The organism is Helicobacter sp. 12S02634-8, assembly GCF_002272865.1.
GTDB lineage: Bacteria > Campylobacterota > Campylobacteria > Campylobacterales > Helicobacteraceae > Helicobacter_J.
Map to the genome: position 1 here is coordinate 1 of NZ_MLAP01000011.1, position 57,671 is coordinate 57,671.

51 protein-coding genes and 1 pseudogene (1 of these 52 running past the window's edge) are annotated in these 57,671 nt (G+C 42.0%); 6 read left to right on the top strand and 46 right to left on the bottom strand.

Features of this window, described 5'->3' with window-relative positions; translation table 11 throughout:
- Positions 1 to 261: 261 nt before the first annotated feature.
- From BKH46_RS07410 to purH, 28 genes and pseudogenes are all read right to left on the bottom strand, one after another.
- Positions 262 to 1,383: a phage tail protein gene (locus BKH46_RS07410; RefSeq protein ID WP_095226203.1), complete on the bottom strand. Its 1,122-nt coding sequence runs from the start codon at positions 1,381 to 1,383 to the stop codon at positions 262 to 264.
- Positions 1,384 to 1,593: 210 nt separating this feature from the next.
- Entirely contained in the window at positions 1,594 to 1,773 is a 180-nt protein-coding gene (locus BKH46_RS07420; protein ID WP_253248333.1) for a hypothetical protein, read from the bottom strand.
- On the bottom strand, positions 1,763 to 2,089 hold the full coding sequence (locus BKH46_RS07425; protein WP_095226206.1) for a hypothetical protein: 327 nt from the start codon (positions 2,087 to 2,089) through the stop codon (positions 1,763 to 1,765). Before BKH46_RS07425 ends, BKH46_RS07420 begins: the two co-directional genes overlap by 11 nt.
- Entirely contained in the window at positions 2,090 to 2,623 is a 534-nt protein-coding gene (locus tag BKH46_RS07430; RefSeq protein WP_095226207.1) for a hypothetical protein, read from the bottom strand.
- Positions 2,623 to 2,946, bottom strand: coding sequence for a phage holin family protein (locus tag BKH46_RS07435; RefSeq protein ID WP_095226208.1), 324 nt, complete (start codon positions 2,944 to 2,946; stop codon positions 2,623 to 2,625). Before BKH46_RS07435 ends, BKH46_RS07430 begins: the two co-directional genes overlap by 1 nt.
- Complete coding sequence (locus tag BKH46_RS07440) at positions 2,943 to 3,560, bottom strand: hypothetical protein (protein WP_095226209.1); 618 nt, start codon at positions 3,558 to 3,560, stop codon at positions 2,943 to 2,945. The genes BKH46_RS07435 and BKH46_RS07440 overlap by 4 nt, the downstream gene beginning before the upstream one ends.
- Complete coding sequence (locus BKH46_RS07445; RefSeq protein ID WP_095226210.1) at positions 3,560 to 5,065, bottom strand: hypothetical protein; 1,506 nt, start codon at positions 5,063 to 5,065, stop codon at positions 3,560 to 3,562. Before BKH46_RS07445 ends, BKH46_RS07440 begins: the two co-directional genes overlap by 1 nt.
- Complete coding sequence (locus tag BKH46_RS07450; RefSeq protein WP_095226211.1) at positions 5,065 to 6,225, bottom strand: hypothetical protein; 1,161 nt, start codon at positions 6,223 to 6,225, stop codon at positions 5,065 to 5,067. Before BKH46_RS07450 ends, BKH46_RS07445 begins: the two co-directional genes overlap by 1 nt.
- A 10-nt stretch (positions 6,226 to 6,235) precedes the next feature.
- Complete coding sequence (locus BKH46_RS07455) at positions 6,236 to 6,742, bottom strand: phage tail protein (RefSeq protein ID WP_095226212.1); 507 nt, start codon at positions 6,740 to 6,742, stop codon at positions 6,236 to 6,238.
- A complete protein-coding gene (locus BKH46_RS07460; protein WP_095226213.1) occupies positions 6,735 to 7,796 on the bottom strand; it encodes a baseplate J/gp47 family protein in 1,062 nt (353 codons plus the stop codon). Before BKH46_RS07460 ends, BKH46_RS07455 begins: the two co-directional genes overlap by 8 nt.
- Positions 7,797 to 8,183: a hypothetical protein gene (locus BKH46_RS07465; protein ID WP_095226214.1), complete on the bottom strand. Its 387-nt coding sequence runs from the start codon at positions 8,181 to 8,183 to the stop codon at positions 7,797 to 7,799.
- Positions 8,180 to 8,509: a hypothetical protein gene (locus BKH46_RS07470; RefSeq protein WP_095226215.1), complete on the bottom strand. Its 330-nt coding sequence runs from the start codon at positions 8,507 to 8,509 to the stop codon at positions 8,180 to 8,182. The genes BKH46_RS07465 and BKH46_RS07470 overlap by 4 nt, the downstream gene beginning before the upstream one ends.
- Positions 8,496 to 8,753 carry a hypothetical protein gene (locus BKH46_RS07475; protein WP_095226216.1) on the bottom strand — a complete coding sequence of 86 codons (258 nt, stop codon included), beginning with the start codon at positions 8,751 to 8,753 and terminating at the stop codon, positions 8,496 to 8,498. Before BKH46_RS07475 ends, BKH46_RS07470 begins: the two co-directional genes overlap by 14 nt.
- 35 nt (positions 8,754 to 8,788) lie before the next feature.
- Entirely contained in the window at positions 8,789 to 10,633 is a 1,845-nt protein-coding gene (locus BKH46_RS07480; protein WP_095226217.1) for a phage major capsid protein, read from the bottom strand.
- Positions 10,633 to 12,075: a phage portal protein gene (locus BKH46_RS07485; protein ID WP_095226218.1), complete on the bottom strand. Its 1,443-nt coding sequence runs from the start codon at positions 12,073 to 12,075 to the stop codon at positions 10,633 to 10,635. Before BKH46_RS07485 ends, BKH46_RS07480 begins: the two co-directional genes overlap by 1 nt.
- Positions 12,072 to 12,287 (bottom strand): hypothetical protein, encoded by a 216-nt coding sequence (locus tag BKH46_RS07490; RefSeq protein ID WP_095226219.1) that lies wholly within the window; start codon positions 12,285 to 12,287, stop codon positions 12,072 to 12,074. Before BKH46_RS07490 ends, BKH46_RS07485 begins: the two co-directional genes overlap by 4 nt.
- Positions 12,284 to 13,459 (bottom strand): phage antirepressor KilAC domain-containing protein, encoded by a 1,176-nt coding sequence (locus tag BKH46_RS07495; protein ID WP_095226220.1) that lies wholly within the window; start codon positions 13,457 to 13,459, stop codon positions 12,284 to 12,286. Before BKH46_RS07495 ends, BKH46_RS07490 begins: the two co-directional genes overlap by 4 nt.
- 1,563 nt (positions 13,460 to 15,022) lie before the next feature.
- Positions 15,023 to 16,075 (bottom strand): site-specific integrase, encoded by a 1,053-nt coding sequence (locus tag BKH46_RS07500; protein ID WP_095226221.1) that lies wholly within the window; start codon positions 16,073 to 16,075, stop codon positions 15,023 to 15,025.
- Positions 16,076 to 16,342: 267 nt separating this feature from the next.
- Entirely contained in the window at positions 16,343 to 19,477 is a 3,135-nt protein-coding gene (locus BKH46_RS07505; RefSeq protein ID WP_095226222.1) for a type I restriction endonuclease subunit R, read from the bottom strand.
- A gap of 25 nt (positions 19,478 to 19,502) precedes the next feature.
- A complete protein-coding gene (locus BKH46_RS07510; protein ID WP_253248334.1) occupies positions 19,503 to 20,111 on the bottom strand; it encodes a restriction endonuclease subunit S in 609 nt (202 codons plus the stop codon).
- 4 nt (positions 20,112 to 20,115) lie between these two features.
- Positions 20,116 to 20,706, bottom strand: coding sequence for a restriction endonuclease subunit S (locus tag BKH46_RS07515; protein WP_095226224.1), 591 nt, complete (start codon positions 20,704 to 20,706; stop codon positions 20,116 to 20,118).
- Positions 20,703 to 22,281, bottom strand: a pseudogene (locus BKH46_RS07520) (type I restriction-modification system subunit M). Before BKH46_RS07520 ends, BKH46_RS07515 begins: the two are co-directional and overlap by 4 nt.
- Positions 22,282 to 22,432: 151 nt before the next feature.
- Positions 22,433 to 23,854, bottom strand: coding sequence for a hypothetical protein (locus BKH46_RS07525; RefSeq protein WP_095226225.1), 1,422 nt, complete (start codon positions 23,852 to 23,854; stop codon positions 22,433 to 22,435).
- Positions 23,851 to 24,369: a hypothetical protein gene (locus BKH46_RS07530; protein ID WP_095226226.1), complete on the bottom strand. Its 519-nt coding sequence runs from the start codon at positions 24,367 to 24,369 to the stop codon at positions 23,851 to 23,853. Before BKH46_RS07530 ends, BKH46_RS07525 begins: the two co-directional genes overlap by 4 nt.
- On the bottom strand, positions 24,359 to 24,703 hold the full coding sequence (locus BKH46_RS07535; protein WP_095226227.1) for an AtpZ/AtpI family protein: 345 nt from the start codon (positions 24,701 to 24,703) through the stop codon (positions 24,359 to 24,361). The genes BKH46_RS07530 and BKH46_RS07535 overlap by 11 nt, the downstream gene beginning before the upstream one ends.
- Positions 24,703 to 25,998 (bottom strand): glutamate-1-semialdehyde 2,1-aminomutase, encoded by a 1,296-nt coding sequence (gene hemL, locus BKH46_RS07540; protein WP_095226228.1) that lies wholly within the window; start codon positions 25,996 to 25,998, stop codon positions 24,703 to 24,705. Before hemL ends, BKH46_RS07535 begins: the two co-directional genes overlap by 1 nt.
- Before the next feature lie 108 nt (positions 25,999 to 26,106).
- Positions 26,107 to 26,667, bottom strand: coding sequence for a YceI family protein (locus BKH46_RS07545; protein ID WP_095226229.1), 561 nt, complete (start codon positions 26,665 to 26,667; stop codon positions 26,107 to 26,109).
- 119 nt (positions 26,668 to 26,786) lie between these two features.
- Positions 26,787 to 28,322 carry a bifunctional phosphoribosylaminoimidazolecarboxamide formyltransferase/IMP cyclohydrolase gene (gene purH, locus BKH46_RS07550; RefSeq protein WP_095226230.1) on the bottom strand — a complete coding sequence of 512 codons (1,536 nt, stop codon included), beginning with the start codon at positions 28,320 to 28,322 and terminating at the stop codon, positions 26,787 to 26,789.
- Positions 28,323 to 28,470: 148 nt separating this feature from the next.
- Here purH and BKH46_RS07555 point away from each other — a divergent pair, with 148 nt between their 5' ends.
- On the top strand, positions 28,471 to 29,445 hold the full coding sequence (locus BKH46_RS07555; protein WP_095226231.1) for an SLAC1 anion channel family protein: 975 nt from the start codon (positions 28,471 to 28,473) through the stop codon (positions 29,443 to 29,445).
- A gap of 21 nt (positions 29,446 to 29,466) precedes the next feature.
- On the opposite strand, the gene miaA is transcribed toward BKH46_RS07555, so the two are convergent.
- From miaA to BKH46_RS07580, 5 genes are all read right to left on the bottom strand, one after another.
- Positions 29,467 to 30,366: a tRNA (adenosine(37)-N6)-dimethylallyltransferase MiaA gene (miaA, locus tag BKH46_RS07560; RefSeq protein ID WP_095226232.1), complete on the bottom strand. Its 900-nt coding sequence runs from the start codon at positions 30,364 to 30,366 to the stop codon at positions 29,467 to 29,469.
- Positions 30,367 to 30,594: 228 nt separating this feature from the next.
- A complete protein-coding gene (gene prpD, locus BKH46_RS07565; protein WP_095226233.1) occupies positions 30,595 to 32,052 on the bottom strand; it encodes a 2-methylcitrate dehydratase in 1,458 nt (485 codons plus the stop codon).
- 14 nt (positions 32,053 to 32,066) lie between these two features.
- Entirely contained in the window at positions 32,067 to 33,194 is a 1,128-nt protein-coding gene (prpC, locus tag BKH46_RS07570) for a 2-methylcitrate synthase (protein WP_095226234.1), read from the bottom strand.
- A gap of 9 nt (positions 33,195 to 33,203) precedes the next feature.
- Positions 33,204 to 34,070 (bottom strand): methylisocitrate lyase, encoded by an 867-nt coding sequence (prpB, locus tag BKH46_RS07575; RefSeq protein ID WP_095226235.1) that lies wholly within the window; start codon positions 34,068 to 34,070, stop codon positions 33,204 to 33,206.
- Positions 34,067 to 35,977, bottom strand: coding sequence for a propionyl-CoA synthetase (locus BKH46_RS07580; RefSeq protein ID WP_095226236.1), 1,911 nt, complete (start codon positions 35,975 to 35,977; stop codon positions 34,067 to 34,069). The genes prpB and BKH46_RS07580 overlap by 4 nt, the downstream gene beginning before the upstream one ends.
- A 143-nt stretch (positions 35,978 to 36,120) precedes the next feature.
- Between BKH46_RS07580 and BKH46_RS07585 the strand changes: the two genes are divergently transcribed.
- Positions 36,121 to 37,047: a hypothetical protein gene (locus tag BKH46_RS07585; protein WP_095226237.1), complete on the top strand. Its 927-nt coding sequence runs from the start codon at positions 36,121 to 36,123 to the stop codon at positions 37,045 to 37,047.
- A 52-nt stretch (positions 37,048 to 37,099) separates the two neighbouring features.
- On the opposite strand, the gene BKH46_RS07590 is transcribed toward BKH46_RS07585, so the two are convergent.
- From BKH46_RS07590 to tig, 13 genes are all read right to left on the bottom strand, one after another.
- Entirely contained in the window at positions 37,100 to 38,800 is a 1,701-nt protein-coding gene (locus BKH46_RS07590) for a 4Fe-4S binding protein (RefSeq protein ID WP_172402596.1), read from the bottom strand.
- 24 nt (positions 38,801 to 38,824) lie between these two features.
- Positions 38,825 to 39,682, bottom strand: a complete 858-nt coding sequence (gene fdhD, locus BKH46_RS07595) for a formate dehydrogenase accessory sulfurtransferase FdhD (RefSeq protein ID WP_095226239.1) — start codon at positions 39,680 to 39,682, stop codon at positions 38,825 to 38,827.
- Entirely contained in the window at positions 39,672 to 40,670 is a 999-nt protein-coding gene (locus BKH46_RS07600) for a formate dehydrogenase subunit gamma (RefSeq protein ID WP_095226240.1), read from the bottom strand. Before BKH46_RS07600 ends, fdhD begins: the two co-directional genes overlap by 11 nt.
- 8 nt (positions 40,671 to 40,678) lie before the next feature.
- Positions 40,679 to 41,320: a formate dehydrogenase FDH3 subunit beta gene (fdh3B, locus tag BKH46_RS07605; protein WP_095226241.1), complete on the bottom strand. Its 642-nt coding sequence runs from the start codon at positions 41,318 to 41,320 to the stop codon at positions 40,679 to 40,681.
- A 9-nt stretch (positions 41,321 to 41,329) separates the two neighbouring features.
- Positions 41,330 to 44,149, bottom strand: a complete 2,820-nt coding sequence (locus BKH46_RS07610; protein WP_095226242.1) for a molybdopterin-dependent oxidoreductase — start codon at positions 44,147 to 44,149, stop codon at positions 41,330 to 41,332.
- Positions 44,150 to 44,173: 24 nt separating this feature from the next.
- Positions 44,174 to 44,386, bottom strand: a complete 213-nt coding sequence (locus tag BKH46_RS07615) for a twin-arginine translocation signal domain-containing protein (protein ID WP_095226243.1) — start codon at positions 44,384 to 44,386, stop codon at positions 44,174 to 44,176.
- Positions 44,387 to 44,457: 71 nt separating this feature from the next.
- Entirely contained in the window at positions 44,458 to 45,111 is a 654-nt protein-coding gene (locus BKH46_RS07620) for a hypothetical protein (protein WP_095226244.1), read from the bottom strand.
- 184 nt (positions 45,112 to 45,295) lie between these two features.
- Positions 45,296 to 47,341 carry a heavy metal translocating P-type ATPase gene (locus BKH46_RS07625; protein ID WP_095226245.1) on the bottom strand — a complete coding sequence of 682 codons (2,046 nt, stop codon included), beginning with the start codon at positions 47,339 to 47,341 and terminating at the stop codon, positions 45,296 to 45,298.
- 143 nt (positions 47,342 to 47,484) lie between these two features.
- Positions 47,485 to 48,996 carry a YifB family Mg chelatase-like AAA ATPase gene (locus BKH46_RS07630; protein WP_095226246.1) on the bottom strand — a complete coding sequence of 504 codons (1,512 nt, stop codon included), beginning with the start codon at positions 48,994 to 48,996 and terminating at the stop codon, positions 47,485 to 47,487.
- Between the two features lie 19 nt (positions 48,997 to 49,015).
- Complete coding sequence (gene def / locus BKH46_RS07635) at positions 49,016 to 49,534, bottom strand: peptide deformylase (RefSeq protein WP_095226247.1); 519 nt, start codon at positions 49,532 to 49,534, stop codon at positions 49,016 to 49,018.
- A gap of 2 nt (positions 49,535 to 49,536) precedes the next feature.
- Positions 49,537 to 50,622 (bottom strand): diguanylate cyclase, encoded by a 1,086-nt coding sequence (locus BKH46_RS07640; protein ID WP_095226248.1) that lies wholly within the window; start codon positions 50,620 to 50,622, stop codon positions 49,537 to 49,539.
- A 21-nt stretch (positions 50,623 to 50,643) separates the two neighbouring features.
- A complete protein-coding gene (clpP, locus tag BKH46_RS07645; RefSeq protein ID WP_095226249.1) occupies positions 50,644 to 51,231 on the bottom strand; it encodes an ATP-dependent Clp endopeptidase proteolytic subunit ClpP in 588 nt (195 codons plus the stop codon).
- Complete coding sequence (gene tig / locus BKH46_RS07650; RefSeq protein ID WP_095226250.1) at positions 51,231 to 52,628, bottom strand: trigger factor; 1,398 nt, start codon at positions 52,626 to 52,628, stop codon at positions 51,231 to 51,233. Before tig ends, clpP begins: the two co-directional genes overlap by 1 nt.
- Before the next feature lie 84 nt (positions 52,629 to 52,712).
- Here tig and fliI point away from each other — a divergent pair, with 84 nt between their 5' ends.
- From fliI to BKH46_RS07670, 4 genes are all read left to right on the top strand, one after another.
- Positions 52,713 to 54,014 carry a flagellar protein export ATPase FliI gene (gene fliI / locus BKH46_RS07655; RefSeq protein WP_095226251.1) on the top strand — a complete coding sequence of 434 codons (1,302 nt, stop codon included), beginning with the start codon at positions 52,713 to 52,715 and terminating at the stop codon, positions 54,012 to 54,014.
- Between the two features lie 131 nt (positions 54,015 to 54,145).
- Positions 54,146 to 55,315, top strand: a complete 1,170-nt coding sequence (locus tag BKH46_RS07660; protein WP_095226252.1) for a NifS family cysteine desulfurase — start codon at positions 54,146 to 54,148, stop codon at positions 55,313 to 55,315.
- Positions 55,316 to 55,342: 27 nt separating this feature from the next.
- The gene (locus BKH46_RS07665; RefSeq protein WP_095226253.1) at positions 55,343 to 56,323 is read left to right on the top strand and encodes an iron-sulfur cluster assembly scaffold protein; all 981 of its coding nucleotides are present in this window, start codon (positions 55,343 to 55,345) and stop codon (positions 56,321 to 56,323) included.
- A 649-nt stretch (positions 56,324 to 56,972) separates the two neighbouring features.
- Positions 56,973 to 57,671: part of a hypothetical protein coding region (locus tag BKH46_RS07670; protein WP_143428929.1), annotated on the top strand (this coding region is incomplete at its 3' end). 730 nt of the annotated region lie beyond the right edge of the window; the window shows 699 of its 1,429 annotated nt.

Sequence of the window (57,671 nt, forward strand, 5' to 3'; positions counted from 1 at the left end):
ATTTTGTTCGATAACATCTCTCTCTAAAGTAGGGAGTTCGACAGATTTTAATACGCCAATTCTCCCTATACCATTGATAAAGACATTTCCCCCTGTGATGGCTTGTGCGTTGAGTCCTTGAAACATTGTTTATCCTTTTCATATTGATTTAATTGGGATTTTTGCAAATCCTAAGACCACTCTAGGGATTGAAAACCCCTTTCGTTCCTAAAGCTAGGGTTATTCCGACTATGTCGTTCATCAACCCGTTTTTTAGAGGGCTTAATTCAGTTCCTTAATAAGTTCTGCCCCATAGCTATCAACTTTATAAATTCTGTTAGTGATATTTTTGATTAAAGGCATTTCTTGGGTTTGGTGCTTGATATATATTTTGCCCTCAGCTATGCTCTCATTTGTATTCATATCTTGTGGCACGCTCACTTCAAAGCCGATAATGACATTATTTGCGACCATTTTTCTATAAAAGGCTTCGAGGTCATCGACAACTTGCTTTAACACATCAGCGACCTGCTTATCTATGGCTTCTTTTTGGCTTTTAGCGATTGTTTCTATGATGGTGTCAAAAATAACGACAGAATGCAAAGAGCTAAATTCACTATCTCTGTTTTCTCCTCCCCACGCCCTCAAGCCATTATCTACAATCACCAAACTCACGCCTAAAGCCCTCAACCTATCAGCGACACAATCCTCACCTGATATAAACTCTATGGGGTCAGTGATGGCTATAATCCCACTGATGAGCCGATTAGAAAAAGTCTGTGCAAAGCCATATTCTGTGCTAGCCATTACTTTGATATAACTAGCCAAGATAAAAGCTCCTAGAGGTCTGATGACATTGTCTATGCGATTGACTTTTTGATAAGTGATAATGGCTCTTTTGGCTTGAAAGTCTTTGATAGCCTCTTTGATTTTCTCTTCTTTTGTCTCATTGACTTCAATGGTATAAACAGCGCCTAGCTTATCGCCTATGGTTTTTAGCTTTTCCCAAACGCCCTTATCGTTGTTATAAAGTGTGGCTAGGATAAACTTGGGCTTATAGCCTGTGATAGATTCTGCGTTTAAAAGCCCATCGATCGCCCCTAATGCTTGCTTGATATCGTTGTTGTGCCTTTGGGTATCATCTGTGCCTGTGGTGTCTTTGGTAAAGCTTGAGAGTATTAGGGTGGTTTCTATGCCTGTTGCTTGCAAATCTAGCAATGTATCCTTCACGCTCCCCTCGCCCACTGCCCCTAGGGCTTCTTTAATGCTTGGGTAATATTTCAAGCCGATATTTTCGCTTTTGCTATCATCTCCAACTATGGCAAGCGTGCGTGTGTTGTTGATGGTATAGCTCTGAGTAGCCTTGCTACTGACTTCAATGTTGATTCCAAATTTTGCGCTCATTGTGTTCTCCTTTGTGGATTTGATGGATTTTATTGACTTGTTCTGTCAAAGTGTTTATAATGACCATACCCAACTTTTGATGAGAGTTTGGGCGTTTCAAAAAATATGACCTTATGCGTAGGTTAAACCCAATCCTCATATGGGATTGGGTTTTTTTTTGGTCTGCCTCATCACCTTTGATGGGTTTTTTAGCCCATCTTGTTTTATCACTCACTCTTCCCCCCTGCAAAAATCTAAATCACTTTTCAATAGCTCTGTATAGACTAAGACTGCCTTTAAATCTTGCAAAATATCTCCACTCTGCATAGGGGCTTGGCGTGGTTTGATATCGCATTTTGTGGGGATATACACATACTCATAATGGCGCGCACAAGCACTATTACATAGCATTATTGCCCCTAAAGTAAATATCCAACGCATTTTTAACCTCCTGCATTTGGGCTTGACAGCTTGGGTCTTTTTGCTTGATGATTTTGTATTTTGTGATAATTTTTTCTTCGATTTTTGGCGTGGCTTGTGTGTAGCGTTTTGTGTCTATAGCCTTAGATTGTATGGCTTGATTTTGATTTTGGAGGGCAATTTTAGCTTCTAGGGCTTGGACTCCTAGCTTGATTCGATAATGGATATACAGCTCCACGCCCACCCATATACTGCCGATAATGACTAAAATCCCCACACCTAAATAAGCCTTGGATAAATCAAACATTTACGCCCCCTTGTCTTTGATATTTTGCGTGGCTAGATATGTTGGCTCTTTTGGCTCTTTATGCGTTCGCATGAGTTCAGATAGATATTTTGCTCTGCGTTTGGTCTGCATAGCCCACCCAGAATTGAGCATTTCATAGCTTGCGTTGGCATAATCCCCTGAATTGAGTGCTAGAATCATTTTTTTAAATAGCAGCAAGCGCGGGATACCTAGATTATAAGCCATATCTAAGATAATGCCCTGCCTTGTGGAGTCTAGCTTATGAAACCATCTGAATTGAGTGAGTGCATCATATAATTCCTCTAAATGCTCTATGAGCCATTTCTCTGCTTCTTCCTTGCTGTATTCGCCATAGTTGTGTTCTATCATTTTCTTTTCTTCCTCACTCAAAGGGTGGGCTTTGATATTTCTGCCATATCCGATAGTTTCTATTCCCATTGTGTCCATATAGACATTTCTTGAATATCCCTCGTGGTTTTTAATCGCATTGATAAGCTCAAGAGGGATTTTGCTCTGTGTTGTTTTTTTTGTCATTATTTGCCTCCTTTGTCATCGATACCCATTTTTGACTTGAATACCTTGATGAGTAGCCTTGCGATTGTCTCAGCCCCCACAAATCCAATCCCCCCTCCTAAAGCACAAGCTAGCGAGGTGGGTATGCCATAAAATATGGCAACCTCAAAAGCTATCCAAGTAACAAGCATTGAGCTACCTACACCATAGACAATAAACCAAATCGCCTTACTTTGTGTGTTGATTGGCTCTTCTCTGATAGCTCTGAGTGTATAGAGAATTCCCACAAAAATACCGATGATAATCACAAAAAAGTATGTTTTAAAATAATCCCACGCACTCATTGCTTAGCCTTTAGTGAGTCTTTAGCATTGATGGGTTCGCTTGGTTGTGGCTGTGGCAGTGGCGTTTGGGGTGTTGGTGTTTGTTCTTCTTTTTCTTCCCAAGCTATTGCACGCACCTCATCTTCAGTATTGGCTTCTTGAATCTTGTCTTTGAGCTTGCCACATTTAGCAAGCAAGGCATTTTTATGCGTTTGCATATCCTCATAGAGCTTTGAGAGCTCTTCTTTTGTATGGGAGATATTGGATTTATCAAGGGGGTCAGTGGCTTTTGCAGCGCGCACACTCCCACCATTACCACTAACCACTAAAGCTAGGATATTGATTTGGTCTGTGAGTCCTAAGTCATAGATATATTCTTCACCTAGGGCGTTTGAATTGCATTTTTCTATCTCTTTAGCGCAGAAAATATTCATTTGATTTTTCTTCTCTGTTTTTTTAGACTCTAGGGCTTGTGAGAGTGCTTGGATATAAGGCTCAGGGATTTGTGTTTGGATAAATGGGTCGTTGAGTTCAGTGTCTGATTGGATATACACAAAATCACTATCACTATAAAGGCTCTTAAAATTGCCTTGCACGCTTTGGATTTGGGCGATGGGTAGTTTATAAGTATGCATTATTTAGCTCCTATGGGTAGTTTTTGGGGTTGTAATGTGGGGGTGGTGTAGTCTATGTTGTTGTTATAAACTGCTCCACACGCATATAGCGTTGTGCCATCTGTAGCAATGAGTGCTCTTTCACTTTCATACACGCTCGCAATAGCATAATCAATAATCCCATTGGGCGTGGGGATTGCTAGCCATTGCCTTTGGTTGTCATTGTTCCCATTGCCTAAGCTCCAATTGTTATAGCCGTGGGTATAGAGCGTATCGCCCCTCTTAGCACACGCCATAAAATAGGTATATTCAGTCGCTTCAATAGAATCAAAGACATTTGAAACATCTTTTTGAGTTTGCAGACTTGTGCCTGCTCTTGTGTTCCCAACGCCATACTCAGCATAGCCCCAATTCCAAGTTCCATCTCTTGTGGCTATATACATTGTCCCATAGGGGGCATTGCCTACGATTCTATCGTTATAATCAAAATTTATATAAGCCTTAAAAGGCGTTGTATAATCAGCGCTGATAGCCTTAGTGGATTCACAAGAGCCATTAAAGCCAACAAAATAAAAATCTGTCTTGCCCCCATCGCCCCATTTGCCCTGAGCGACCTTAAACCAAGTCGTAGCTTTCCAACCACTAGAATCCCTTGTGCTATGATAGACTTCTATGACCTCTTTTAATGCTAGCTTTGCAGGCGTGAGCTGATTTGTGTTGTGTCCTAAACCTAGGCAATAATTCCCGTTCCAACCCCACGCCCAAAGTTCAGAGCCTTTGCGTGCAAACACCCCTGAAATGTAATTATTCCCTCCAAAAATCTCATCAACATCATTTAAGCTTTGTATCATTATGAATTTATTTGAATCAATCGTATTCCCAATACCTAAGCTCCCATATGCATTGTATCCTGCACTCCAAACGCTCCCATCAGAAAGTAAAATCGTGGCAAATTGATAGGAGCTTGAATAGCTTTTTGAGCAGACTTGCTTGATTTTTGCTCTAAATGTAACCTTTTGAGGTATAGGCGTGGCGTTTGTGTGTCCTAAGCCTAGGCAACCTTGAGAATTATTCCCCCAAACCCAAAGATTGGGGCTGTCTTTTTGAATAGCAAAAAAATTAGCGTGTCCTCCCACAACCTCTGAAATCTCTACATTTGCAGGCAAACATACACGATTAAATCCCCCTAAACCTTGGCGATTACATCCTGAAGTAGTGGCTGTCCCTCCTGAGCTGAGTAAATCTCCATATTTGACAATCTCCCCATCTGTATTTACATAGACTTCTTGAATCATAATCTGCCGATAAGCATTGACCTTTTTGCATAGCCTAATCTGCTTTTTGAGTGTGTCGCTTTTGATATTGCTTGCTAGAATCTCTAGGTCTTTTTTGAGTGCGATTGTGTAGAGTTCTAGCGTTTTGGCGTTTTCTTTTATCTCTGCTTGTTTTAATGCTTTTAACTCATCGATTTTATTGATAATCTCTTGATTTGGGTTGATTGTGTTGTTTTCTTCTTGTGTGTCCATTAATTAGCTCCTTGTGTGATTTCTTTTTGTATCTCTGTTCTAAAGGCTCCAATGGTAGGCTCTATGGCTTCTATGGTGGCTTGAGATAGGGGAGTATCAGCAAACACGCCCTCCAAATAGGCTATATGGCTCACCTCAACGCCCTCTGCTTGTCCATAGATGGGATTAATCCTACTTGCATCAAACCCTGCAGTCACGCCCCCACCACCATTAAAAAACCCCACACCACTGCCACCATATGTATAAAAAGCCCCTGATATGCCTTGATGTTGCGCGATAAATGTCCCTATGATATTTGGCAAGCCCTCAAGGCTTAATTTTCCGACCTCATCAGTATTGCGTGTGCCTTTTGAATAAAGCCCATCTTGAGGCAATCTAAAATACACGCCCCCATCATTGCCCCTTGCTTGGATACTATAAAACCATAGCAATGGATAGTCTGCAGCCTTGAGTATTTGGTTAAGTTTGATATGCGTGCTAGGGAGATATGAGCGATAAAAATAATCTTTCTTGCCGATTTTATCCCTCTTTTCTCGCTCTTTTCTTGCAAGCATTAAGGCATTATCTAGGTAGTCATTTAAAGCTTGCAAGGTGGTTTTTCGCTCGATTTCTTGTAAGGATTGATTGAATTTTTCAATGGGCTTTAGGGCAATGTTGATTTTATCGATGGTTTCTTTTTTCAAATCAGAGCGCACAAACTCCAAAAACGCATTAAAATTCTGCAATTCTGCTTCTGAAATATAATGATCAGTCTTAAACACCATCTCAGCACTCTCGCCTTTTAAATCTGTCTTGAATACAAAATTCCCTCCCACGCCCTCTAGTTTTTGAATTTTAGGCGTGAGCGCAATGCAATATAGGCTCTTATTTGTAGCACTCCCTATAGCTATCGCTTCTATTGGCTCTGCATAGCTTGTTTCATAGGGTAATAAAATCTCAAAGCACAAATTCCCCAATTCATCATAAAACGCACTCCTCACATCGATACTAAAAATGATATGCTCTTTTAAGCTCTCATACTCTAGGGGGCTTAGCACACTATGGATATCAAAATCACTTTCTAGGCTCCCAATAAAAAAGGCTTGTGTGCTTTGGGATTTGATGAGTTCTAAAATCTCATTTTTGGATTGGTCAGATATTTGTGTTTGGATTTTTAGCATTGTGTGTCCTTTATAAGCTCCATTGAACGCCCATTTTTAAAGGTATCTGCACTCCAAATGGTGGCGTGCTTAAATCTAGCCCTTTAAAATTATCTCTTAAGGGCTTTTTATCATTGACAATACTCGTTATGTCTTTGAGTGCTTGGGCGTTGAAATCCCCCTTTAATTCCACTTGCAAAGAAAATTCAAACTCTTTTAATTTCTTGTCTTCTCTTTTGGTTTGGATTTTGATATTCTCATACTCACTCAATGCTTCTCTTATGCCCTCTTGCGTGCCTAGCGTGCGTTTGGCTATCATTGGTGCTTTTAAGTATTCTTTTTGCAACTCTAGGGGTAAATGGGCGATATTTAAATCAAAAGTTCTGCTAATGAGAGCTAATACCTCTTGATTTTTAGCGTGGCTTGTATCATAAAAATATACATTGTCTAAATCAAGCCTTTCAGAGATTATCTCTCCAATGATAGACTCTAAGGCTCTGATATGCTTAGGATAATGAGATGGCAGATAACTAGGCATTGTTTTCTCCCATATTTTCTGTATTTTTGGTTTGTTGGGTTTGGGTGAGAATTGATAGATTTTCTAGCTTTAAAATCCCTTTGGGCGTGGCTTCTTTGAGTCCATTGACACTGATATTTACTATCAGCGTATCCACAAAAGAGCCTGCGATAATCTTTGATTCTGTGATATTTTCTCCAATCCCTAAGCTTGCAAAAAGCCCCCTGATATTGTCATTGACTGATTGTATGATTTGGGTGTTTTGGGAGTTGTCTTTGATAGTTAGTGTGATGGTTAAGTCAATGGGTATCTCTGTGGCTTGTGTGTAATAGACTTGGTCAGTTAGTGGGATTTTATCTTGCAATGACTCTTTTAATTTCTCTAGGGCATCGGCTGTTTTGGGAGAATAAATCACCTCAACCTCGCCCAATCCCCTATGGATAATCTTGCTTTGAGTGATTTGGGGTATGGAGCTAAAGTATTCATAGCTTTTATAATTGCCTGCAGTTGATGGAGTTGCTAGGTAGGCTAAGAATCGCTTTTTTAAGTCCGTATCACTCTCGGGGGCTTTTTCTTGCGTGAAAGGCGTGAGCTTCTCAATGCTTGAGATATAAATATGAGGGATTTCAAGGCTTATAGTTTCAAAATCATCACGCAAGCCATCTTCTAGCTCCACACTCACAATCCCCTCCCCATCAATGCTTTCATCTTGACTCAAATAGGCATTATGGGCTTTGTTGTCTTTAAATTTTGTTCCCTTAGGCAGTGTGATGGGTTGGGTTGTCTTGATTTTTAGCTGTGCGATAAAAGGCGTTCCTAAAAATCGCTTCAGTCCTGCAAGCCCCACTAAAGAATCCAAATATTCCCCACTTGAAAACTCTAAATAATTATTAGCAATGGTATAGTTGATATAATTGATATATCGATTCAATCGATACACAAAACAATCCATCAAAACGCCCAAATCATCACCGATTAGGGGGGCATAATCAGGGTAGCTTTCTTTGAATCTCTCTAAAATGATATTTTTTTCTAGCGATACATCTAGTGGGATTAAAAAGCTTGGTAATTGCATTTATAGCTCCCAACTTGGAGTAAAATACATCACATTGAGCGTGATTGTGGCTTTAAAAATGGGCGTTTGGAGAAACTCTATGTCTTTTGCGACCTCAACAACATTTAAAATATAGTTATATTTGCTTAGCCCATTGAGAGCTTTTAAAATAGTATTCACTAGACTAAAGCCCTCATTAGCCTCTGTATAAAGTGTGTTAATCTCTATAGTGCTTATCACTTTCCAATTCCCACTCGAATGCACGCTGATAGAATCATTGATGTCTTTAATCACACATATAGGCATTTGGGCTTCTTCATATCCTAGCCTTTCAAAAATATCCACTGCATTAAAAATCTCTGTATCACTAATGGCTTGATGGATATTTTTCAAAAGCTCTTCTTTCATTGATTTGCCCCTTGCTTATCCCCTTGATTTACCCCTTTGACTTCTTGGAGTAATAGCCTTGTGAGGGCTTGGGATTCATCTTTTTTTTGCGTGATTGTGTATTGCTTTTGGGTGTGGGTGTCTGTGATAATGTCCCTTAACTTGAGATTTTGGGCGATGTGTGAGAGGATTAAAAGTGTAGTCTGATATCCAACGCTTGAATCTTCATAAATCACTTGTGCATTGCTCCTAAAACTGCCCTTAAAGCTCAAATCATCTTTTTTAAAGACTCTGCCTGTATTTAGCAATGCCCCTATGTCTTTGTTTAATAGCTCATTGGGTAACATTTTCTGCACTCTCTTTTTTCTCTTCACTAGACCCATTAGCCCCATTTTGGCTTTCTTTTTGCTTTTTGGGCTTGATTAAATCCTGAGCCTTTGGGCTTAAAGGGCTTAAATCCCTCTCAATCGCACCATCTCTAATGAGTCGTTTGATATATGTGCTATCTGTGCCCTTGGGGAATGTAACGACCTCCTCAGCTTGCCTGTAATCGCCTAATATATGCGTGGGATTGATGACTTTAAATTGCATTTTTGCTCCTTTTAAAGGGGAATTGCTCCCCTTGTTTATGATTTACTAGGTTTTGACTTGGGATTTTGATTTTGACTGATAACAAACGCATTATTACGCTTATAGGCAAAATCAATATCATAAAAGCATTCAATGGTGCTAATGCCCCCCTCTGTTTCGATATACCTGACCTCTAGCCCATTGCTCCAAATCCCCATAATCACATTAGAAAAATCAGCTAGCACAATGTTTTTATCAGCAATGATATTGTTCATAATCACATTAAAGCCTGCGAGCTTGCCATTTTCTAGGAGCGTGCGTTCGGTTTCTGTGATATTTGTTTCATTGATAAATTTGGGTGTTCCCTCTAGCGTGATATAATCAAGCGAGTTGCACACAAACGCACATTTAGAAGTGTCATAATCATTGCTCCAAAGCTTGCCTTTAAAATCTAGTGCCCCTTTATATGTGGGTTTGGTGAGATAATCAGAGATTGTATTTGTGCCTGTGAGATTAAAAATCCCTGTTATCGGACTTGTGCCATAAAATAGGGCTTGTTCGGCTTTGAATTTAATGGCTTGTGTGATTTTGTTGATGATATAAGTATCAAGGGCAAAAGGACTCATCATTGCCATTTGGCGTGTGATTTTGACCTTTGCATAGATAGTATGGGGAGTGAGCTTGATATCTGAAAATGTAGGGATTTGCCCCTTGATACTCTGAGCTTCTTCCACAAAATACGCATCAAAAGTCGTGTCATCTCTTGGGATTTGTTGGACTCCATTTAAATCAGGCATTAAATCAAGCATAGAGAGTATGGGGCTTTGATTCTTGACTAATTCAATGAATTTATCCCCTCGATAAGTGATAGGCTCAATGCTTTTAACCCCTGCTATGGTTGATTTTATTGTATCATCACCTCCAACATCATAGGGTTTATTATCTGCTAGTTGGGTAAAAAAGCTATTCGGCACCGAGAAACGCCCATTACTACTTAAATATTCCTTTTCAACGCCAAATGTGCCCTTGATGATATTTGCGATTGAAAAATTAGGCTCTGTCTGCTTAGAAGTCTTGATAGAAAAGCTAGGCGTGTGATTTTGGGCGTTTTGATACAATTCATCTCTAAAATCCTTATAACTCTTACCTTGAGCGATTGCTTGGAGTCCTAAGTTTTCACAGCCCATAATCGCACTCATCTGAGCGATTTCTCTTGCTTCATCAGTTCTATTTGCTTGCATTTGGGTTTGCATTGCCTTTTGCTCCTTGATTTCTTGATTTTGTGTGCTTTGTTCTGTTTGTTCCATTTTTTGTTCCTTTATTTTGTTTGGATTCTCTTGAATCCTCTGTTGAGTTTCTTTTTCTGCACGCTCTTTTTTAGCCTGTGCAAACTTTGAAACAATAGCCCTAGGGTCTGCCCCCCTCCAAACTGCTGATAACTCAATGATTTCACCTTGTGTTATCTTGTAGTGTGGGAGGTGGTCGATTTCACCGACCTCAACAATCTCAGTATCCCCAAATCCTACTGAAACGCTATCAGATAGCCCTGCTTGATACCTTTCAAAGGCTTCTTTAGAGTTGGGTATATTTTCATAAAACTTCACTTTGACCTTGAAACCCTCAGAGTCCTTTTTTGTTTCGATGATATTTCCTATGGCGTTGCTAAAGCTTGGTGTATGGTCTAAATAGAGCTTTTGGGCGTTGAATTCGACCTTGTCTGTATCGATGGAGATATAAAAATCTCCAAAAATACTCTCTCTTTTAATGGTTGGATTGGCTGAGAGGGCAATAAATGAAATTGTCATATTTTTTGTGTCTATGGGGTCAGAGATGGCTTTTGTGTCGGGTGTGTATAGAAAGTTTATATTTTGCTTGATATCTTCAATGCTGAGTTTTGACATTATTTCTCCTCTTTATCGTTGTCATTATCATTTAAGCTCAAATTCAGAGATGTAGCACTTGAAATGCTCTTTAGTCTGATGAGTTCATCTAAGAGCATATCATTGCTATCTTTGATATTTTTAGCCCTCACACCTAGCTCAACGCCCTCTTCTTCGATAATTTCTTTGATACTTTTAAGCCCTAGCTCAATTTGCATTTTCTGCGTGCTGACTTCTTTGAGTGGGTCGATGTGTCCATAGCCTTGTTTCTTAAAGCTTGCGTTTTTTAGGGCTTGTTCGGCTTCTTTGGGCGTGATATCGCCTTTTAAAATGGCGTTCTTGATAAATCTCTCAAAAATGGGCTGATGGATTTTGCGTTCTAACAAAAACTGAATACGCTTAAACCCTCGCCTCTCTTGCAAAATCCCACTGCGTGAAGAGGAGAAATTGACCTCTGCTAAATTGCCTGTATAGCTTGCATAGCTGATACCTAGAGCCCTTGCTATCATTCGGTCAATGTGTATCATAAAATCCCCTACATTGGGGTTATGATTGATATTGAGTGGCTCAATCTTGTAATTATCGTTCATCGTGATAATTCTGCCATCTTCAATTTCTATGGTCTTTGGCTCTGAGTCTTGGCTCTCTTCTTCCAAATCTCCCACACCCCCTCCAAACTCCTCATTATCCTTTGGCGTGGCAATGAGCGAAAATCGTGAGGCTATGTTTGCTTGGGCGATTACTGATTCAATGTATTTATCAGACTGCATAACCTTTAGCATTACAGGCGTGATATGGCTGATGCCCCTGACTTGGGCTGAATAGAACACTTTTTTTAAATGTATGACATTTTCTGCGCTTAATTTGAGTCTTTTTTGATTCTTTTGATTGACATAATACGCAATAGGTCGGTTGTTATCATCAAATTCTATGCCCTTTCTAATCTTGTCATTATCATCATAGGTATAATCGATAAATTCAGGGGGGATAATCCGAAGCCTTAAGCCATCTCTTGTATCTTGCAGATAAATAAAACACTCTCCATCTCTTAGGTAATGGAGCAATATAAACCTCTCAAAGTCTTTAAAATCATACCCACACTCAAAATCACACACACTCCCCCATTGTGCCCATAATGACTCAATCTTATGATTTAAGACCTCATCAGTGCTGTCAATATCAAGCGTGAATCCCTTATCTCCATAAATCTCTGACTCCATGAGTTGCAAATACCCATAAATCGGAGGGCTTGAGATAGCTAGATTTCTTGCAAAAAAGAGCAATTTAGAGCTAGAGCTATCAAGATTGATATTCCTTAGCACGCCCATAATTTGGCGTTCATATGCCTTTTTAGGTGCGAAGTAATCAAAAGGGGCGCTGAAAGCCTTAGCAATGCTTGATTTTGTCTTTGTCTTTAGGCTATTCACCCCTGCTCTTTTAATCTCTAATCCCATTATCTTCATAGCACCACCTGAATATAAGGAGGTAGCTTTGAGTTTTGGGCTTGCAAGCTTGATTTAAGCTTTTGCAAGGCTTCAATCATCTCAAAAATGCTAGTCTTTTCAATACTCACCCCATCAATGCTATATTTCAATATGCCTGATTGCGTGATGGGTTGGGTCAAAAGCTCTTCAATGTGTGAATCAATGAGGGCTATTTTTTCTTTATTTGTCATTTTCTGCCTTGCTTTGTGCTTGCTTGCTTTATATTTGCTTTGGCTTTATCTTTTGGGCTTGCTTCTAATGCTTGTAATGCTTGGCTTGCCCTTTTGCTTGATTCATTGAATCGCTCTTGCGTATTCTTGTATTTCCTAAACGCAGTATGCACCTCATCTTCCCACTCTTTGATTCTTAAATCTTCTTTGATTTTATGGGTCAAATAGAGCTGTCCTTTGCCTGTTTTGGCTTTATCTTTTGGGCTTGCTTCTAATGCTTGTAATGCTTGGCTTGCCCTTTTGCTTGATTCATTGAATCGCTCTTGCGTATTCTTGTATTTCCTAAACGCAGTATGCACCTCATCTTCCCACTCTTTGATTCTTAAATCTTCTTTGATTTTATGGGTCAAATAGAGCTGTCCTTTGCCTGTGATGAGCGTTTTTGTCGTGATTTTATTCCCCTCTGTGCTCTGATAAATCTGCTCAATCACTTTAAAATACCCCCTCTCTAAATGTCGCTGATAGGGCTTATTCCTATAGTTTTTATATAAATATTTATTCTCTCTCAACCACTCAAAAAGCCTATTCTGACCGATTTTGATATTCTCATCAAAAAGCACCTTTGCAAAATCCCCTATAGAGATTGCATTATCTGTATTGCTGATTTGGTTGGCAAACTCCACTAAAGGCTTATCATTGCTGATTTTGACCTCTAGGGCTTGGATTTGCTTGGCTTGAGAAAGTGCTAATTCTAGGGCTTGGATATAAGTTGTGGGGATTGTTTGATTAGGCGCATAAAAGCCATTTTTTCTAATACTTGGCAATACTTCAGAAGTCACCCATCTTTTAAAAGATTTAGCCTGTGGCTTTTCAGACCAAAGCACTGCTGAATACAGACCACTTTCAGTTAATAAAATTGAATCATATCGCACACCATCGGGCAATTTAACCCCTATGGAGGTCTTTAATATTTCCTTAAGCTTTATAGTTTCATATTCCTCCAAACGCCGACACATCACATCTGCATCTTTATAACCTAGTATCTTTGCTATATCTGAAGCTATGAAATAAGGGGTCTTGATATCGCCTATGACTCTGACCTGCCCTAAGTCTTGATGGTTGAATATTTGCAGTGATGGGGAGGGGTTAAAATCTTGCATATTTTGCGTGGTGTGCGTTGGATTAAAATCCATTGAATCCTACCTATTGCTATATTTTTGGCGATTGTAACATATGGATTTTGGGGGATTGTGGGATTGATGGGCGTGGATTTAGCTATAAATGCCTTTAGTTGATTGTGATTGATTGTAATTGATTGTGCGTGAATTTTTTCTCATTTACTTTTCTTGTTTTTTTGTGTAGATTTTGGGGGTAAAAATCTTTATTTTTTTAAATGGGCGTGATTTTTGGGGGGCAGATTATGGGCTCTATTGGTGGGCTTTGGTTGTGTGGGCGTGGGTTTTGAGCTTGGGTTGCGTGGTTGTGATTGCTTGATTAGTGGGGGGGAGCTATATTTTATGGGGTGGGGTGCTTAGCTTATCAGAGTGGGGGGGCGTTTGGTGTTGTTGTGGATTGATAGCAGAGGGAGCAGAGCTGTGGGTTTAGATTTTATATTTTGTGGGGTTGTGAGGAGGTTTGGGAGCGTGGCTTTGAGTCTTGGTCTTTGATGGGGTAATGCGTGGGGCTGATAATGGGGCAATGCGTGGGTAGTGTGGGAGCTTTTGGGTTGAATCGTTGGGTCTGATGGGCTTTATGTGGTGGGGCGTTGAATCTTGGGGCGTGGGGATTTATAACAGAGAGGAGTAGATGGATCAGGGCTGTGGGTTTAGATTTTATATTTTGTGGGAGTTATTGGGATGTTATGGGAGCGCGTGGTTTGAATCTTGGGCGATAGTGTAGTAATGCGTGGGCTTTTGGCTAGTATGAATTATCAAAATTCTTCACATCATATAAATTTTTTTTATTTTTTAGATAACTTTTTTTAGATTTGTCAAGAGCCAAATTCTGCAGACACGCTTTCACTTCCCCCATCGCACAAACTCTCACAAGCCCTTTAAACGCTTACTATTCCCCATTGCAGTGCGTTGGAGTTGGGATTGATTGGGCTTGTGATTAAAAATGATTGAGATAGATTTTCAATTTTATTTTTTTAAATGAAAATGAAATCACCTTTTTTTTCTCACAACTCTACCTTTCCCACGGGCGGGCAACCCCATCATAGGGGGAGGGGTATAGAAAGAACCTAAACAAGGGGGGGATAATCATTGAATCAAATCAGTATCAAATCTTAAGACAATCTAGCTTAAAGAATTATTATCCATCAAAGTATTAAGAATTATCCCTAACTCAAATGAGTCAGTCCATATCCCTCCTGATGTGTAGTTGTTTTCTCTTGAGTCAATCCCTTAATCTTTCTTTGATTTTAGCTTGTTTTTTCTCTCTCTATTTTGTGATTTATTTTAATGCAAGTTCTAGTGCATTAAAGGCTACAACTAAGAGCAGTTTCATACAAAACTTTGAATTTAAAAATGGCTCATTTTGGGGTCAAATATAGAGATTAAAACACCCCCTTGAGATTTGGTGCAGTGGTGCTTGGATAGATTTTTTGGTTAGGGTTGTGATTTGTCGGCATTTGATGGGTGATTTAATCATTGAATTCATCGGTAATTCAGTATCTGTTTCTTGCGTTTTAATCGGCTTTTATAGATTCAAGACATCATCTGTTTTAATCGGTAATTCAGTTTCAAACTAAGCCATCAACTCCAAAGATTCATTACATAGTCTTTACCACTATTAGGCATTAAATGAGAGTATCGCATTGTCATTGTAATATCCCTGTGGTTGAGTAGTTTTTGTATAATCTGTATAGAAACGCCCTGAATTGCAAGATGTGAAGCAAATGTATGCCTGAGAGAGTGTATCACCACTTTATGCTTATTATCGGGCTTATCTTGGTTAAAAAGCCTATTCAATACAGCGCTGATATGCGCTTGCAGGGTGTATTTGTTCTTTTTAATGATTGAATCATTATCATTTAGATCCCCCCATCTCTTTAAAATGAGATTAGCTGATTCATCGTTGATAAACCCCTTGTAGTATGATGAGTTCTTAAAATCTCTGAGTGCGATGGCTCTGTTTTCTAGGTCTATGTCTTTCTTTTTGATGTTGAGTATCGTTACTAGCCTTGCTCCTGTGCTGAGTGCCAAATTCACAAACAGCAGATTATCATAGTCGTTTTTCACCGATTCTTTGAGTAATAAAATTTCTTCCTTGGTTAAAAATCGCTCTCTCTTGTTGTCTGATTTGATATTTTTAATTTCTTTGAAATTTCTGACTTTAGCCCCAAACTCCAATTCAGAAAACTTTAATATTTGTTTCAAAATTGCTATTCTCATATTGATTGTTGATGGTTTGAGTTTTTTTGATAGCTCAATAATAATGCTGTTGATATCGCTTTGAGTGATGGAGCTGATTGTCTTGTTCTCTAATGCTCCAAAATCTTTTAATATCCCTTGATACTCTATAAAAGACTTTTCTCTTAATCTCAATTTCTTAATCTCTAAAAATCTATCAATGACCTCCTTGAATTTCGTATTTTGATTGCCCCCATCGCCATCATCTTTTTCAAGCTCTGCTTTTTTTTGATAAGCCTTTTTTTCGCTCCACCCTTTAGATTTTGTCCCAATTTTTAATTCTCTTTGCTTGCCATCTTTTGTAAATCTTGCATAGTAACAAATATCTCCATTGCTTAGCTCCTTGTATCTGATACCCTCATATTTTGCACTTTTTTGCTTGTTCGCTTGCTTCATTTCTGTCCCTAATCTGTCCCTAATTTAAAATAATTTTGGTTGATTGTGATTGACTCTAATTGATTGTGAGTGAAAATATAACCAATTTCAATATTTTAAATTATACTCTACAAATGCGTTAATTGTGGGATAAATTGATTTTGGTTGATTGTGATTGACTCTAATTGATTGTGAGTGAATTTTTAAGAAATGGGGGTAAGTGTAGTATAGATAAAATGGCTTATTTTAGTGAAAAATCACTGAAATATCAAGTTTGTGCCATGGGCTTTAGCTAATAATCCCTTTAAACTTCTCTACAATCGTTTTGATTTTCTCAAATACGATTTGCTTTTTGATATGGATATCTTTTGATAAACGATTCTTTCCTTTTGTGGGTATGATCTTTGCAAGGTCTGTGCCATTATCACTTATATGTCCTTGTTTGACTGCTATTCCGATATAGTGTTCTGCTTCTTGTGGGTCTAGACCTTCTGTTTGGATCAATTCCTTGGTTTCGGCTTTTTGTTTGACTGTAGCAAATTCAGAGAATTGCTTGAGGATTTCAGTTTTGTCTTTGATGGTGTCTAGGTTGTTTTGCTGGATAAACTCTGCAATCAAATCCTCTTTAGCGCGGTGTTCTAGGCTAGAACGCACAAGGCTACGCACTTCTTGAATCAGAGTATTTTTATCTTTAGCGCGGGCTTTGTTTTGGTTGATGTCTAATATCAGCTCTAGGATATAGTCCAGATTGATTTCTTGGGATTTAAGCAGTTCGATTTCAAAGACAACCTCGTCCCAATTGATGGTGGATTTTTCTTGCTCTACGCCAATGTTTTGGCGTTTGCGCCACTCATTGAGGTCGGTATATGTGGATTTGTAGTCTTGTATGGTGCGTGTGGGGAGCACGGGGATTTGGGATAGCTCAGCAATGTCTTTGTCTTCTAAATAATATTGATTTTTAAGCGCTTCTAGGGCTTTTGGATCGTTTGTATCGATTTTTTGGAGGGCAAGGAGTGCGCCAAATTTATCATAATTTTGCAAGATATTTTCCACTTGCAGATATTGCCCAAAGAGCTCAACAAAGTCTTTTTTATCTTGTTCTGTTTCTGTTTGGATATCTTGAGGATCGGGGAATTTTTCTTTGAGTTCATTGACAATAGCCAGATAGCCTTTGTTTTTCTTGCCTGAGAGGAGGTCATTGAAACCTTGCATGTATTCATCATAGCTTTTTTCTAAAATGACATTTTTAGTCTTGGCCTTGCCAAATAAAGTGATCGCCTCTTCTGTAGCCTTATCAAGATCTCTGAAAGTCACGATATTGCCAAAGGTTTTGGCGGCATGGATTCGATTGGTGCGTGAATATGCTTGGATCAGTCCGTGATAGCGCAAGTTTTTATCCACAAACAAAGTATTGAGTCTAGGAGCGTCAAACCCCGTTAAAAACATACCCACCACAATCAAAAGATCCACTTCGACCTTACGCACTCTTTTAGCTAAGTCTTCATAGTAGTTTTGGAATTCTTTGGATTCAATGCTGTAATTAGTCTTAAAAAGCGCATTGTAGTCATTGATAGCTTGGATTAAAAATTCTTTAGAGCTGCCCGTAATAGCAGTGGTATCAAAACTTTCATCAATAATCTCTCCTTGAACCATCGCATTGCCATAGGCTAAGTCTTCATTGGGAGCAAAGGAAAAAATTGTCGCGATTTTTAGCGGGCGTGGGCTATCTTTTTGCAAGTCTTTGAGCGTGGTGTAATAGAGCTTAGCAGCCTCGATACTGCTGACAGCAAACAAGGCATTGAAGCCTTGGGAGGTGTTTTGGGTGCGGTGGGTCTTTTGATGGAAATGCGTGAGGATATAGCGAGAAATTTCTTTGATTCTCTCAGGGCACAAGAGGGCGTCTTTGCTTTTTTCAAGTGCAGTGAGCTTTTGGATATCTTGTTCTTGTTCCATATCCTTGAACTTGGGCTTGACATTATGATAATCAGCGTTGAATTTGAGGACTTTTTCATCTCTGATGGCGTCTGTGATGACATAGGAGTGCAGCTGTGTGCCAAAGACATCTTGCGTGGTTTCAGAGCCCGAGGCGTTTTCTGTAAAAATGGGCGTGCCAGTGAAGCCGAATTGATAATATTTTTTGAATTTCTTACGGATATTTTTCTGTGCTTCACCAAACTGCGAGCGATGCGCTTCATCAAAAATCAAGACCACTTGTTTGTCGTAAATTGACAAGTTTTCAGGGCTTTTGATGAGATTATTGAGCTTTTGGATCGTTGTCACACAGATTTTTTGGTTTCCATTTTCTAGATTTTTTTTGAGTTCTAAAGTGTTTGATGAGCCATTGACACTATCGGGATTGAATTTTTTGTATTCTCTGATTGTCTGTGCATCGAGGTCTTTTCTATCAACAACAAAGAGCACTTTATCGATAAAATCAAGCCTAGAGGCAAGGGTAGCTACTTTGTAGCTTGTGAGAGTTTTGCCACTTCCTGTGGTATGCCAGATATATCCCCCGCCCTCTCTTTTGCCCCAGAGTTTGGCGTGATAAGAGCTTGTGATTTTCCAGATGATCCTTTCAGTCGCTGCTATCTGATAAGGGCGCATGATGCATAATTGCTGTTTGTCATCTTCAGTTCTTAAGACACAATAATCAAACAAAATCTTCAAGAGAGCATTTTTCTGAAAAAATGTCGCTGTGAAGTCTTTGAGGTCTTTGATGAGCGTGTTGTCTGAACGCGCCCAATTCATCGTGAAATCAAAGCTATTTTTATTTCTATCAGTGGTGTTGGCAAAATATCTGCTATCTGTGCCATTGGAGATGACAAAAATCTGCAAATATTTAAAAAGTGAGTGCTCGGCGTTGAAACTCTCTTTGGTATAGCGATGGATCTGATTGAACGCTTCTTTGATAGCGATTCCTCTTTTTTTGAGCTCGATTTGCACAAGAGGTAGGCCATTGATGAGTATGGTGACATCATAACGATTGGTTTGCGTGCCTTTTTGGGTGAATTGTGAGATGACTTGGAGTTTGTTGCGGTGGATATTTGTCTTATCAAAGAGATGGATATTTTTTTGCTGCTTGTCATCAAACTCAAACTGATAGCCCCCGCTATTATGGACTTTAAAGGCCTTGTCTTGTTCGCTGTCATTGGGCTTATCAAGATATTCTTCTAAAAACTTCTGCCACTCTGTGTCATTAAACACCACATCATTGCACGCACTGATTTGGACTCGGAGATTTTCTAGGAGCGCTTGGGGGTTGTTGATATCAGGTCTGTATTCATAGCCTTGCTTTTTGAGATCAGAGATAAACTCCCTTTCTAAGGCTTCTTCGCTTTGATAAAGATTCGTATTTTGGGGGATAGGGTCATAGCGGTCTAGGATAATGTAATTTGTGTTTTCTACGATGGGCTTAGTGGGCATGGAGTTCCTTTCGTGGATTGTGTTTTTAGGGGGCTAGCTCTTTGAAGTCTAAGAGTGTATCGCGATAATAGGCATATTGCTTTTGGCGCAAGGTGATTTCTTGGGGGATACCTTGAGTGAGGGAGTGGGTGAGTGTATGGAATTTATCTAAGATTTCTACAATCTCTTCTTGCACCTCTAGGGGTGGAATAGGGATTTTGATTTTAGCCATTTTGTTTTTAGATACATTAAACCTTGTGACCCCTTGGGCTGTTTTGCAAATTTCTTTTCTGAGATGATGGGAACGAAATAAATATTTTGTAAATTCTGGAAGTGTCACAATCGGTTTATGAAATCTAAGAATAAAACAAAAGCTATTCAAATATATTTTTTCACAAGGTCTTTGTGTGACTACTGATGATATACCACACTCATTGGGCGTTTCTGAAGAGCCTGTAAATACCACATCGCCATATTCTAGTGCGCGTTGGTTTTCATCTGCTTCAATCTTGACACTTTCAGTTTCGTTAAAATCAATGGATAAATGAGCGTAAACATTATTGTATGGGATAAATCTAGCATTTCCATCTTTAAAATCATTTTTTGATTTACCACTTAAGCCACCATAAAAATTTCCAATTTCCCCTAAGCTCACAAGTTCATACCCCCCCCCCCATTTGAGCGAGAGTATCTAGGTCTAAGAGCTTATCGCGATAGTAGGCATATTGCTTTTTACGCAAGGTTAATTCAGTGGTTAATTCAGTGGTTAATTCAGTGAGCGCGTCTAAAATCTTTACAATCTCTTCTTGCACCTCTATGGGTGGAATAGGGATTTTGATATTATTTAAATCCTTTAAATTTAAACTTGGGATCCCCGCACCAACTTGGGAATTCATTAATTTTTTTTCATTGTTTTTAACAACATAATATAAATATTTATAATTAATATTTTCATTGCAATCTGAAATTACAAATAAATGTGCTCCAGCCCAAAATTTGGTAAGTTGAAATTGCACATTGCCCGCAGAGGCACCACCTTGACTGATAGTAATAAGATTTTCTTTAAAATTGTATTCGTTCCAATATCCCGATGGTTTCAATCCTCCATTAATAACGGGATATAAGCCCACATCTAATAGTTTATCTTTGTTTAGTTGAACTCCTTTGACTATTGTAGTGACTTCCCACAAACTCTTATATTCCACGCCATTGGGGCAGTGCTTGGCAATGAGGTCGTGGATAGAGGTCATGAGATTGCCTTGTTTTCTAGGGTCTGGATAATACTATCAATCTTTGCTCGGAGCTCTCCTTGGGTGCGCACGGATTGGGCGATTTGGTCGTTGAGCTCTGTGATATTGATGATTTCTTGCGTGTCTTGGGCTTGGACATAGGAGCTGACAGAGAGGTTGTAGTCATTAGCAGCGATCGTGTTGGTATCCACAGATTTGGCGATGTATTCGAGGTCTTTTTTGTCGTTGAAGATTTGTAAAATCTCTTCAATGTGCGTATCGGTTAGGATATTGTTGTTGGTTTGTTTTTCATAGAAATCGCTTGCATTGATGAATAAGACCTTGTCATCTTGCTTGCCTTTATGGAGGACTAGGATACTTGTGGCAATCGGAGTGCCATAAAATAGGTTTGATGGGAGGGAGATGATGGCTTCTATGACATTTTGGCTGATGAGATATTTTCGGATTTTCTGTTCTGCGCCACTGCGATAAAGGATCCCCGGGAAGCAGACAATCGCTGCGCGACCCTTGGAAGAAAGGCAGCTGAGCGCGTGGAGGACAAAGGCAAAGTCAGCTTTGTTTTTGGGAGCGAGCACACTTGCGGGGGCGAATCGTTCATCGTTGATGAGGTCTGGATCATCGCTGCCTTTCCATTTGATGGAATAGGGGGGATTGGATACGATCGCATCAAAGGGCTTTTGGTTTGTGAATCTTTTGGGCGCAGTGAGTGTGTCGCCTAGCGCGATTTCAAATTTATCATAATTGATGTTATGGAGGAGCATATTCATGCGCGCGAGGTTGTAGGTTGTGTGGTTGATTTCTTGTCCGAAAAATCTTATATCTCTATGTGTGCGCCCCCCCCCCCATTTGCTTTTTGGCTTGGAGGAGCAAGGAGCCTGAGCCGCAAGCAGGGTCATAGATACAAAGGGGTTCTTCTTGCATATCGGGGGTGTCAAGCCCACTTAGGGCGAGGCACACAAGGAGTTTAGAAACATGTTGTGGGGTGAAAAACTCGCCCCCACTCTTGCCGGCGTTGGCTGCGTAGTTAGAGATAAGGAATTCATACGCATCTCCAAAAATATCAATCGAACTATTTTTAAAATCCCCAAATTTAAACGCAGCAATACCTGTAAGCACATGAGTTAGGATCTTGTTTCTATCAGCGACATCAGCGCCTAGGCGATTGCTCCTTGTGTCAAAATCAGCAAAAAGCCCTTTAAAATCAGATTCTGAAGCTGTGCCTACAGCAGAACCTTCGATGTCATCAAATATTTTTCTTAGGTCTGTGTTGAGATTGGGATTGGTGTGCGCTGTTTTGACTACATTGCAAAAAAGATCTTTAGACTCGATGAAATAGCCTTTTTCTTTGACAATATCTGCCCTAACGCTATCATCAATTTTTTCTTCATGAGTCGCGTAGTCCCAATCACTATCCCCATTATTGATATATTCGGTCAAGTTTTCACTGATGAAGCGATAAAACAACGCTCCTAGCACATATTGCTTGAAATCCCAGCCATCGATAGCCCCCCGCACTTTATCGGCTATTTTCCATATTTGATTGCGTAGTTCTGTTTGTTCTTCTTGATAAGCCATCAGAGTCCTTGATACATCGATTCTCCCACTCTAGCCTGATTACTTCTCTAAAATGCTTCTCTAAATTGCTTTTTGAGAAAGGGAAGACAAGGGAAGAGTGGAGTTTATGCAAATAAAAATGCCTTGATTTTAGTGAAAACTCACTTAAATATCAAGTTTTGATACATTGTGACATATTTTGAATTCTGCTATGAGAGGGCTTGGTTGCTTGGTCTAAAAAGTCGTGCGTGTATTTCCAAGAATCATAGATATGTGGCGCAAGCTGCTTGATGATGGGCGTTTGCTTGTTGAGGGCTGTGAGGAGGAGGGCTTTGAGATCTTGATGTTTGAGTATGAAATCGATGAGAAATTCTGCGCTGATGGTGTGCTTTTTGGCATTAGCAATAATGGGCGCCATAGTGTCATAGTGGTGTTTGATACGCGTTTTAATCTCTTGGAGTCTGTGCTTGTTTGTGCTGATTTGCCAAAAGAGCGCGTGTCTGTTTTGACCGACACAAGCGATGTGTAGGGGGTAGTTGTCTAGTTCTTTGAGTGTGATTGTTTCTTCTAAAAATAGCTTGCGCTTGACAAAAACACACGAGCTGAGGTCTTTGTTTTGGAGGCGAAAGGTGAAATCGTGGTCATCTTCGTGTTCCATGCGCTTGAGCCTGCCATAAGGGGCGATGAGGACAGAGCCATGGCCTGCTTTGGGATTAGCGGGGTCTAGGGGGATAGAAAGCTTGATAGGGAAAATGCGTGAAACATCATTGCCGTGTATGCCATTGCTATCGCTTTGAAATGCGCCCATATCGAGTTCTTGTGTGATGGTATCCATTGTGCGTTGGATATTTGCTTGCGTGGTGATGTCTTGGGTGTCGTAAATGAGGAGCTTGCTTTGTAGATGGCTCACTTGGTGGTAGATATCGCTAAAATCGATCGTATAAGAGGTGTCTTCTAGCAACTCTTTGATGATCGCATACATATCTTGGGCTTTGGTGTAATCGCGTAAAATGATGAGGTTGGCATAGGATTTGATGATTGCGATCGGATCGCGTATGAGCCAGATGATGGGGACTTTTTTCTTGAGTCTTTTGATGATACTGCGTGCGTCTTTGTGTCTGGGATAGCAAAAATTGCGTTCAATCACCAATCCATCGCATTTATGCATAATAAATGAAAATGTAACATTATAATCAAGCCATATCGCATCACTCGGGCCAATGGTCGTTTCATCGGGGGCGAATAAAAAGCGCTTGAGCCAAAAAATAGGCGAAAGATAGGCAAATATGAAAGGGCTAGCTTTGTGCTGCCCCCCCCCCTTAGATTTGAGTGCTAATTTTGTATTTGGGAGTGTTTGATAGGGGCGGCAGTCTGTGGCTTTGATTTTTTGTGTTTCCATCATAAAAGAGAGCAACGAACTCAAGCCCGCGCCGTGCGAGCTTAGGATAATGTAGCGATAATTTTGCTTGAAAGGCAAGCGATTGGAGTGGTTTGCCATGAGTCTATGGAGGATCATATCATAGCAGCCATTGGCAGCTAGGGTCTTGAAAGTTTGGATTTTGCTTTTGATTTTTGAAAATATTTTTAGAATCATTGGTCGCCTTTGGTGGTGGATAATTCGCGTTTGTGCGAGAGGTATTGGGATAAGGTAATGCTAAGAAGTGCTGCTGCTATACCGAGCATATAAGCAAGGGCTATGAAGATATTTTGATGGATTAAAGCCAAGAGTCCGAGGATTAAAATCCCATAAGCTAAGAGCCTAAAACCTCCCATGAATAGCTCTAAACCTAAGATAAAATGAGAAAAGCCTTTTGACTTTGGGGGCTCTTGGGCTTCTTGTGTGTTTTCTGTATTTTCTGTGGCCTCTATGTTTTCTGTGGCTTGCGTTTGGGGCGTATCTTGCGTTGTTAGGGGGTCTTGCAAAGGGGTGGTTTCTTTTTGGATTTTGCGCTTGAGATTCCAATAAGCACTGCTAAGGACAAGAAAAAAGCTCAAAAATCCCACTTCAAAATTCCCCACGCCCTCACCTCCCCAAAAAACTACGCACACAGCGCCAAAGAGAATATTCAAGACCACAAAAACAACGATACAAGAATATTTACAGCCCATCAGAGCCACTTTCAGAGCTATTTTTAGAGCCATTTTTGGTATGGGTATAGGAATATTTGGGGTCTTGAGCGAGTGTATCAAATTCTTTTTTTGCACGTTGATAGGCTTTATAGATATTCAGCACTGCGCCCCCCACGCCCCACGCCACGCCTAGCCAAAACAGCCAGACTATGCCCGTGAAATGCTGCAGCACCCAGCCAATCCCCACGCCCATCAAGACAGCTAAGACAATCGAAATCCCAAGGCTTAGGTCATTTGCCCCGACAACAAGCTTTTTGAATCGCGGCTCAGGGGGAGCGTCTTTTGAAGAGGTGGGGCTATTTTTTTGACTCATCATGCCCCTTGTTTGATAGCTTCAAAGCTCTCTTGGGCTGCTTGTATGGCTCTATCGATGATATATATATCCATGGGCGTGCATATAAAGCCTGTTTCAAACTGCGAACAAGCCAGATACACGCCTCTCTCTAACATCTTTTGATGGAAGAGTGCAAATAACTGCGTGTCGCTTTTTTGGGCGTCTTGAAAGTTATACACAGGGTCTTTTTGGAAGAAAAATCCGAACATACTCCCGCGCACGCAAGTTTGCAAGGGAATATCATGCATTCTAGCAGCGTCTTGGAAGCCTTGTGTGAGCCTTTGGGCAAGGCTTGTGAGATGGGGGTAAATCTGTGGGTTTTGCTTGATTTTGCAAACAGAAGCAATGCCTGCAGAAACAGCGATCGGATTACCACTCAAAGTGCCTGCTTGATAGACCCCGCCTAATGGAGAGAGCAAGCGCATGATTGTATCGCTCCCTCCAAAGGCAGCCAAAGGCATACCTCCACCAATGACTTTACCAAAAGTCACCAAATCAGGGACAATCTCACAATAGCCTTGCACGCCATTTAAAGACGCCCTAAAGCCACTCATCACTTCATCAAAAATCAGCACAGCCCCTTTTTGATTACACAGCTCTCTTAGGGCTTGCAAAAATTCTATCTTTGCAGGGACTAAGCCCATATTCCCAGCGATGGGCTCGATGATCACACAGCCGATATTTTTACTTGCTTCAAAGCAAGCACGCACCGAATCAATATCGTTATATTTTGCGATGAGTGTATGCTGGCTTAAAGCTTTTGGCACACCCGGTGAGCTACAGACTCCAAAGGTCGCACAGCCGCTGCCTGCGTGCATTAAAAGGCTATCGCTATGCCCGTGGTAACAGCCATCAAATTTGATGATATCATCTTTGCCACTATAAGCCCTTGCTAAACGGATTGCACTCATTGTCGCTTCTGTGCCGCTATTGACAAGTCGGATTTTTTCGATCCCCTCATACACAGAGATGATTTCTTTTGCTAGTGTGGTTTCTAGCTCCGTGGGCGCTCCAAAGCTCAAGCCCTTTTGCACGGCTTCTAAGACACTTTTTTCTATATCTCCATCGCAATGCCCAAAGATCAGAGGCCCCCAGCTTTGCACAAAGTCAATATAAGCATTGCCATCAACATCATAGAGATAAGCGCCCTTGCCCTTAAAGATAAAAGGCGGTGTCCCTCCCACGCTCTTAAAGGCTCGCACAGGGGAATTCACACCACCTACAATTACTTGCTTGGCTTCATTGAAGTCATTGATACTATGCAAAAGATTCAAGGTATGCTCCTGTGTATGGATTCTTAAGATGGCATTATAGCAATTTTATTTAAAGTAGAAGATAGGGGTCTATGCTACAAGTTTGTAGTTTGTAGCATAGAAAGGGGGTTATTTGATAGGGGCACTAAAGCTGATAGCTACTTGTGACCAAGTTAGTCCCTCGTGCAAATCGTGGCAACCAACAGCTAGCTTTTTGAAGGCGTCATTGAGAGCAAATTCTAAAATATCAATCACGCCTGTTGCTGTGAATTTCCCATCAGCGATTGTGTATTGCATGGGAACTTTCACGCTCTTTTCGTTCATTCTAACAACGGCTAGAATTGTGCCTTGGTCTTTGCCCTCGATCACATTTTTAAAAGTGACTTTTATCCCACCTTTTTTGAAATGTGAGAAAAAGAAATCCTTGACATTTTTGTTTTTGACACTATCGCCTAAATTGACCTTTAGAGGATCGATTGTAGCGCTAGCTCCCTCAAGGAGTCCTGCAATGCTGTCAGTTTTTTTACCAAATTTATATTTGATATCATCAAATGTGCCGCCTACAGGGGTTTTTGCCTCTGTTTTATAGGCTGTCCAAGTAGTCGTTGCCTTGGTTGTATCGAGTGTGCTTGCGTTTGCTAATAGACCCAATAGGGCGAGTGTTAAAATACCTACAATTGTTTTTTTCATGATGAACTCCTTATGAATTTTTGGATTTGAATTATAACCTTAATTGCGACTTTTTAGGTTATGCAACAATATTAAACAATCAATCAATGATTGACTTTTGATTGATTTTGGTCTATTTTTCAGTGCAAAAAATGCCGCACGCCTGTAAAATACAAGGCAATGTGGTGTTCATTAGCACTTGTGATAACTTCATCATCGCGGATACTTCCTCCGGGCTCTATGATGGCCTTAATGCCTGCTTGTGCGGCCATATCGATACTATCACGAAAAGGGAAAAACGCCTCAGAAGCTAGCACAGCCCCCGTGGTAGAAAGCCCCATATCGCTAGCTTTTTGCAAGGCACTTCTGGCCGCATCGACTCGGCTTGTCATACCCATACCAATAGCAATGAGCACAGAATCTTTGACATAGACTACGCAATTAGATTTAGTTAAAGCTGCGATTTTATAGGCAATCTCTAGGTCTGCAAGCTCAGATTTGCTAGCAGCTATGGTGCTCATGAGTTTGGCTTGTGTGAGCTCATCAGGGGTGATTGTATCGGCTTCTTGATAGAGCACACCTCCCTCGATATGTTTAAAATCCATCGTGTCTTTGGGGAATACAAGTCGGTCTTTTTCCCCGCAAGTGAAGAGCTTGATTCTTTTTTTGCGCTCAAAAATCTCTAGGGCTTGTGGCGTGAAAAAGGGCGCAATCAGCACCTCTAAATAGGTCTTTTGGATTTCTTGGGCTAGGGACACATCAATGGGTGCATTAAAGGCGGCCACACCTCCATAAGCGCTCACGGGATCGCATTTGAGTGCGTGGATATAGCTATCAAAAATATTATCTTTGATAGCAAAGCCACAAGGATTGCCGTGCTTGATGATACATACAGCAGGGGCGTCTTGAAAGCTTGTAGTGATTTTTAAGGCCGCATTGATATCTGTGAAATTATTGAAGCTTGCTTGCCCTTTGAGAATCTTGAGCTTATTTTGATAAAAATCATTAAAGGCATACAAAGCCCCTTTTTGATGGGGGTTTTCGCCATATCGGGTTTGCGTGGTGCGCTTGGCTGTGAGGAATAGCTGCTCGCCAAATCCATCACAAAAGCGCTCGTTCATATAATTAGCGATATAGCAGTCATATTGCGCTGTGTGCTCAAAGGCTTTGATCATCATGGCTTGTCTGAAATCAAGCGTGTCTGTTTGGTCTTGGAGTCTTTGGAGTGTGGGGGTGTAGTCGTTTTTGTCTGTGATGATAAGGACATGTTGGAAGTTTTTAGCGCTCGCACGGATCAAGCTAGGGCCACCAATATCAATATTTTCAATGATGGTATTGAAATCTTGCGTGGCTTGTGTGGTGGCTTTGAAGGGATAGAGATTTACGCACACTAGGCTGATTGGCTTAATACCTTGGTCTTTGGCTTGCTGGCTATCAAGGGCGTGATCTCTGCGGTATAAAATACCTCCGTGGATTTTTGGGTGGAGAGTCTTGACACGCCCATCAAAAAGCTCAGGACTGCCTGTATAAGCACTCACATCAAGTGCGTTAATGCCTTGTTGCTTGAGTATTTTTAGAGTCCCTCCCGTGCTTAATATTTTATAGCCCAAGTCTTGCAGACCTTTTGCAAAGGGGACTATCCCCTCTTTGTCGCTCACTGATAGCAGTGCATACATTATCTTCCTTTGTGTATAGATTTGTTTTGATAATGGCTAAAGTATAGCAAAAGCACGATAAAATCATCAAGACTTTATGAGGTAATCGTTTGGCGTTTGCTCCAAATAATCCTGATAAAAATCTTAAATCCCCTAAAAGGAGTGCGTGATGGCTATGGGAAAAAATGGCTTGTTTGGTTATTTGCCAGTGAGTTTGTTTGGGAGTGTGATGGGGTTGTGTGGGCTAGGGATTGCTTGGGAGTTGGCGTGGGAAATCTATGACCTCCCGTTTGTCATCTCACAAATCATCACTTTGATTGCTGTGGTGGTGTTTGTGCTGCTATTGATTGCATATGGGCTCAAATGTATCACGCGTTTTGATGCAGTGCGTGCAGAATTTACTAATCCCCTTTTGAAGGGCTTTTTTGGGACTTTTATCATCTCACTTTTGCTGCTGCCTATTGGGATCTATCACTACACGCCCCATCTGGCCTTTGTGCTTTGGGGGATTGGGGTTGTGGCGATGTTGGTTTTTGCGTGGCATATGGTGAGCTTTTGGTTTGGGAGTAAACAAGAGATGGCGCATATCACGCCTGCTTGGATTATCCCTGTGGTAGGGACTTTGGATATTCCCTTGGCTGCACATCTTTTTGACTCTTCTGATGGGATTGGCTATCTCAATATCTTGTCTGTGGCGATTGGCTTGTTTTTTGCCATACCCATCATGACTTTGATTTTGTATAAAATCATGCTCGTAGAAAAGCTGCCCGATAAGCTCAAGCCCTCTTTGATGATTTTGATTGCGCCCTTTGCTGTGGGATTTTCGGCATATTTGGTCGTGGTGGTGCATATTGATTTGTTTGCTTTGGGATTGTTCTTTTTGGGTGTGTTTGTCTTTTTAACCCTTTTGCCTCAATATTTTCAGCTCACGCGCTGCTGCCCTTTTCGCGTGACTTGGTGGGCTGTGAGCTTTCCTTTGAGCGCATTGCTTGTTGCTGCGCTCAAGGTCGCTCAAGGGCTTGATAATATTTATTTCCATATTTTTGCTTTGTTTTTACTCGCAGGGACAAGTTTGGTGCTATTGTGGCTTTTGCTGCGCACGCTCAAAGGCGTTTTTGATGGGGAGTTAGAAAATCTGAGCTAGAAGCAAGGTTTATAGCGGGATTTAGGTGCGTGTGAGCGTTGAGAGAATCTCTTCTTTGCTTTGGGTGTGGATTTGTTGGAATTGTGTTTTGTTAAATGTGGTTTGGCGTTTGGCTAGCTGGGTGGTATGCAGAGAGATTTGGGTCTGGAGCTCATCTATGCTGCTAGGTCTTTCAAGATAAGCGATACACTCTTTAGGGCCGATGGCTTTAAAAGGCTGGGAGTCTTTGGGATATTTTTGGATCAAAGCAGCGATTTCTTCGATGATACCATCTTTTATCATTTGTTGTGTGCGGGCTTTGATATTGGCTTGGAGCTCTTCTTTAGGGACTTTGAGGCCAAAAAGCTCAATAGCATACTCAAAGGGTATTTTTGGGTGTTGCTTGAAATACAAGCTAGGGGGCGTGTTTGTGCTGAAATAAATTTCTAGCCCCTTGTGCGTGCGATAGGTATCTGTGGGCTTAATGGTGCTTGCATACAAAGGGTCAATGCAAGAGAGCAGTTCATAAGGGGCTTTTTGGGCTTGGATATGCTTTTGGAGGGCTTGTTTTTCTTCTGGGCTTAAAAGAGGCATAACGCTCAAGCCCTCAATGATCGATTTGAGATAAAAGCTACTGCCGCCAACTATCAGCAAGGTTTTTTTATCTGTGTCCTTGATGGCTTGCTGGAGCAGATGTTTGAATACAGCAGCATTGCTTAGCTCAGGGACATCAAGCATATCAATGCCATAGTGTTTGATACGCACTCGATCGCTGATTTTGGGCTTGGCTGAAGCAATGTCGATACCACGATAGATACTCAAAGAATCCAAAGAAAAGATCGCAGCGTCTAAAAGCTCTGCTATCTCTAGGGCTAAAGCACTCTTGCCACTTGCAGTAGCGCCCAAGATTGCAATGAGTCGGATTTCTTTTTTGGGATCCATTGTTGTTGTTCCACCACGCATTATTTGGGATTTTTTGTGCTTAGTTTAGCATAAAAGCCCTCTTTTTTATCACACCCTTTTTATCGCTATGCCCTGCCTTTCTCTTTTTTTGATATGGGAGGGGAGGTATTTTTGAGTATTTGCATTGCTTGTATCAAGTTTAGAGGTGCTTTTAAGGGGGCTTAAATTTTCCCTCAAAAGACCTCAAAAGGCAAAAAGCTCAAACCCTTAGAGTGCAAAGAGATCACTGAATTCATTGAAAGGTGTTTTGAGTAGCACATCTGTATTGGCACAGAGTTTTTTGATTTGTTCGCATTTTTTAGGACTGAGCCTGCTTGATAGGTTGGATTGGAATTTTTCAATCAGCAAGGGAATCCCCTCTTTTCTGCGCCTGCGGTGGCCGATGGGATATTCTACAGCAATTTTTTGACTCTGTGTGCCATCTTTATAGAAAATCTGCACAGCATTTGCTATGGAGCGCTTATCGGGTTCTAGGTATTCTTTTGTGTATCGCTCATCGATAGTTACGACCATTTTATCTCTGAGTGCGTCAATTCGGGGGTCTTTGGCAATATCATCTTCATAGTGCTCAGCCCTCAAGCACCCATAAATCAACGGAACAGCGACCATATATTGGATACAATGATCTCTGTCAGCGGGGTTATTGAGAGGGCCTGTTTTGTTGATGATACGATGGGCAGATTCTTGGGTGGTGATGATGATTTTTTGGATATCTTCTAATCTGTCTTTGGCTTCTTGATGGAGGAGCAAGGCAGCTTCTACAGCAGTTTGTGCGTGGAATTCAGCAGGGAAACTGATTTTAAAAAGGACATTTTCCATCACATAGCTACCAAAGGCTTGGGGGATAGTGAGTTTTGTCCCCCGCATATTGACATCTTCAAAGCCCCAAAACTTCGCACTCAAAGCACTTGGATAGCCCATTTCACCTTGAATCGATTTGAGCGCAAGATTCACACCTCTAGCACTCGCATCTCCAGCAGCCCACGATTTCCTTGAGCCTGTGTTGGGTGCGTGGCGATATGTCCGCAATGCCCCTCCATCAATAAAGCTCTGAGAGAGCGCATTACGGATTTCTTCAAAATTTCCACCCAATAAAGCGCACGCAATCGCACTTGAAGCCACGCGCACCAACAAAACATGGTCGAGACCCACTTTATTGAAGCAGTTATTCAAAGCCAGCACGCCTTGGATTTCGTGGGCTTTAATCATTGCTGTGAGGGCGTCTTTGACTTGAAGGGGAGGTTTGTTTTGAGAGATATTTTTGCGGCTGATATAATCACACACTGCCCAGATCGCACCCAAATTATCAGAGGGGTGCCCCCATTCGCTTGCTAGCCAAGTGTCATTAAAATCAAGCCAACGCACCATAGCACCGATATTAAAAGCCCCTCTTTCAGGATCGAGCTGATAGCTAGTCCCAAAGATTTTAGTCCCTAGAGGTCTGAACTCTGCTCCCTCGACCACAGGACCTAGAAGTTTTGTGCATTGAGGGAATTTCAAGGCTAAAAGCCCGCAACCTATTGTATCCATCAAGCAGTATAAAGCTGTGTCATAGGCTTCTTGCGAGTTGATTTGATATTCAAGCGCATAGTGGGCGATTTCTGAAAGCAGGCTGTCAAATTCGGGGCGTTTGTTTTCAAGGACGCCCATATCGTTGTGACTCATGAATTCTCCTTGTGTTATCTGTTGTTGATGTGGATATAAGCCCTATTGCTAGGTCCGATGTATTCTGAGGTGGGGCGTATGAGCTTGTTATCACTTCTTTGCTCAAAAATATGCGCCAACCAGCCACTTGTGCGGCTCATGATAAAAATGGGCGTGAAATATGCAGTCGGGATTCCCATAAAATGATAAGCAGAAGCGCTATAAAAATCCAAATTAGGGAAGAGCTTTTTTTCTTCCCACATGACCTTTTCAATGGCCTCAGAGATGGGGAAAATAGTCGTATTGCCTACATCTTGCGCTAAGCGCTTGCTCCATTGCTTGATGATAACATTTCTAGGATCATTATTGACATACACGCGATGTCCAAAGCCCATGATTTTAGCCTTTGACTCTAGTTTGGATAAGATCCCTTTTGTGGCTTCTTCTGGAGAGCTAAACTCTGAGATAAGCTCCATAGCAGCTTCATTTGCCCCTCCGTGCAAAGGCCCTCTCAAAGCTCCAATCGCAGCTGTGATACTTGAGTAAATATCAGAGAGTGTTGAGGTGACAATCCTGGCTGTAAAAGTCGAGGCATTGAATTCGTGTTCAGCATACAAAATCAAGCTTGCTTGCATGGCTTGTGTCCAGAGCTTTTTGGGAGGCTTTTGATGGAGTTTTTCTAAAAAATAGCCCGCGATACTCTCTTCTTGACTTTGTGTGTCTATGGAAATGTTGTTGTGGTGGTAATGGTGCCAAAAGGTCAAGATAGAGGGAAATACCCCTAAGAGTCTGATGGCAATGTCTTTTTGATTGCTAAAATCAGGCTTTTCTTTTTCCAAGCAACCTAGCATTGCGCAAGCTGTTTTCATCATATCCATTGGGTGGGAATCCTTGGGAATTAGCTTAAGGACTTCTTGGAGAGATGGCTCTAGATGGCGCGCTGCTTGGAGTTTGTGCTTGAATATCTCTAATTCACTCTTTTTAGGCAATGTGCCAAAAAGCAAGAGATAAGCGACCTCTTCAAACTCAGCTTCCATCGCTAAATCTTGGATATCATAGCCCCGATAATTGAGCCCATGCCCTGTGCCAACCGTGCATATAGCCGACTTGCCAGCGACAATTCCTGCAAGCCCACCGACTTTTTTCTTTTGTGTGTTTTCCATTGTGTCCCCTTATTGATGGAATAATGTATCAAGCTTTTGCTCAAAGCTATGGTAATCAAGCATTGCATAGAGCTCATCACGGGTTTGCATAAGCCCAAGGCTATTTTTTTGCGTGCCATTTTTTAAAATATCTGCAAACACACTCAAAGCAGCCTGATTCATCGCCCTAAATCCCGATAATGGATATAAGACCATCGCAATTCCGGTATCTTTTAGCTCCTCAGTGTTGAAATAAGGTGTTTTGCCAAATTCGGTGATATTTGCCAAAATCGGCACAGAGATAGCATCGCAAAACTGCTTGTATTCAGCGAGTGTATGGATAGCTTCAGCAAAAATCATATCAGCCCCTGCTTCTACATAGCTCAAAGCCCTTTTGATAGCAGCTTCTTGTCCCTCGATAGCGTGTGCGTCTGTCCGTGCCATCAGCACAAATTCAGGGTCAATCTTGCCATCTAAGGCAGCCTTGATCCGATCGCACATCTCTTCTTGGCTCACGAGCTCTTTATTGGGTCGATGGCCACATCTTTTTTGCGACACTTGATCTTCAATATGGCAGCCTGCTGCACCTGCTCTTGTGAGCTCTTTGATAGTCCTTGAGATATTAAACGCGCCACCAAAGCCCGTATCAGCATCGACTAGCACAGGCAGAGAGGTCGCTGCAGTAATGCGCCTTACATCGATACAGACATCTTCTAAGTTTGTGATACCCAAATCAGGCACGCCAATACTCGCATTTGCCACGCCTGCGCCACTGATATAAAGGGCTTTTGCCCCTGCTTTTTGTGCTTGTATCGCACTATAAGCGTTGATAACGCCTAGAATCTGTAAAGGCTGATTTTCTTTGATAGCATTTCTGAATTTTTTTCCTGCACTCATGATTTTTTCTCCTTTGATTGTAGTGGGTAGCCTAAGGCTTTGAGTGCGTCTATGATCGTATCAAGCACACTCGGATCTTCAATGGTGCTTGGCATATTCCAATCTGTCCCATCAGCAATAGAGCGCATTGTAGAGCGCAATATCTTGCCACTCCTAGTTTTGGGTAAGCTATTGACAACAGCGACAAGATGGAGGCCAGCGATCGCCCCGATTTCTTCACGCACAATTTGCTTGATCCCATCACTGATGGCTTCTTTATCTCTGATGATCCCATCTTTGAGAACAACAAACGCCATGGGTATCTCGCCCTTGAGTGCGTCATTGACCCCAATAACAGCGCATTCAGCGACATCAGGGTGTTTAGAGATAGCCTCTTCCATACCACCTGTTGAGAGCCTGTGCCCAGCGACATTGATCACCCCATCCATGCGCCCCATCACAAAGACATAGCCATCTTTATCGATATAGCCGCTATCGCCTGTGAGATAGTAGCCTGGGTAGTGGTTGAGATAAGCGCGTTTGTATCTTGCTTCATCGCCCCAGATACTCATCAAGCAAGCAGGGGGCAAAGGGAGTTTGATTACAAGATTACCTAACTTACCTCTTTTGCACTCCTTGCCCTCTTCATCTAAGACCTTGAGATTGAAACCTGGCATGGGTTTGGTCGGAGAGCCCGGTTTGATAGGCATTGCCTCTAATCCAATGGGGTTAGCAGCGATTGCCCAGCCTGTTTCTGTCTGCCACCAATGGTCGATGACAATTTTGCCTGTGATTTTTTGGATCCATTTGAGCGTATCGCTATCACAGCGCTCACCTGCGACAAAAATCGCCTTGAGTGCTTGTAGATCGTATTTTTTGACCCACTCAGCCTTGGGATCTTCTTTTTTGATGGCTCTAAAAGCTGTGGGCGCAGAAAAAAGTATATTGACCCTATGCTCAGCGCACACACGCCAAAATGCCCCCGGATTAGGTGTTTTGACAGGTTTTCCCTCATAGATAATCGTCGTGCAGCCGTTCATCAAAGGCGCATACACAATATAGCTATGCCCCACGACCCAGCCTACATCACTTGCAGCCCAAAACACATCACCAGGTTTGGCATTATAGATATTATCCATCGACCATTTCAACGCAACAGAATGCCCTCCATTGCTGCGGACAACGCCTTTTGGCTTGCCTGTAGTCCCAGAGGTATAGAGGATATAAAGCGGGTCAGTAGCATCCAAGGGCACGCACTCTACAGGCTCAGTTTTTTCTTCTTCTATTTCCCAGTCAATATCCCGCCAAGGGAGCATATTCGCTCGCTCTTGGGGTCTTTGCCAGATGAGGCAGGTCGTGGGCTTGTGTGTGGATTTTTTGATCGCTTCATCTAAGATGGGCTTGTATTTGATCACGCGACTGACTTCAATGCCACAAGAAGCACTGATAATCACACGGGGCTTAGCATCTTCTATCCTTGCAGCTAGCTCATGGGCAGCAAACCCACCGAACACAACAGAGTGGATTGCCCCAATGCGCGCACAAGCTAGCATTGCAATCAAGGCTTCAGGAATCATAGGCATATAGATGATGACTCTATCGCCTTTTACCACGCCTTTATTCACCAAAATACCTGCAGTTTTAGCGATTCTTTTACGCAGTTCTTTGTAGGTAAAGGTCTTTTTGGTGTCTGTGACAGGGGAGTCATAGATAAGGGCTAGTTGATCCCCTCTGCCATTTTCTATATGCAAGTCAATGGCATTATAACAGCTATTCATACAGCCCCCGACAAACCATCTGTAGTGGTTATTGACTACATCAAGCACTTTATCATATTGGTGATACCAATGCACCCTTCTGGCTGCTTTGGCCCAAAAAGATTCGGGGTCTTGTATCGATTCTTCATAAATACTTTGATACTCAGACATTTTTGCCTCCTTTAGGGATATGCATAATATTTTACTGCCAATGGTGGGATTATTTTTGGACGATTTTGCAGGGGGTTAATGCAATTTTTATACAAAAGTAGTTAAATTGTATAGAAACTATACACAAGTAGGCGGGCAAAATTATGGATACAAAAAGTGGAATCAGGCGATTGATTGCGATCTATAATCGCTATGGTATGAGTATTTCAAAGTTTGCTTCTATCATCAAAAAAGACCGACGCACACTGACTGCTTGGATCGATAAGACAACGACCAAAGAGCCATCAGCACAAGTCAAACATACAATATGTGCATTTTTTCGGTATCCATATAAGATTTGGGATTGTTCTGATGGGGAGTTTGAACTCTTGCTGGATGCGATCCCTCAAGAGCAAGTGCGTATTATTGATGAGGGCTATGAGGGGGGATTGGTCTATATTTTAGACAAAGAACAAGAAGAGCGATTTGTGATCCACCCTAGATTCCCCGGCCCTGCTTATCGGGATAAGATAGTGAATTCTCCTTATAAGCGCTCGACTTCGCCCCTAGCCCAAGAGCTCAGAGCCCAAAGAAGCGCACGCATTTTGAGCTATGAGTTTGTATCCAATGAGTGGTATTCATTGGAATCAGTTTTGAGATTTGCCTTTTGTCCTATTGGCAATCCTTATACCAAAGAGCAAAAAATCGCGATACTCCAGCTTGTTTATGATACTTTTAATGACAACTACAATAAAGGTTTGTATCTCTTTGACTCCCATACAACCAAACTCTATGGTATGGATACAGCGTATATTTCTATCAATCCCAAGCAAAAAAATCTATTTTTTAAAATGCCGATTGATTCTTTGATTGTAGAGATTTCTAATGAAACGCTCATCAACAGACTGCACCGCTATTTTACTTCAATGTCCCAAACTCCAAGGCATATTTTAAGAACAGATTCGCCCAAGATTTTACAGCTTTTAACTGAGTGTATCAAACAAGGCACCCCACTCCAAGACTTCCACCAACAAGTCATGGCCAAGACCTCATATGGTGAGCTATTTGCAAATAATATCACCATCAACTAGCCATTTGCCCTTAGCTTTTATCTGACCTCTAGTTTGCTGATTTAAGCTCTCTTTAGGAGGTAGCAAACATAATCTTGACCTTGCAATCTGCGCAGCACTCTAAGGCTTTGATTTTGGCTGTGTCAGAGCCAAAGAGTGGGGTCATCATTGATTTGACTTTTTGGATAGATTTTTGTGTGGCAAATTTTTTCCCACATTCAATGCAAGCAAACAATGTATCAGAAGCCATGATTTTATCTTCAAACCAGCTTGGAGCTAGTGTGATACCTGAGAGCTCTAGGCTGATAGCATTTTCAGGGCAAGAATCGACACAATACCCACAAGTCGTGCAAGCAGAAGCATCAAAACGCAAGGAAAGATCACTTGCCACAGCTTTCAAGCTCCCCACATTGCACGCACCCACGCAGCTCATGCATAAAGTGCAAGCAGCACTATTAATAGCTATTTGCCCATAGCGGACAAGCTCTTTGCTCTGGCCACTGGGGACTTGCCCGTAGTGATGGTCTTTGATAGCAAAACGCAGGCGTTCAGAGAAATGCTTTCTTTTGTATTCATTTGCCCCTAAAGGATAGCTATAGGAGGCAATGGGCTCTAGGCGTTGCATAGAGTCTGTGAGTTCTTGGGGTGTTTGGGCGATATAAAAGCCTGTTTTTTGATAGATATTGTGATAAATATCATTGATGAGCTTGCTTGCTTCAAGCACAGGGGGTATGAGATTTTTAGCATAATACACACAAGAATGCCCGCTCTCTTGGAGCAAGGCTAGGATATGGGCTTCTGAGAGGAGATTGCTTGTGCTGATGATAAGAGGGGCTATATGGTCTGGTATAGGGAAATCTTTTAAATCTTGCAAAAAGGGCAGGGCGATGAGGAGGATCGGTGTGTTTTTGTAATGGGCGAGTGTTGCATTGAGGGCTTGCATACTCAAAGAGCTATCTTCCATCGAGCCACTAGGGCATACACTCACGCACGCCCCACAGCCGATACAATCAATATCTGAAAAGACCAACTCCATCAAATGATTATTTTTACTCACGCCCAGTGTGGGGCAGACATTAGCACATTTATGGCAGTAGCCCTCACCTTTTTTATTGGCTCTGCGATGGTGGTATTGGCAGTTTTGGCTATCATAAGTGATAAAGCTCTGATAATGATAAGTCCCCACGCGCCCATCAAGCACGCCCATCAGCGCATATTCATCTTCAAAATTCCCCGCATTTTCTATCCCTGCAAATGACTCCAAATATGTATCTTCATAAAAAATCACCCCTTGGGCAAAGGACACTTTGAGTATTTCAGCATTGGTGCGGACTTGGGCTTCAAACGCCCCCATATGCCCGTGGATAGAAACAATATCTTCAGGGTGCAGCAAGCCCACTTCATAGCGCATATTTTCCCAACCCCGCACAAACTCCAAAAACGCCTTTGCCTCTTGATTATCCCCGATAATTAGCAAGCTTGGGGCAACAGGAGTGCTAAAATCTTTTTGAGTGCTGTGTTCGTATTGATTTAGGCGTGCAAAATATAGGCGCTTGAGATTTTGTGCGATGGTTGCTTGTGTGTGATGGGATTTGGAGGCATTGCTGAGATACCAATCGATTTCTGGGGCATAGACATCGCAGTTTTGGGGGTGGTTGGATATGAGTGCGTAAGTATCAGGATTTGGCAAGATAGTCAGCCAATCTTGTGTCAGGTCTTTGAGGGAGGTGAGTGCATTGTCTTGTGTGATGAGTGAAAAGTCATAAAAATCCATCATAGTGCCTTTGTTGATAGGGTCTTATCTGCTAGTGAGGTAGCAAGAATCAGTGGTATGGGCTGCTTTTTGGGTATGGGTTTGGTCTAGGAGTATCCGAGATGGGTGGGTGTAGATATTGCATTTATCATTTCTAGCAAAGCCAATGAGCGTGATACCTAGCATTTGAGCTGTTTTGATCCCTAGTTGTGTGACTGCAGCTCGTGAAATCAAAATCGCAATATCGTGCATTGCTGCTTTGATTACCATCTCCATCGAAAGCCGCCCACTCACAAACAAAACTGCTTGCGTGGTGTCTTTTCTTGCAAGTCTTGCTTTACCCATGACCTTGTCGATTGCATTGTGTCGCCCGATATCTTGTGCGTGGATACTTGTGCCATCAAGAAAATGGAGAACAGCTTGATGCACACAACCTGTTGTATGGAACAATAAATTCCCCACTTCAAAGCTCTCTAAAAGCTCCCAGACCCAGCCAATGGGGATTTGCATTTGTGTTGCGATAAATTTTTCAATGATTTTTCCCTCAAAATTCCCTGTCACACCCACGCAGCACCCTGAAGTCAGAGTCTTTTCGTGGTAGAGATTTTGGAGATGTTCGGGATTGATTTTTGCATCAACATACACGCTCAGACCATCAGGGGCAATGGAGATATTTTTGACATCATCAATCGATTCTATCACCCCCTCACTGAGTAAAAATCCTATGGCGTGGGCGTCTTGGTCTTTAGGGATACTCATTGTTGCAATGATTTTGCTCCCATTGAGATATAAGGCAATGCGCTCTTCTGCGATGATAGTATCTTCTTGATAGACCCCTTGATTACTTGCTTTTTCTACGAGCACATAAGGAATAGTCTGTGTGAAGGGTTGCTTATCGCCCACAGCTAAGCTCTCTGTAGTAATACCCGTGCATGATTGCTAATTCTTCTTCGCCCATATTGCCATCAAGTATCGACTCCAAAGCCCCCTCAATCGCAAATACAGCCATATAAATATGCGTAATCAGCATTGCAATCACCACAAATCCTAAGGTATTATGCACAATCGCATTGAGTCTTAAAAAGTTAATATCTCCCCACAAAAAGTGCATGATTAAGCCACTCCCAGCCATCACAAGCCCGCCGATTGTTGCAATCCAAAACCATATTTTTTGTCCAGCATTGAATTTCCCCGCAGGCACGGGCACATTTTCTTTGGAGAGATACCCGCCCATGATCTTAAACCACTCCAAATCATAGAGCTTGAATAATGAGGGCTTCACCCACATGAAAAACATCGCTATCCCAAAGACTATGAATACAAAAGTAGCAAAAAAGTGGATATTTTTTGCAATCCTAATAGGCAGCCCCCCTCCGAGCTTATCGCCAAATACCATCATCAGACCCGTGAGGACAATGACAAGAAAAGGCAGGGCTGCTCCCCAATGCACGATAATATTATAAGAAGAGAAGACTTTGATTTTTTTATCGTGGTTGAATTTTCTTTGTCCGACAAGCTTATGGTGTCCAAAAAACGCAAGGACAACTAGCACAATCACGCCCAAAAATATGGGTGCAAAAAACTTATTTTGCAAGATAGTGAAAGCCTCGCCTAAACCTTTGAGCCCTCGGATACCTGTGATTTTTTCTCCGTGGTTAGCAATCCCCACGCCTACGCCATCCATCTGAATCACAGAGCCACCAACCACCCCTGCAGTAGGGGAATCAAGCCCCCAATTTTTAATCGCTTCAATCTGGGGCGTGCCATAGATGTGCTGATTGTAGCTAAAGTCTATGGGCTCTTGTGTGTGGGCTTGGAGCGTGTAAGCACTGAGTAAAAGACCCAAAAACAGCCAGCTCGCTTTGTGTGTGATAAATTTTAAGACTTCCATGAGTGCTCCTATAATGTGTCCCCATAAGCCTTGCTCCAGGTGTAGGGAGTTTGAGGCGTGGGGTTTCCACGATTGAGTGCTCGAGTCCTGATAATGGCACTGACTTCTTTGGAGCTTCCTGCTAAGAGTGCTTTAGTTGAGCACATCGCTGCACAAGCAGGCACTTTCCCCTCAGCAATTCTATTTTGTCCATAGAGATCAAACTCTTTTTGACTATGTGTGGGGGCAGGGCCTCCTGCACAAAAGGTGCATTTATCCATCGAGCCCCGAGAGCCAAAGACATCATTTGTGGGGAATTGGGGCGCACCAAAAGGGCAGGCATACAAGCAATATCCACAGCCGATACAAGTTTCTTTGTTGTGTAAGACAATTCCATCAGCGCGGATATAAAAGCAATCGACAGGGCAGACTTTCGCACAAGGAGCGTCTGCGCAATGCATGCAAGCAATCGAGATAGATTTTTCTTGACCGACAATGCCTTCATTGAGTGTGACAACTCTACGGCGGGATACGCCTACAGGGAGGTGATGGGCTTCTTTGCACGCTACATCGCAGCCGTGGCAGTCGATACAGCGATTGTCATCGCAATAAAATTTAATGCGGGAGTGGTCTTGGATTTGGAATCCTCCCGTGGTATTGGTGTTGCTCATAATAACTCCTTAGGCTTTTTCGATACGGCACAGACCGCATTTAGTTTCAGGGCAAGCAGTGTTGTAATCAAAGCCATAGCTTGTTACCATTGAAGCACACTCGCCAATCGCATAGGGTTTTGTCCCCTCTGGATAGCGATCAAGCAGGCTTTTGCCTACATACACACCTGAGAAATTCTGGGGCAAGAACACATCATTTTCGCCCACACGATAAGAGTGCTTGGCTTTGACAAGGATTTTAGTCCCACTTGTCCCATGCACCCAAACAGCATCGCCATCATTGATACCCAGACTAAAGGCAGTGTTGGGGTGGATCTCGACAAACATATCGTGGTAGATTTCTGCGAGATATTTCGCACTCCGTGTTTCAGTCCCTGTTCCCATATGTGCGACAAGTCTGCCTGTGAGCATATTGAGTGGGTAGTCTTTTTTCCAATCGTGCTCTTTTTGGCGTGAAATGTATTTGAGGTTTGCCCTGAAATTATCCTTTTTGTCTGGGAAGCTTGGATATTTGTCTATCAAGTCAGGGCGATAAGTATGCAAGGGCTCTCTGTGTATAGGGATTTTGTCATACCAATTCCATACGACCATTCTTGCCTTGCCATTGCCATAAGGGCATATGCCTGCTTGGAGTGCCTTTTCTACCAAGATATTTGTTGTGCCCGTGGAGAAAGAAGTGCCTTTGACGGCTTGTTTTTCTGCAGGAGTTAGCTTGATATTTAGGACTTTTTCGATATTTTCTGCTGTGATAGCAGGGTGTCCAGCGATTTTGGCATTAGGGAGCTTTTTGGGTGAGAGCATATCTGTGCCATCAGGCGCTCGCACTCCCCAATTCACTCTAAAGCCCATACCCCCTTGCATGACAGGGATTGTGTCATTATACATCACAGGTGTGCCAGGGTGTTTTTCGCTCCAGCAAGGCCAAGGGAGTCCATAGTATTGATCTTTCACTACGCCCATACCTGCTAGAGTTACTTTGTCAAACATATGCCAATTATCGCAATGCTCCTTCAAGCGCTTTGCACTCATGCCTTGCAAGCCTATACTGCGTATGCTTTGAGCCATTTCAGTTGTCGCATCATCGGGCCAAATAAATTCTTTGCGCCCCTCTTTTTGAGCGATCGCATACAACGAGCGTTGGAATTCTTCTTTAAAGCCCAATCTAGAGGCAAGGTCAAATAAAATCTCGTGGTCTTCTCTGCACTCAAACATCGGTTTCATCACTTGGTAACGCCATTGATAAGCGCGATTGGTCGCAGCCACTGAACCACTAGACTCCATCTGCGAAGCTGCAGGGAGCAAGAAAAGATTATCTTTTCTATCTGTGATGACAGCAACATCATTGACATAAGGATCGATAAAGACGACCAAATCCATTTTATCAAGCGCAGCCTTTGTTTTATCGAGCAATGAAGTTGTCGAGATACCATTACCGATGACTACAAGGGCTTTGATGGGTGTGTTGTTATTGTTGGCAAAGTTTTGCTCATCCAGCACGCCAAACCTCCAAGTAGAGAGGGCATAGCCTGTTTTTTCCATCATTTCTTTTGAAGAAAATCGCCCTGCCATCCACTCATAATCCACTTTCCAATGTTGGCAAAAATGCCGCCATGAACCCTCGCTAAGCCCATAGTATCCAGGGAGGGAGTCAGAGAGATTACCCATATCAGAAGCACCTTGAACATTGTCGTGTCCTCTTAAGATATTCACGCCCCCACCATTTTTGCCGATGTTGCCTAAGATGAGCTGCAAAATCGGCATGATACGCGTGTTGTTTGTGCCCACTGTGTGTTGGGTCAGCCCTTGATTCCATATCAATGCAGCAGGTTTGGCCTTTGCCATCTCTGTCGTGATTTTTTTGATTGTTTCTGCAGGGATACCTGTGATATCTTCGACCACATCTAAAGGATATTTTTGCGCCTCTTTGAATACCTCTTCATAGCCATACACTCTATCTTTGAGATATTTTTCATCATAGAGTTTATGGGCGACTATGTAGTTGATCATTCCATAAACTAAGGCCACATCAGTCCCACTGCGGATACGCACAAATTCATCGGCCTTAGCTGCAGTCTTGCTAAAATGGGGATCGACACACACGATATGCGCGCCTTTTTCTTTCGCCCTTAAGATATGGACCATACCCACAGGGTGATTGACAGCAGGGTTTGCCCCAATGATGAGAATAAATCGAGAAAATTGCATATCGCCTAGATGGTTAGTCATGCCACCATACCCAAATGTATTCGCCACACCGGCGACTGTAGGGCTGTGTCAGATTCTAGCTTGATGGTCGATATTGTTTGTCCCAAAAAAGGCAGCAAATTTACGGATATAGTAGCTTTGCTCGTTGCTTACTTTTGCTGAACCGATAAACATCACGCTATCAGGGCCATATTTTGAACGGATATCTTGGAGGCTTGAGGCGACTTTTCCCATCGCACTATCCCAATCTGTGCGCACCCATTGGCCATTGATTTTTTCGATGGGGTATCGCAAGCGCGTTTGGCTTCTAGCGCGATCGATCATATCAGCGCCTTTGCAGCAATGCCCACCTTGAGAGATGGGGTGGTCTTGAGCGACTTCTTGTCTGACCCATACGCCATCTTTGACTTCAGCGATGATACCACAGCCCACAGAGCAGTGTGTGCAGATTGTTTTGATTTTTTGTGAGCCAGGGTAGGCTTGAGAAAGCTCACTCCCTGAGGCCTTTTTGAGTATTTCTTTGCTCTCACTCCCTAGTGCTTGAGAGATCCCCACAGCACCAGCTAGAGCAGACATTTTCAAGAACGCACGCCGATTTTTGGCTTTGGTGTTGATTGTGTCCATTTTTTTCCTTTTTGTTGAATTAAGTTACTTAGCTACAGAATAATATTCTTTCCAATACTTTGTATCCCCTTGATAGAGCACCTCTTCTTTGTTGGATTTCCCTCTGATGACACCTTCTTGCTTGACTTCTTCTTTTGAGCACGCAGAGATAGCAAGCCCTCCGATTGCAGCTAAAGCACCTGCTTTTGTGGTTGTCTTGAGGAATTGACGGCGAGAATTGTTTTGTTTATCTTGCATAGATGATCCTCTTTAGTGGTTAGTTTGGGCTGACCCCGCAAAAAGATTATGGTCGTAATCTCTTTGCGGGGTCAGGGAACCAATATACTTTCTTCTAAACGCAAAAACCCCTCTAAAATACGATTGACACAAGCATACAAAGGGCAATCCACCCTTGAAGCAATCGCCTTGCATACGCCATCTTGCATTGGGTAGATACAAGTAGCAAAAAGCTCTTTAGCTAAAGCCAATTCTCCATTTTCCAAAAAATGCCGCATGGCTACAAACAAAAACCCTAGATTTTCTTCACTTTCTTTGATGCGCTTGGTGTTGAGATAGCACTGCCCTTTTTTGATGATCGATTTTGCCCTCACTAAGCTCTCACCTCCAATGCAGTCTTCTAGGTAGTGTGAGAGATACAGATATACTGGTGCTTGATCTCCTTTGCCAAAGGGCAGGGTGAAAAGTGCGCTGAATTCTGTGATAAAAGAGTGCAGACCACTGGTTTCTAGCTCATTTTGGAGTGTGCTGAAATCTTGGGTATCTTGGGGATTGAGTGCGAATTCTTTGAGAATTTGGATTTGTTTTTTGAGAAGTTCTTGACGATTTTTGAGCAGTTCAAACAAAAACAATCCACTGAAAAAATCATAATACAAAACCCTTGCTTGCGTGATTGTATCTGTAGTTTGTCGCAGCGTTTGGATTTGCATTGTGTCATCTTTAGTTTGGATTGTTTGGAAATGCACAAAAACCTTGGAGTTATTTTGCCATTAAAGTCCGAAAAATTTTATGAGTATTTATCATTTATTTAAAATCTTGATAAAAATGAGTAATTTTGATACATAAAATCACTACAAATCACTATTTTCTTTGAGTTTCCAAAATAGACTATATAGTGGATTATAAATGAGAATAGTATAGACAGATTTTCTATACACGCATGGCACGCATGGAATTAGCCAGCGCAATGAGTGCTACACCCACATCACCAAAGACTGCTTCCCAGAGTGTCGCTAGTCCAAAAAGCCCTAAGATGATAAAGACAATTTTAATCCCTAGGGCAAATAAGATATTTTGCCAGATGATTTTTTTAGTCTTTTTGGCGATTTTGAACGCCTTGGCTATGGAGGTGATGGAATTATTAGTGATGATAATATCAGCACTTTCTTTGCTCACATCACTCGCCCCACCCATACTAATCCCTGCATCAGCGCTTGCAAGCGTGGGCGCATCGTTGATACCATCGCCAATAAAGACCGTTTTGCCTGTATGGGAATTTTTGAATATTTCAAATTTTTCAACCTTTTCTTCGGGCAAGAGATTGGCTTCATACTCACAATCTAATATCTTAGCGATTTTTTTTGTCGCATAAGCATTGTCCCCACTTAAAATACAGATATTTTCAATCCCCAATTCTTTGAGTGCGCTAATCCCTTCTTTGGCATCGTCTTTGATTTCATCAGAGATGATGATATGCCCGATATACTTGCCATTTGCCCCGATATGCACCACCGTGCCCTCGATATCGCATTGATTGTGCGGGATTTGGAATTTGTGTAAGATTTTGTCATTGCCTGCGATGATGACATCAGTATGGCATTTTGTCCTGACACCATAGCCACTGATTTCTTCATAATCACCGATACTATGTGTGTGGTGGTCTTGAGAAGCGGCTTTGATGGAGGTGGCTATGGGGTGGTTGGAGAGAGTTTGGGAGCAGTTAGCAAACTGCAAGACTTCTTCTTGTGTGTAGCCCTTTTCGGGGAATACGCCTGTGACTTTAAACACGCCTTTAGTGAGTGTGCCTGTCTTGTCAAAGGCGATATTTTTAGTTTGTGCTAAGGTTTCTAGGTTGTTGGCGCCTTTGATGAGTATGCCATTTTTGCTCGCAGCGCCAATCCCGCCAAAATACCCCAAAGGCACAGAGATAACCAAAGCGCAAGGGCAGCTCACCATCAAGACCACCAACCCGCGATAGATCCAGTCATTGTATGTGCCAAACCCTGCGAGTGGCGGGAGGATAGCGATAAAAATAGCGATAAAAAACACAATGGGCGTGTAATATCTTGCAAATAAAGTGATGAATTTTTCAGTTTGGGACTTTTTGCTCGCAGCATTTTGGACTAATTCGATGATTTTAGCCACTGAAGATTCAGCATAGAGCTTTTCGACAGCGATTTCTAGCACGCCTGTGAGATTAAGGCTCCCACCAAGCACTTTTTTGCCTGCTTTGACACTCAAAGGGATAGATTCCCCTGTCAAAGCCCTCTGATCGAGCGTGCTTTCACCTTTGAGGACAACGCCATCAGTGGGGATTTTCTCCCCTGCTTTGACAATGAGAATATCATTGATTTTTAGTTGCTGGGGCGTGGTCTGTGTGATGGTATCGCCTTGCTTGATATAAGCGATATTAGGGGCTACATCTAAGAGGGCTTTGATCGAGCTTTTAGAGCGCGTTACAGCCAAGTCTTGCAAAAACTCTCCCACAGCAAAAAACACCATCACCGATACGGCCTCTTCATATGCTCCGATGAAAAAGGCTGCAATTGTGGCTGCTAACATCAAGACATTTTCATCAAAGACTTGCCCTTTTTTGAAATTATGATACGCACCTAAAAAGACCTCTTTCCCTGAAAACAGATACACACAAGCAAGCAAGACATACGCCCCTATGTGTAAGCTATGGTTTTGTGTGAAATGCAGCACGCCCAAAGAGGCAAAAAACACAATCACAACACTGATGATGGGATAAAAACTGACTTGTTCTTGTTTGGATTCTTCGTGAGTGAGGTTAATTTTTGGTTCAATTTCTTTGAGCTTTTCTTGCACCTTTGAAAAATCTGTCGTGTCTAAAAGCATTGTGTTGGTGTTAAAAGAAACTTCGATATGTTGGACACAAGGGAGTTTTTTGAGTTCATATTCGATTTTTTCAGCGCAAGCGACGCAGTCCATATTGTGTAAGTGATATTTTTGCATTTTGACCCCAAGAAATGATAATTATTATTATATGACAGAAAACTCGCAACAATCTAGCACAAACTTGATTAAATATTTATAAATCGCTATAGCAAATCTCCACTCAAAACAAGCCCCCTAGAAATGCCATCTGTAGGAGATTCTTAGGTTCTTCTATAACTCAGTGCTTCTAAGATATGGGGCTTTTCAATCAGCGCACTCCCATCGAGGTCTGCAATCGTGCGCGCAAGCTTTTTGATCTTATGGACAGAGCGCTCAGAGAGTCCAAATCGCCCGATGGCTTGTGATAGGAGCGTTTGAGTGCTTTGGGTGAGATGACAGAATTGTTCGATTTCTCTTTCATCGAGCTTGCCATTGAGATGTTTTTGCCCGCGGGCCATTTGGATTTTAAAGACTTCAAAGACTCTTTGCTGCATTTGTTGGGAGGAAATCGAGCCTTGGGCGTTTTCTTGGGGTTCGTCCATCTGCACAAACAAATCAATGCGATCCAAAAACGGCTCACTCAAGCGATTTTTATACGCAAGGATTTCTTTGTCTAAACAGCGGCAAGTCCTGTGCTTAGAGAGGAGATTCCCGCAAGGGCAGGGGTTTTGCGCACCGATAAAAAGAAACGAGGTGTCATATTCTATCTTGCTATGGACGCGCGAAACTGATAGTTTGTTGTTTTCTAATGGCTCGCGCAAGGACTCAAGAATATCTTTTTTGAAATGGGGCAGTTCATCAAAAAACAAAATGCCATTATGGGCTAAAGCGACCTCACCGGGCTTGGGCTCACTCTGTGTAGCAGAGCCTAATATGCTTGATTTGGACGCGCTTTGATGGGGGTTACGGAAGCTTCTTGCAGGGCTATAGCAGGCTTCTTGATTGCTTAAGGTTTGGAGCTTGACAGATGCGATCATTTCTTGGATACTCAAAGGGGGCAGAATATAGCGCATGCGTTTGGCAATCATACTTTTGCCACAACCCGGACTCCCCTCAAAGATGATATTATGGAAACCACTCGCAGCTATCAAAGCAGCGCGCTTGGCGATCTCTTGGCCTTTGACTTCAGAAAAATCAAGCTCAAAAGTATCCAGATAATAATAAAGCTCGTTGTTGATAGAAAGCGAGCTAAAATGCAGTTCTTTGGTGTAGGTATCAGGCAGAGGGGTGGGTTGCTTGATGATTTCTAGGGCTTGATTGATGTGATTGGCATAATAGAAATTGAGATTGGGGATCAGACAAAAGAGGTCTTTGCCTCCCTCAGGGACGATGACATTGGCCTTTGGGTGTATCAGCGCTATGTCTAAAAGCAAAGAATAGATACTATCGTTGTGCTTGATTTTGCCATCAAGACCTAATTCTCCAAAGGCAAACCACTCTTTTGGGGCGACATTTTCTTTTTGTAAGGCAATCAAAATAGCAATGGGTAAATCAAAATGGCTACCATTTTTGGGGAGGTCTGAGGGGGAGAGATTGACAACGATTTTAAGAGGGGGGAAAGTGAAGCCATTATTTTGCAAGGCAGAATGCACCCTTTGCTTGGCCTCTTGGATTGCGTTATTGACAAGCCCTGATATCACAAACCCCGGGAGTGCGCGGCTAAAACTCACCTCTACTTCTACGATCTGCGCTGAAGTCCCAAGCTTAGTCGCGCACAAAATCTTATTGACCATCAAATCCCTCTTTCACTGCCTATTTTAGCTCTTTTCGGGCTTTTTTGAGTTCTTTTTCAAATTTTTTGCGTTTTAAGATGGGGAGTTTATCGACAAACAAAATACCATTGAGATGATCGATTTCGTGCTGGATAGCAATCGCTAAGAGCCCATCGCCTGCAAGAATCTTTTTCTCTCCAAAGCGGTCTTGATAAGCAAGAGTGATAGCTGCAAAACGTTCGACTTCTTCATAAAACTCTGGCACAGACAAACAGCCCTCATTCCACTTAGTTGCACCCTCTTGTTTTAAAAATACGGGATTGATAATCTCTAAGAGATCTTCTTTGTGCTGGGTGTCATCTTCTCTGGGGAGATTGATGAGTAAAATCCGTTTTTGTATGCCGACTTGGATTGCTGCAAGCCCGATACCATTTCTAGCACGCATTGTTTCATACATATCATCTAAAAGCTGGTGCAAGTCTGCATCAAAGCTTTCGACTTCTTGGGAAACTTTTTTGAGCGTTGGGTTTGGGTATTTTAGGATCTCTAAAATAGCCATTATCACCGATCCTCAGGGCATATTTCATAATCAGTCTGCTTGTCTAAAGACACTTGAAGGGCATCGAGTGCTGCTTTGAGCGAGCTTTCTGCGTTTCTTGTCGGAGTGATTTTAGCAATCCCCACACAGACATCAAGTGTTATATCTCTATCGCCTAAAAATATATTTGTTGATTTCACTGAGTTAGCAAAGCGATCTGTGGCCTTGATAGCACTATCAAGATCAGAATATTTCAGTCCAATACCAAACACCCCATCGCCCAAATAGCCGATAAAGTCGCTTCTTCGAGAGTTTTTAAGCAGGAGTTTGGATACGGTTTTGAGTAAGATAATCAGAGTGGATTTTTCTTGAGTTTTTTCTTGGATATGTTGAGAGAGTGCCATCACTAAGATACTTGAAGAGTGTCGGAATTCTTCCATTAATTTGGTTTCTTTTTCAATGAGATTGCTAAAATAACGGCGATTATATACGCCAAATCGTGAGTCATAGATTGTATTTTGATTGATATCTGTGATTGTTTTGGCAGTTTTTGCATAGAGATTTTTGATCTGAGAGAGTTGGGTGGCTGTGATGGAATTGATTTTTTCAATATCTTTGACAAAAAGCGTTGTTGCGTTGCTTAGGGCTATTTTATTATTATCGATTTTTTCAATGCCTTTGATGTGTCTATCAGTCATTGCTTGCATGAGTTGGAGATTTTTATAAAGTATGGCGATAAAATCAAGCATTTGTTTGATGTTTTTGAACCCATCTTTCACGCTTTTTTCAAAGGCTATAGCGTGTTCTTCGCCAAAGGATTGGAGATTGATAGCGTTTTGAATTTTTTGCTTGAAATTACCCTCTTCTTTTTCGAGCAAACGTTCAAAATAAAGCTGATAGTTTGCAGGCAAAGGTGTTAAATCTTCTTCTTCAAGCTGCTTGAGCGTGTTTTGAGCAATTTCATTGACCCGCACGGTGACTTGGTCTTCTAAAATGCGGTCCCTTTCCTCATCGTTTTTTGTATCAGAGGTTTCTGGCTCTAATTTCCCAAAAAAAACATTGCTGCCAAATTCGGGATCTTGTTCTGTTTGTTCTTTTGAGTTTCCCATAAATATACTTTCTTTTCGAGCTTATTTTAGACTTTTTTCAAGTACTTTATCAATGATACCATATTCTTTGGCCTCTTTAGCACTCATGAAAAAATCCCTTTCAGTATCTTGCGCGATTTTCTTGAGTGTCTGGCCTGTATTTTTAGACATGATTTCATTGAGGATACTTTTGAGTCGTAAAATTTCTTTGGCTTGGATTTCAATATCGCTTGCTTGTCCTTGGGCCCCGCCGAGTGGTTGGTGGATCATGATGCGAGAGTTGGGGAGGGAATAGCGCTTGCCCTTTGCCCCACAACTCAGCAAAAACGCCCCTGCTGATGCGGCTTGTCCGATACAAATCGTGCAAATATCAGGGCGAATATAATGCATTGTATCATAGATACTGAACGCACTTGTGATCACTCCACCAGGGGAATTGATATAGAGATTGATGTCTTTTTCAGGGTCTTCAGCTTCTAAAAAAAGGAGTTGCGCGACAATTGAAGAGGCCACTGCATCATTGATTTCTCCACTCAAAAGGATAATGCGATCTTTGAGAAGTCTTGAGTAAATATCATAGCTTCGCTCACCTCTGCCTGTTTTTTCAATCACATAGGGTATATAATTCATCACTCTGCCTTAGCTTTTGGTTTTTTAGCGCTTGGACTGGTTTTTTCATTAGCTGCAGGACTGGCCTTTTGGGTGGGGGTGGTTTCGGGCTTTTTGGTTGTTTCTTGGAGCTTTTTGTCTAACAAATGCGCGAGCAGCTTGTCTTCTACCATTGCCATTTTGATAGCAGGGAACATATTATTTTGCTTGTAATATTCGATAACTTCTTTGGGGTCTTGGCGATTCATCATCGCTTCATAATACACCGTTTGGAGCACTTCATTATCTTCAACACGGACATTTTCTTGCTTTGAGAGTGCGTCAATGATAAAAGTGATTTTTACACTTTTTTGCGCGTCTTTACGGAAGCTTTCGCGCTTTTCTTGTGCTTTTTTAGCGTCAGCCTTGAGGCTTTCGAGCTCTTTAGGGTCTAGGGTGTGGAGTGAGTTTCTGAAAAGCAAATCCATTTCTTGTTCGACAATCAAATCAGGGAGATCAAAATCAAATGTTGCATTGAAATTTTCGATCAATTTTTCTTTGAGCTCTTCGTTATAGAGTTTGGTTTTTGCTTCAAGCTCTAGTTGTTCTTTGATTTTTGTTTCAAGCAGCTCTTTGGAGGGGGCTGATTCTTGTGGGAGCAAGGATTGAATCAATGTGTCATCGATTTTTGGCTTGTCTTTGTATTGGATTTTATTGACCTTGACTTTAAAGGTGGCAGGTTTGCCTGCTAGGGCTTGTGCGTGGTAGCTTTCTGGGAATTTGACTGCGATTTCTTTTTCTTCGCCAACGCCTAAGCCCATGAGCGCTTCTTCAAAGCCAGGTATGAACTGCCCACTTCCAATGAGCAAATCAAAGCCCTCGCCCTTTCCTCCCTCAAAGCTATTCCCATCGATAAAGCCCTCAAAGTCGATATTAGCCACATCATCTTTTGTGATTTTTCTGTCTTTTTTTGCTTCAATGAGTGGGGTTTTTGCAAGGGCAAGTTCGTGGAGCCTTGTCTGGACTTCTTTGTCGCTGATGGCTTTGAGCTTGACCTCTGGCACACAGCTAGCCACCCCCTCAAGGCTAAAATCAGGTTTTAGACTGATTTTTATCTCGACATCAATGCTTGTATCGCTTTTGTCAAATTTTGTGATGATAGGATCGCCGATAATCTCTTGAGTATTGAGCCCCATTTCTTTGAGCGCAAGCCCTAAAACCTCTTCCACAGCTTCTTTTTGTGCTTCTTGTTCGATACTATCTTTATAGCGGGATTTGACGATATTTAAAGGGACTTTTCCTTTTCTGAATCCATCGATTTTGAGCGTTTTGGCGATTTTATTCGCTACTTTGTTGTGCTTGTTTTCTAAATCTTTTAAAAGCAGTTGCGTGCTTACAGATGCATTCGCAGAGTTGAGTCTTTTTGTCTGTAAATTCATAGAATTCCTTAGCGATATTGAGTATAATTTTGTATTCTAACAAAAATTTCTTTAATAACAAATCAAAATCCCAAGGGAACTCTTATGTCGCTTGAAGCACTCAAAGCAAGACTCAAAGAAAATATCAACCTCTCCCCCCAATATGGCACGATCAAAAAAGTTGCTCCCAATATCGTATATGCCGATGGTATCACGCCCTCAGTGGGCGATCTTGTCAGAGTCAAAAAATCCAATGGGAGCGAGTGCTTGGGTATGGTGACTTTGAGTGAAAACCACCGATTTGGCTTCACGCCTTTTTCATTTATCGAGGGCTATAAGACAGGCGATAAGGTGATTTTAGAAAAAAAGGGCTTGTCTTTCCCCGTGTCTGATAGCCTATTAGGCAGAGTCTTGAACCCCTTAGGTATGCCCATCGATGACAAAGGCCCGATCCAAGCAAGCACGCATATCCCAGTCATCACCCCCCCGATTCAGGCAATGAAAAGAGGGATTATCGATGAAGTCTTTAGCGTGGGAGTTAGAAGCATTGATGGGCTATTGACTTGCGGGAAAGGGCAGAAAATGGGTATTTTTGCTGGCTCTGGTGTGGGTAAATCTACATTGATGGGTATGATTGTCAAGGGCTGTGTTGCCCCTATCAAGGTAGTTGCGCTCATTGGCGAAAGGGGGCGGGAAGTCCCTGAATTTATCCAAAAAAATCTCAATGGCGACCTCAAAGACACCGTATTGATTGTAGCCACTAGCGATGATTCAGCTTTAATGCGTAAATATGGCGCGTTTTGTGCGATGGCAGTGGCAGAATATTTCAAAAATCAAGGCAGAGATGTGCTGTTTATTATGGATTCTGTTACGCGTTTTGCCATGGCCCAAAGAGAGATCGGGCTAGCGCTTGGCGAACCTCCCACAACAAAGGGCTATCCACCCTCCGTGCTCTCTCTCCTCCCTCAGCTCATGGAGCGCGCAGGCAAAGAAGAGGGCAAGGGCTCTATCACAGCATTTTTTACCGTTCTTGTCGAGGGTGATGATCTCTCTGATCCTATCGCTGATCAAGCGCGCAGTATTTTAGATGGACATATCGTGCTGAGTCGTGAGCTTACAGATTATGGCATATTCCCGCCCATCAATATCCTCAGCTCAGCCTCCAGACTCACCAATGACATCACCACCCCCAAGCACAGAGAAGCGATCCGCAAATTCCGCCGCCTTTATGCACTTTTAAAGGAAAATGAAATCTTAATTCGTATCGGTTCTTATCAAAAAGGCTTTGATCCTGAGCTGGATTTAGCCATTGAAAAAAAATCTTTGATGGAAGATTTCATCGCGCAGAGTGAGAGCGAAAAAATTCCTTATGCACAAAGTGTAGAAAAATTAATAAATATAATGTAGAATTGCCACCTTTAAAACTAAAACTTTATTGAAATCGCGATCAAAATCAGATCTTGCAAGGCAAAACACGACTACAAACCAAACAATTATCGTTTTATCTTGCAGGTTCGCTTATATTTTTAGGAGATACAATGCAAAAACGAATCTATTTAGACAACAATGCAACAACTATGGTAGACCCAAAGGTCAAAGCACTGATGGATCCATATTTTTGCGAACATTATGGCAATCCAAATTCCCTGCATAAGTTTGGGACAGAGGTGCACCCACCTATCACAGAGGCTTTCAATAAACTCTATGAGGGTATCAATGCACGCAATGAAGATGATATTATCATCACTTCTTGTGCGACTGAAAGTAATAATTGGGTGTTGAAAGGTGTGTATTTTGATCTGATACGCACAGGGCAAAAAGACCATATCATCACAACAGAAGTGGAGCATCCAGCCGTAGGGGCGACCTGCAGGTATTTGGAGAGTCTGGGCGTGAAGGTCACTTATTTGCCGATCAATCAAAACGGCACGATTTCTGCTGAACAAGTCAGAGAAGCCATCACACCTAGCACGGCTTTAGTGAGCGTGATGTGGGCAAACAATGAAACAGGCTTGATATTCCCGATTGAAGAGATTGGGGCAATCTGCAGAGAAAAAGGCGTGCTTTTCCACACCGACGCTGTGCAAGCCATCGGCAAAGTCCCTGTAGATGTTGTGCGCGCTAATGTTGATTTGCTCTCATTTTCTGCGCATAAATTCCACGGCCCTAAAGGCATTGGAGCACTTTATATCCGTTCAGGTGTCCCATTGACCCCACTACTGCATGGAGGAGAGCACATGCGAGGGCGGCGCAGCGGCACTTTAAATGTCCCATTTATCATCGGTATGGGCGAGGCAATGAAAATAGCGTGTGAATATCTTGATTATGAAAAAGAAGTGATTGCGCGTTTGCGTAATAAGCTAGAAGATGCTTTGCTAGAAATCAAAGATGTCTTTGTCATCGGCGATCGCTCCCATCGTGTGCCAAACACCACACTCATTAGTGTGCGGGGTATCGAGGGCGAAGCAATGCTTTGGGATCTCAACCGAGCAGGTATCGCAGCATCGACAGGGAGTGCTTGCGCGAGTGAAGACTTGGAAGCAAACCCCGTGATGGTGGCCATCGGTGCAGATAAAGAGCTAGCACACACAGCTATCAGGCTTTCTTTGAGTCGTTTCAACACAGAAGAAGAGATTGATTATACGATTGAAGTATTCAAAAAGGCGATCCAAAGACTCAGAAATATCTCAAGCTCCTATGGGGCTTAATGCAAAGCGTTTGCAAAAGGAAGAACAATGGCAAAAAATGATTTGATCGGTGGCGCACTTTGGGATGCGTATTCAAATAAAGTCAGTCAGAGAATGGACAACCCCACACACTTAGGTGTCCTCACAGAAAATGACGCACAGGCTAAAAATGCTAAGCTGATTGTAGCTGATTATGGTGCTGAAGCTTGCGGAGATGCAGTGCGATTGTATTGGCTAGTGGATAAAGATGATGTGATTATTGATGCGAGGTTTAAAAGCTTTGGCTGTGGCACAGCGATTGCTAGCTCGGATATGATGGTAGAGCTTTGTTTGGGCAAGAAAGTCCAAGACGCAGTGAAAATCACTAACCTAGATGTCGAGAGGGCTTTGCGCGATGAGCCAGATACCCCTGCTGTCCCTGGTCAGAAAATGCACTGCTCTGTCATGGCTTATGATGTGATCAAAAAGGCCGCAGGACTCTATCTAGGCAAGGATGCACAAGATTTTGAAGATGAAATCATTGTCTGTGAATGCGCTCGCGTGAGCCTTAGCACGATCAGAGAGGTGATTCGTATCAATGACCTCACGACCGTGGAAGAAATCACGAGCTACACCAAGGCAGGGGCGTTCTGCAAGAGCTGTATCCGACCGGGCGGGCACGAAGAGCGCAAATACTATCTCGTGGATATTTTGCGCGATGTGAGGGCTGAGATGGAAGAAGAAAAGCTCAAAGAAGCAATGCGTAAGCAAGTCAGTGGCGAGCTTTCGTTCAAGGAAATGACAATGGTTCAAAAAGTCAAGGCCGTTGATAAAACGATCGATGAAACCGTGCGCCCAATGCTGATGATGGACGGAGGGAATATGGAAATTATTGATATCAAAGATACTAGCGATGGCTATATCGATATTTATATCCGCTATATGGGTGCGTGCAATGGCTGTGCGTCTGCAGCTACAGGCACACTCTTTGCTATCGAAAATGTCCTCCAAGAGCATTTAGATAGAAATATTCGCGTCCTCCCTATCTGATAGCTCCCCCTCCCTCTTTGGAAAAAGGAGGGGGATTTGTGCTTATTTTCTGCTCTTTCTGTTTTTCTACTTTTGTTTTGTCTACCCTATCTGTTTTATCTATTTTGTCACGCTCAATGATTGACTTTAATCATTTGGCTTTGCTTGACCTCTGCATATCTGAATACTTTAAAAAGATAATCTTTTCTTATCCATATCGCAAACAAAAATACAATTATAGTCATACTCAATCAAATAAGAATAAAAATATTTATCTTTTTAATTGCTCGATAATTTGAGATGATTGATATTTTTAATCATATTTGTTTTCCTCGCCCAAAAAGAGCCTTTGGAATCATAAATTTGTATGGATACGATCTTGAATATCAGCATATTGCTATCAAAAAATAAAAAATAATCAATACTATTTATTATTTTATATACATATTAGAGTGTATTGATATTAATTTAAGCTTATTTTAAATAAATTTTGTATTCAATACTCTGTTTAAAATAATTCAAAAGGATTTTAAATGCATACTCCAAACGACAAAACTCCCCAAGCTAGCGCACCCCTAGCTTCTGTGGCGCGGGGGGGGGGGGGGCGAAATCCCTAAAAAGCCAATTTTCTAAAAATTTCTTATTCCCCATCTCTCTGATCCTCTCAAGTTTGCTTGCTTCGCAAGCTTATGCAGATGATACCAACAAGCCGACCCGAACGCACGATAACTTCCAAGGAGAAGTGGTGAGTGTCAATGGCAGCACTGGTATGCCTACAGATAGCACTAAATATTGCGATACTTCTGGCTCTAGTAAATGCGTGAGCGTTGTAGTCAATATCCCTTGGGGGAATACTTGGGTCCATCCAAACTTAGCACAACACTATGTCCTCACCCCTAAAAGTGCTGATGCAGGCACATCAGATACCTATACAATCTATAGAGAAGCCAACGATGCGAGTGGCAATAGCATTTTCAAAAATCCAATCAACAACTTCCAAGTCCAAATCAACAAAGCAATCCTCAAAGCCCACGATAAAGCCCAAACCACGGTAACAAACGGCTCTTGGGCAAGGTTTACTATCAAAGATGGTATGTTTCAAGGGGATATCAACCTTGCAGCTGGAGGAGGCTATGGCGGGACAACTTGGATCAGTGCAGAGGGCAGCTATCAAGGCACAGATTCTCCTGATCTCAAAGGCTATGCTTTAGTCGGAGATATCAAAGACTTGAGCACAAAATTAAATGCGACTTTTAAAAACGACGCAAATTTCAAGGGCACTGTGCGTGTGGGGAATAATGCCTATGGCGTTGCAACGGGCACGACAATGACCTTTACAAAATCTTCGATGACAGGGGATATTACCCAG

Bases quoted from the DNA above. Each gene is read 5' to 3' on its own strand.
- prpD (WP_095226233.1), bottom strand. From the start codon at position 32,052: ATGAGTCACAACGATATGGGCGTCCTTGAAAACAAACGCCCCGAATTT.
- BKH46_RS07590 (WP_172402596.1), bottom strand. From the start codon at position 38,800: ATGGATTTTTATGACTTTTCACTCATCACACAAGACAATGCACTCACC.
- BKH46_RS07425 (WP_095226206.1), bottom strand. From the start codon at position 2,089: ATGTTTGATTTATCCAAGGCTTATTTAGGTGTGGGGATTTTAGTCATT.
- BKH46_RS07495 (WP_095226220.1), bottom strand. From the start codon at position 13,459: ATGGATTTTAATCCAACGCACACCACGCAAAATATGCAAGATTTTAAC.
- BKH46_RS07545 (WP_095226229.1), bottom strand. From the start codon at position 26,667: ATGAAAAAAACAATTGTAGGTATTTTAACACTCGCCCTATTGGGTCTA.
- def (WP_095226247.1), bottom strand. From the start codon at position 49,534: ATGGCTATTTTAGAGATCCTAAAATACCCAAACCCAACGCTCAAAAAA.
- BKH46_RS07630 (WP_095226246.1), bottom strand. From the start codon at position 48,996: ATGGTCAATAAGATTTTGTGCGCGACTAAGCTTGGGACTTCAGCGCAG.
- BKH46_RS07515 (WP_095226224.1), bottom strand. From the start codon at position 20,706: ATGACCTCTATCCACGACCTCATTGCCAAGCACTGCCCCAATGGCGTG.
- BKH46_RS07615 (WP_095226243.1), bottom strand. From the start codon at position 44,386: ATGCAAGATAAACAAAACAATTCTCGCCGTCAATTCCTCAAGACAACC.
- BKH46_RS07450 (WP_095226211.1), bottom strand. From the start codon at position 6,225: ATGCTAAAAATCCAAACACAAATATCTGACCAATCCAAAAATGAGATT.
- BKH46_RS07410 (WP_095226203.1), bottom strand. From the start codon at position 1,383: ATGAGCGCAAAATTTGGAATCAACATTGAAGTCAGTAGCAAGGCTACT.
- clpP (WP_095226249.1), bottom strand. From the start codon at position 51,231: ATGAATTATATACCCTATGTGATTGAAAAAACAGGCAGAGGTGAGCGA.
- BKH46_RS07475 (WP_095226216.1), bottom strand. From the start codon at position 8,753: ATGCAATTTAAAGTCATCAATCCCACGCATATATTAGGCGATTACAGG.
- BKH46_RS07535 (WP_095226227.1), bottom strand. From the start codon at position 24,703: ATGAGTCAAAAAAATAGCCCCACCTCTTCAAAAGACGCTCCCCCTGAG.
- BKH46_RS07420 (WP_253248333.1), bottom strand. From the start codon at position 1,773: ATGCTATGTAATAGTGCTTGTGCGCGCCATTATGAGTATGTGTATATC.
- BKH46_RS07530 (WP_095226226.1), bottom strand. From the start codon at position 24,369: ATGGGCTGTAAATATTCTTGTATCGTTGTTTTTGTGGTCTTGAATATT.
- fliI (WP_095226251.1), top strand. From the start codon at position 52,713: ATGTCGCTTGAAGCACTCAAAGCAAGACTCAAAGAAAATATCAACCTC.
- fdh3B (WP_095226241.1), bottom strand. From the start codon at position 41,320: ATGAGCAACACCAATACCACGGGAGGATTCCAAATCCAAGACCACTCC.
- BKH46_RS07640 (WP_095226248.1), bottom strand. From the start codon at position 50,622: ATGGGAAACTCAAAAGAACAAACAGAACAAGATCCCGAATTTGGCAGC.
- BKH46_RS07460 (WP_095226213.1), bottom strand. From the start codon at position 7,796: ATGCAATTACCAAGCTTTTTAATCCCACTAGATGTATCGCTAGAAAAA.
- BKH46_RS07665 (WP_095226253.1), top strand. From the start codon at position 55,343: ATGGCAAAAAATGATTTGATCGGTGGCGCACTTTGGGATGCGTATTCA.
- BKH46_RS07430 (WP_095226207.1), bottom strand. From the start codon at position 2,623: ATGACAAAAAAAACAACACAGAGCAAAATCCCTCTTGAGCTTATCAAT.
- prpC (WP_095226234.1), bottom strand. From the start codon at position 33,194: ATGGAAAACACACAAAAGAAAAAAGTCGGTGGGCTTGCAGGAATTGTC.
- BKH46_RS07525 (WP_095226225.1), bottom strand. From the start codon at position 23,854: ATGATTCTAAAAATATTTTCAAAAATCAAAAGCAAAATCCAAACTTTC.
- BKH46_RS07490 (WP_095226219.1), bottom strand. From the start codon at position 12,287: ATGACAAATAAAGAAAAAATAGCCCTCATTGATTCACACATTGAAGAG.
- BKH46_RS07465 (WP_095226214.1), bottom strand. From the start codon at position 8,183: ATGAAAGAAGAGCTTTTGAAAAATATCCATCAAGCCATTAGTGATACA.
- BKH46_RS07480 (WP_095226217.1), bottom strand. From the start codon at position 10,633: ATGTCAAAACTCAGCATTGAAGATATCAAGCAAAATATAAACTTTCTA.
- BKH46_RS07500 (WP_095226221.1), bottom strand. From the start codon at position 16,075: ATGAAGCAAGCGAACAAGCAAAAAAGTGCAAAATATGAGGGTATCAGA.
- BKH46_RS07660 (WP_095226252.1), top strand. From the start codon at position 54,146: ATGCAAAAACGAATCTATTTAGACAACAATGCAACAACTATGGTAGAC.
- BKH46_RS07445 (WP_095226210.1), bottom strand. From the start codon at position 5,065: ATGGACACACAAGAAGAAAACAACACAATCAACCCAAATCAAGAGATT.
- prpB (WP_095226235.1), bottom strand. From the start codon at position 34,070: ATGAGTGCAGGAAAAAAATTCAGAAATGCTATCAAAGAAAATCAGCCT.
- BKH46_RS07555 (WP_095226231.1), top strand. From the start codon at position 28,471: ATGGCTATGGGAAAAAATGGCTTGTTTGGTTATTTGCCAGTGAGTTTG.
- BKH46_RS07455 (WP_095226212.1), bottom strand. From the start codon at position 6,742: ATGCCTAGTTATCTGCCATCTCATTATCCTAAGCATATCAGAGCCTTA.
- BKH46_RS07440 (WP_095226209.1), bottom strand. From the start codon at position 3,560: ATGCATACTTATAAACTACCCATCGCCCAAATCCAAAGCGTGCAAGGC.
- BKH46_RS07600 (WP_095226240.1), bottom strand. From the start codon at position 40,670: ATGGAAGTCTTAAAATTTATCACACACAAAGCGAGCTGGCTGTTTTTG.
- miaA (WP_095226232.1), bottom strand. From the start codon at position 30,366: ATGGATCCCAAAAAAGAAATCCGACTCATTGCAATCTTGGGCGCTACT.
- BKH46_RS07435 (WP_095226208.1), bottom strand. From the start codon at position 2,946: ATGAGTGCGTGGGATTATTTTAAAACATACTTTTTTGTGATTATCATC.
- BKH46_RS07585 (WP_095226237.1), top strand. From the start codon at position 36,121: ATGGATACAAAAAGTGGAATCAGGCGATTGATTGCGATCTATAATCGC.
- BKH46_RS07580 (WP_095226236.1), bottom strand. From the start codon at position 35,977: ATGTCTGAGTATCAAAGTATTTATGAAGAATCGATACAAGACCCCGAA.
- purH (WP_095226230.1), bottom strand. From the start codon at position 28,322: ATGTATGCACTGCTATCAGTGAGCGACAAAGAGGGGATAGTCCCCTTT.
- BKH46_RS07505 (WP_095226222.1), bottom strand. From the start codon at position 19,477: ATGCCCACTAAGCCCATCGTAGAAAACACAAATTACATTATCCTAGAC.
- BKH46_RS07625 (WP_095226245.1), bottom strand. From the start codon at position 47,341: ATGCAAAAATATCACTTACACAATATGGACTGCGTCGCTTGCGCTGAA.
- BKH46_RS07470 (WP_095226215.1), bottom strand. From the start codon at position 8,509: ATGTTACCCAATGAGCTATTAAACAAAGACATAGGGGCATTGCTAAAT.
- BKH46_RS07485 (WP_095226218.1), bottom strand. From the start codon at position 12,075: ATGAAGATAATGGGATTAGAGATTAAAAGAGCAGGGGTGAATAGCCTA.
- tig (WP_095226250.1), bottom strand. From the start codon at position 52,628: ATGAATTTACAGACAAAAAGACTCAACTCTGCGAATGCATCTGTAAGC.